Genomic DNA, 57,671 nt, shown 5'->3' on the forward strand with positions numbered 1-57,671 from the left:
GGATCACCTCGTTGGCGATGTCTGGCAAGTCGAGCACTTCACCAAGAGTGATGTCCTCAGCAAATCCAATCACACGGGCCAGCCCTTTAGGAATGAAGATGCCGAACTCCGCGACCAGACCACGCAGATTGTTGATGAGTTGCGTTCTTTGGCGCACCAAAAGGTCACGCGCCCGATGTAGCGACAACAGGGATTGCTGCTCGACTGTTTTGGTCGCAACAAACCGCATGGTGGGTCGGGTCACTGCCTCGCAAATTGCTTCGGCGTCAATGGCATCAGACTTACCGCGTTTGACATATGGCTTCACATACATCGGCGGAATCAGCCGAACCTCGTGACCAAGAGCTGTCAGTTCACGGGCCCAATGATGCGCACTGCTGCACGACTCCATGCCAATCAGGCACGGATCCAGTTTTGCAAAGAACGGCAGAAATTGCGTTCGTCGCAGCGGCTTGTTGAACACGACTTCTTCGCTCGCGGTGATCCCATGGACCTGGAAAACGTTCTTGGCCAGATCAACGCCGATTGTGGTAACTTGCATGGGGTGGCTCCTCTCATAAGCAGATTTTGACAACTGCACTATGGCGCATTGCGACGCCGGTTGACGCAGGAGCCATCCACCCCATCAGCTTTGGTAAGGGATGCGCAGCGGCGTGAGGCGGTTTGAGCGAAATGGTACAGCGCGGGCGGGGCGCGCGGCGGCGCAGGTTCATGACAAAACCGATGTTGGGAATTTTCATCCTCTGAGCCGATCAGGCCAGCATTGGGTTTTACCCAGCATCCAATTGCGGTAAATAGCGCCTGTCCGCCGAAGCTTAGGCTTTGGCGGCTTACAGGGTCGGGCGTTGCATGGAGCCGGAACATTGAGTTTTACAGCGCCTGATCCAGACCAATTGCCCTGCACATTGAACGATTATTACAGCCGTGCACGCGCAGGGATGAGCCCGCGCAACCGCGCATATTTCTTGGCCGGTGCCGGGGATGGGCAGACCGCTACAGCCAATGAAACCGCTTTTCAGCAGGCTGAGGTCACGCCACGGATGTTGCGCGATCTGCGGGGCGGGTCGACAGAGGTGTCGCTGCTGGGACAAAAGCTTGTTGCGCCCTTTCTGATTGCGCCCTTTGCCTATCACCAACTGCTGCATGACGCAGGCGAGAGCGCAACCGCCCGCGCGGCCGAGGCCCAGTCGATCAAGATGGTGCTGAGCGCGCAGAGCAGCGAACCGCTCGACAGGGTGCGCAGCAGCGGCCCCGGCAGTGACTGGTTTCAGCTGCACTGGCTGGGGAGCAGAGAGGCCACGCAAGCGCTTGCGCAGATGGCACTGGACGCGGGTTTCACCAGATTGATCCTGACCATTGATGCGCCCGTCCAAGGGGTGCGGGACCGCGAAATCGAGGCGCAGTTTCAGCTGCCGCCCGATGTCAGCGCGGTCAATCTCGCGCGGTTCACGCCGCCTGCCTTCACGCCGCGTGAAGACGCGCAGTCGATCATCTTTGACCACATCGCCGAGACCCTGCCCACATGGGCTGATATCGCTCGGCTGATCGAGACGGTAGAGGCTCCGCTGCTGCTGAAAGGCATCCTGCATCCAGAGGATGCAGCGCAGGCGCAGAGGATCGGCGCGGCGGGCGTCATCGTGTCAAACCATGGTGGCCGGGTGCTGGACCGGGCGCCCTCAACGCTAAGCGCCCTGCCCGCCATAGTTGCCAAGGTCGGACCGGATTACCCAGTGTTGATGGACGGAGGCATCCGGCGCGGGGTCGACATCCTGATCGCGCTGGCCCTCGGGGCAAAGGCCGTTTTGATCGGGCGGCCCATCGCCTGCGGATTGGCGGTGGCTGGCGATCTGGGCGTCAGCCATGTGTTGCGCTTGCTGCGTGACGAGTTGGAAATCGCTATGTTGCTAAGCGGCTGCGCGGCGGTGCAAGACATAGAACGCGATATAGTTCACCTGAAACTATAACGCAGCGGGATGATCAGCGTGAATTCGTCGCCTTTCAGATAGCTGGGCGGCGTGGGCATCTTTTCCAGCGTCTTGACCGTCTGCACGGCAGCCATGTCGAGGATTTCTGAACCCGAGGATTGCGCCACCTCAGCCGCGATCAGCGCGCCGTAGCGGTCCAGCGTAAAACGCACCTGTACCTCGCCTTCGATCCGGTCGCTGCGCGCCTTGGCCGGATAGGTTTTGCCACCGCTGATCAACAACACGATGCTTTTCTGCCAGTCGCGGATCTCTTCCGTCTGTTCGGCGGTCAGCCCTTCACTTTCAGCCTTGGCGGTTTCCGTTTCGGTGTCTGCCTCAACCCCGGCGACAGACTGCTCAGAAGCCTGCCGCGCTTCGGCGCCGATCTGGCTTTCCGCGTCGATTTGCTCGGGGTCCTGCTCGGCGGCGATCTCTTCGGCCACCTCCTCCGTCTCGGCTTCGGGCTCGGGGGCGGCCACGCCGAATTTCAAGCTCTCGTCCTCAACGTCATAGGGTATCTGACTTAAAATTGGCTGTTCGGCGGCCTTGGCGGCCTCCAAGACTTCAGGACTTTCGGTTACCGTCGGCGCATCCTGGGCCTCGATTTGCGCCACGCTGTCTTCTTGCAAGGCCGAGGGGGCCGCGATGATATCCGACAGATCGAACATCACCGCGCCGGTGATCCCCTCTGTCTTGGGCTCGGCGGGTTCTGCGGCGGGGGGCTGATCCAGCAGCAAGACGGGAAGCCCTGCATGCAGCGCACCGCTTAGGGCGATCGCGACGCCCCAGAAAACGGGCCTGACGCTGCGCGAGGCGTAGGTCAGGCTCACTGCGCCGCCTCCGGCTGTGGTGTGGCTGCCTCTTCTACATTTTCATCCAGTCCGACCAGCCCGACTTTCAGAAACCCGTCTGCGCGCAGGATGTTCATCACCCGCATGAATTCACCATAGGGCACCGATTTATCTGCGCGGATGAAGATCCGCGTGTCGCGTTTTTGCAAGGTAGCGATGCCGACGTCGATATAAAGCCTGTCGTGCGTCGTGGCCGTCTCGCCCACTGAAAGGGCGAGGTCTTCAGTGATGGTGATGAAAACCGGCTCGGCGGGGCGCTCCGGGGCTTCGGCGACCGCTACGGGCAGTTCCACCGGGATGTCGACCGTCGACAGCGGGGCCGCGATCATGAAGATGATCAGCAGAACCAACATGACATCGATAAAGGGGGTGACGTTGATCTCGCTGTTTTCGCTGAGATCGCCATCGTCGTCACCGCGCAGCCGCGCACCCACGCCGCCTACTCCGCCGCCGGGGCTGAAACGGACCCCAGATGGTAGGCGGGTCGTGCCCCTGCCATCTCATCATCGGCAAGGTCCAGATCGCGCGACAAGGTCCGCTCGACCAGCGCGCCCGCATCGGCCAGCATCACCTTATAGCCCCCCAAGCCCCGCGCGAGGATGTTGTAGAAAATCACCGCAGGGATCGCCGCGACAAGGCCGATGGCCGTGGCCAACAACGCCTCGGCAATGCCCGGCGCCACGATGGCCAGATTGGTGGTGTTGCTTTCCGAGATCGAGATGAAGCTGTTCATGATCCCCCAAACGGTGCCGAACAGCCCAACAAAGGGTGCAACCGAGCCAACATTGGCCAAGACCCCTGCCCCCAGCCCCATGCGCCGGGCGGCCCCGGCCTCAATCCGCGCGATTTCCGACCCCGCGCGTTCCTTGATCCCAGCTTTGATCCCGGACTTCATCCCGGCACTGGCGCCCGAGGCTGCGCGCTCACGCTCGGCTGCGCGCACCATCTGCCCCATGACGCCTTTGCGTTTGGCGAAACGCGCACGCGCCGCAACCAGCGAGCCTGCCTTGTCCAGATCGCGATACCGGCGGCGCAGCACGCCGCGTTCCCATCGCTGGATCATCACCCGTGCGACAAAGATCACCCAGACCAGAGCTGAGGCAAAGAGCAGCGACAGCATGACGCCTTTGACAACCCAATCGGCCGCCATGAACATGCCAAGGGGCGACATCTCGTCATGCTCGGCCTGCTCAAGGAGCGTGGTCACCGTCTCAAGATCGAAAGCGGCGGCGGGGGCTGCGGCGATACAAAGGGCAGCAGCGGGAAAAACCAGAGAAAGCTTCATCGTTTAAGTCTCGGCCCATGTGCGAATAAGGTTGTGATAGATGCCAGTCAGACGCACCGTTTCTGAATCATTTGCCCCGATGCTGTCGCTGAGCGCCTGAATGGATTGATCCAGATCGAACAGGATGCGGCGGTTCGCGTCAGAGCGGATCATGCTTTGCAGCCAGAAAAACGACGACACACGCACCCCTCGGGTCACGGGGGTGACCTCATGCAGGCTGGTGGCCGGATAGAGGATCATATCCCCCGCAGGCAGTTTCACGGTCTGGCGGCCATAGTGATCCTCGATCACCAATTCGCCGCCGTCGTAGTCTTCTGGCTCGCTGAGAAATAGCGTCATCGACAGATCGGTGCGCAGCCGTTCCTGTGTCAGCGGGTTGACCCGAATGGCATTGTCGATATGCGCCCCAAAGGTTTCGGCCTGCGCGTATTTGTTGAACATCGGCGGCAGGATTTTTGCGGGCAGCGCGGCAGACAGAAACAGCGGATCACTGGTCAGCTTTTGCAAGATGAACTTGCCCAATGTCTGCGCCGTGTCCGAGGTTGACGGCAATTGTTGATTGCGTTTGACCTCCCGTGATTGCGCGCCTGCGGTTTTGGCCCCGTCCTCCCAATCTGCTGCATCAAGATGCGCGCGGACCTGTTTGACGTCGTCTTTGCTCAGGATCGAAGGGATCGTGATCAGCATATCATACCTCTTGCTGTCAGCGGGCAACCCCAGAAGGGCTGCCCGCCTTGATGGCTGCGGTTTAGAACTTCATTTCCAGAGAGAAGGAAACTTCACGGCCCGGCGCGACATAGGTGAATGGCGTGCCCGAACGGTAGGCAGCGTCATAGACCGTTTCATCCGCGACATTGGTGACGGCCATCTTCAACATGGTGTTGTCGGCGACTTCGTATTCACCCAGCAAGTCAAAGGTAAATGCGTCGGGAATGGACCGGCCATTGGCGGCCACGCTGCCCAGATCAATCGCACCTTGATAGTTCACACGCCCGCCCAGCATCAAACGATCCGTCACCTGATAGGTGGCCAACAAGTTCAACTGCTCATGTGCGACATTTGCCACCGACAGACCGATGTTGTCGCTGTCGGCACTGCGCAAGACCTTGCTGTCCGTGAAGTTGGCGCCGCCGAAAAGGCTCAGCCGTTCGGTCACCTTGCCCGCAACGCCGAGTTCAAGACCCCGCATGCGGTACTTCAGCGTGTCGGAGGTGACGGTCGCACCGCGTGGCCCAATATCCTCACGCGCTTGGTCCTTAGTGGTTTGATAGAGCGCCGCGGTGAACAGAAGGTTCGGCGTGAAGCTGTATTTCGCACCGATTTCCAGCGAAGTATTCTCTTCGGGTGCAAGCCCTGACCCGTTATCATCCAGCCCGCCGTAAAAACCGCCGCCCGCTTCCAGTTCCTGCCCCGCAGGGTTGGTCGAAGTAGCCGCCGCTGCATAGATGTTCAGACGGTCGGTGAAGGCATAGGTCGCCCCCAAGTTCCAGTTCAGCATGACATCATCGCGCGACAGCTCATAGGCATCCTCGCCGGTGCCGCCACTACGAGAGATGTCATACATGTCCACCCGCAGCCCGCCGTTGACCTTCAGGCGGTTCGACAGGGTCACGGTATCCAGCGCATAGAGGGAGGTGGTCTTGACAGTCGTTTCCGTAAGGTCCGTTCCCAATACGGGTTCTTCGCCGCTCCAGCAGCCTTCCCCGATGGGATCGGGATTGACGGCGCTGACGGTGCAGCCGCGTTGGCCAGCCGGTGGCTCATAATCCTCGCTGGAGAGGTTCGAGTAGCTCAACTTCTCAATCTCTTCGCGCGAGGTGGCAAGACCAAGCACATAAGAATGCGACGCGCCGGCGAATTGGGCGGCCCCGCTCAGTTCCAGAACGTTGGCAAGCACATCGGTTTGCTGGTTCCAGCTTTTGAAGCTGAGCCCGACTTCCCAATCCTCGGGATTGGTGGAATCATTGTCGATCAGGCTGCTTGGTGCTGTCAAAACATAGTCGTTGGTCGACCTTGCCGCACGGAATGTGTTGGTCAGCGTCATGCCGTTGTCAAAGGCATAGGTTGCCTTGGCCGTGGCCACCGTCTCTTCGACAGTCTGGAAATCGCGGCCCGGCACCCCGTAAAAAGTATCCCGGTCGATGCCGTATTCCGTGACCGGACCGACCAGGCCCAGGTCTTCGTTATTGACGTAGGGCACCCCCCAATCGGGCGTCTGCTCGATCTTGGTGTGGCTCAGGTTGCCTTCCAAGGTCAGCGCATCGGTCGCCGCGAATTTCAGCGCCAGTGCAGCACCCCGGCGGTCATCGGTGATCTCATCGCGTCCGGCCACTTCGCCATCTTGCAGCATTCCGTTGAAACGCAGTTGCAGACGGTCGTTGATGACCTTGTTGGTGTCGATGGTCTGGCGCAGGGTGGTCGCGTCGGTGACAGTGGTCACCGTTTTGGTGAAATCAACATCCTGCGGGCTTTTGGAGATCACATCGATCGCGCCGCCCGTGGTCCCGCGCCCGCCGACTGTGCCCGCCGGGCCCTTGGTGACTTCGACCTGCTCGGTGCTGAACGTCTCGGCGACACCGGTGCCGGGGCTGCGGATGCCATCGGTATAGGTGTCGTTATTGGCTTTGAACCCGCGGATATAGATGTTGTCCCCAAAGGAGTTCCCGCCCTCGCCGAAGCCAAGCGAAATGCCCGGTGTCGACCGCGCCAACTCACGCACGCTGGTTGTGCCGGTGGTTTCCAAGACCTCTTGGGTGATCGCTGTCACCGTGCGCGGATTGTCTTTCAGCGGGCCGGGCATCCGACTGTTGGCAAGCGTATTGGCTTTGAATGGGGCGTCTTGATCAACGTAAGAGCTGCCACCTGCCGCCGCTTTTGCGGCCGCGCGGGCCTGCGCATCGGCCAGTTCCTGCGCTTGACGCTCTGCGGCCTCTTCGGCGGCGCAGACGGGGGTGCCCGCCAATGCAGCTGTGCAGACCGTGGGTTCCGCGGCACGCGGCTGGGCCGCGCGGCGTGGCGCTGGCTGGGTGGCGCGCGGCGCAGGCTTCACCGCCGGCTGAGGGGTCGGTTCTTCGGTCGTCTCGACCTCGACTGTCGGCAGGATGATCAGATCACTGTCCTGCGCGGCGCCGGGTGTGGCCATGCAGGCCATGGCCAAGGAGGCTCCGAAGCCCCCGAACACCAGCTGAGAATGCCGGTGAATTTTGTCTGTGCAGTTTTGGGTGTCGTTGGTACGGCGCATAAGTCCCTCGCGGAGAAGATTTTTTCTTGCTGACCGCGCTTCCAACGGCTGGCTATTTGAATGGGTCACCGCTTAATCTGAGTATTTTAGTAAGTAAAGATATTAATCCTATTAAAATAGTCAAGTATAGCGCCCTGTTGTGAAGCTACACCACTTGGGGAGCGGCGTTTGCGCCCGGGCGCGGGCAGTGAAAGATTTCATGACTGAGGCTGGATGGGCGGTGAAAGCGGCTGGGCTCTTGCGTGGTGGCAGCCTGCGTCTTCGCTATTCGGGCGGGGGCGCATCGAACCGGTGCCCCCAAGAACAAGCGGAAGTCTGGTTCACAGAGGGTGTTTTCGGCGTCGCGCAGCGCGTCTGCAGACCGCGATCAGTGAGACCGCCACGTGATTTCGTATCTTCGACATCGGAAAGCGCAAAACGTCTGAACCAGTGGGTACAGCACCCCGACATAAATAAAGCTCCAGACCCAATGGACCTGAAGCTTTGACTTTTTAAATTGCGAGCACTTAGGCGCCCTCGGGCTTCAAAACCCTCGCAAATAAGCGCCACAACCCCGTTTAGCTACAGCCGCTCGTGCCGCCGCAGGTGTTGCACTTCATGCAGGTGCCATTGCGAACCAGCGTGTAGTTGCCGCATTCGCCGCAGGCTTCGCCTTCGTAGCCCTGCATCTTGGCCTTGGCCCGCGCATCAAGGCTGACCCCGCCGGAACTGACAGCAGTGGAGGATTTCACCGCCAAGGCTATGTCACCGCTGCCGCTGATCTGTGGCGTGAGGCCCTGCAGGCCCGCATCTGCGTCCGCGCTCTGCCCGCCTTGCAGCACCACAAGATCTTGCGGCAGGCGGTTGCGCAGATACCCGGACGAGCTGATTTGCTTGAGCACCTCAAGCGATTTATTCGCCGCGTTCTCACTCAGCTCGCTCACATTGCCAAGGTTCTCTTCCTCACCTCGACCCAGATCGTCAAAGGTCGCGCCTTCAGGCTTCACATGCGCCAGATCGGTCCGGTCGAGGTAGGACACGGCGAGTTCGCGGAACACATAGTCAAGGATCGAAGTCGCCTGTTTGATGCTGTCGTTGCCCTGCACCATGCCCGCGGGCTCGAATTTGGTGAAGGTGAAAGCATCGACGAACTCCTCCAGCGGCACGCCGTATTGCAGGCCCACGGAAACCGCGATGGCGAAGTTGTTCATCATCGCCCGGAAACCCGCGCCTTCCTTGTGCATGTCGATGAAGATTTCACCCAGCTTGCCATCTTCGTATTCGCCGGTGCGCAGATAGACCTTATGCCCGCCGACATTCGCCTTCTGGGTATAGCCCTTGCGGCGCTGCGGCATCTTCTCGCGGTGCGATTTGATGATCTCTTTGACGATCACCTTTTCGACGATCTTCTCGGCCAACACGGCAGCTTTCTCATGCGCGTTGCCGCTTTCCAGCGTTTCGGCGGCGTCGTCGTCGTCTTCGACCAGCGCGGCCGCCAGCGGCTGGCTCAGCTTTGAACCGTCGCGGTAAAGCGCATTGGCTTTGATCCCCAAGGACCAGCTTAGCTCATAGGCCTTTTGGCAGTCCTCGATGGTGGCGTCATTCGGCATGTTGATCGTCTTGGAGATCGCCCCCGAGATGAAGCTCTGAGCCGCCGCCATCATATGGATGTGGCTGTTGACCGACAGATAGCGTTTGCCCTTCTTGCCGCAGGGGTTGGCACAATCGAAGATGCCGTAATGCTCGGCCTTGAGGTGCGGCGCGCCTTCCAGCGTCATGGTGCCGCAGACGTGGTCATTGGCCGCTTCGATATCCGCCTTGCTGAAACCGAGGGAGCGGAGCAGATCGAAGGTCGGGTCGTTCAGTTTCTCGGTCGGGATGCCCAGCACCTGCGTGCAGAACGCCTCGCCCAGCGTCCATTGGTTGAACACGAAACGGATATCAAATGCCTGCTTCAGCGCGGCATCCACCTTGGCCAACTCATTCGCGCCAAAGCCGTGGCCCGCCAGCGTGGTATGGTTGATCGCAGGCGCGTTGCCGATGGTGCCATGGCCCACGGCGTAGCTGACGATCTCTTCAATCTGGGCCGACCCGTAGCCGAGTTTTTCAAGCGCTGCGGGCACGGATTGGTTGATGATCTTAAAGTACCCGCCCCCGGCGAGTTTCTTGAACTTCACCAGCGCGAAGTCGGGCTCGATCCCCGTGGTGTCACAATCCATCACCAGCCCGATGGTGCCGGTGGGCGCGATGACAGAGGTCTGGGCGTTGCGGTAGCCATGCACCTCACCCAGTTTCAGCGCCTCGTCCCAGCAGGATTTGGCGATGTCGACCAACCCAGCCTGTGGGCAATTGCCATGATCCAGCGGGACTGGCGTGACCGAAAGCTGCTCATAGCCATCCGCCTTGCCATAGGCGGCGGTGCGGTGGTTGCGGATGACGCGCAGCATATGCTCAGCGTTCTTGGCATAGCCCGGAAAGGCCCCCAGTTCGCCCGCCATTTCCGCCGACGTTGCATAGGCCACGCCGGTCATGATCGCGGTCAACGCCCCGCCAAGGGCACGGCCCTCGTCACTGTCGTAGGAATAGCCCATGTTCATCAGCAGCCCGCCGATGTTCGCATAGCCAAGCCCCAGCGTGCGGAAGTCATAAGACCGCTGCGCGATTTCTTTGGAGGGGAACTGCGCCATCATCACACTGATCTCAAGCGTCACGGTCCACAGACGCGAGGCATGCATGTAATCCTCGACCTGAAAAACGCCGTCCTTGAGGAAGGTCAGCAGGTTCATCGACGCCAAGTTGCAGGCCGTGTCGTCAAGGAACATGTATTCCGAACAGGGGTTCGAGCCGCGGATCGCACCGTCTTCGGGGCAAGTGTGCCAGTCGTTCACCGTGTCGTGGTACTGGATCCCCGGATCGGCGCAGGCCCATGCGGCATGGCCGACCTGATCCCAAAGATCGCGGGCCCGGATGGTTTTCACCACACGGTTTTCGGTGCGGCTGATCAATTCCCAATCGGCGTCCTTTTCCACCGCCTTGAGGAAGGCGTTGGTGACCCGGATCGAGTTGTTGGAGTTCTGGCCCGAGACCGAGTTGTACGCTTCAGAGTCCCAATCAGTGTCATAGGTCGGGAATTCGATGCCGGTGTGGCCCTGTTTGGCATAATCCAGCACGCGCTTGACGTAGGTCTCGGGGATCGCGACCTTTTTGGCCTCGCGGATCGCGGCCTTCAGCTGGTCGTTCTTGGCCGGGTCGTAGGCATCCGCCTCGGCACCGTCCCATGCCTTGATCGCGTCGAACAACAGGTTCAGCTTCTGCTCATGCATTTTGGAGCCAGCGACGATGCTCGCCACCTTTTGTTCTTCGAGCACCTTCCAGTTGATGAAATCTTCGATATCGGGGTGGTCGGCGTCGACGATCACCATCTTCGCCGCGCGACGGGTGGTGCCGCCGGATTTGATGGCGCCAGCGGCGCGGTCCCCGATCTTGAGGAACCCCATCAAACCCGACGACTTACCGCCGCCCGACAGCTTCTCGCCCTCTCCGCGGAGCGATGAAAAGTTGGTGCCCGTGCCTGAACCGTATTTGAAAAGCCGCGCTTCTCGGACCCAGAGGTCCATGATACCGCCGTCGCCTACCAGATCGTCGGCAACCGACTGGATAAAGCAGGCATGGGGCTGCGGGTGCTCATAGGAAGACTTCGAACGGGTCAGTTTCCCGGTTTTAAAGTCGACGTAGTAATGCCCCTGCGCCGGGCCATCGATGCCGTAGGCCCAATGCAACCCGGTGTTAAACCATTGCGGGCTATTGGGGGCCGCGCGCTGGCTGGCCAACATGTGGCGCATTTCGTCGTAATAGGCGCGGGCGTCTTCTTCGGTCGAGAAATAACCGCCCTTCCAGCCCCAATAGGCCCAAGCGCCCGCCAGACGGTCAAAGACCTGCTTGGAAGAGGTCTCTCCTCCCATCTCGGCGCCCTCGGCGGGGACCGAGCGCCAGAGAAACTCCGGCACGCCCTTTTCTTTGACGCGGCGCGTGGCGCTTGGCACGCCCGCTTTGCGGAAATACTTCTGCGCGATCACGTCGCTTGCGACCTGGCTCCAGGATTTCGGGACTTCGACGTTGTCGAGCTTGAACACCACCGAACCGTCAGGGTTGCGGATCTCTGACACCGTGGTGACAAAGTCCAAATCCGCATAGGCGTCCTGCCCGGCTTTGGTGAAATTCCGTTCAATCTTCATCGTCGCTGCCCTTTTCTAAACTTTTAAAATCCTAAGCCGACCCGCTCTAAGCAGACCGTCTCCCCCTGTTTGTTGACAGGTTGGACAGAGCTTCGCCGTGCCACCTGCTGACGCGGGCGGCTGGATTCCCATTGAAACACTGGTGCTTGTATTCTGTCCCCACTGCCAAAGCGCCGGACGCGTTACACACAACATCTTGTGGCGCTCTACTTGACCCCCACAAAGTGACGTAGATAGACCTAATCGGTCAACGGTTTTTTTACGTTTTATTTCCGGCAAGACAGTTGACCGATGCGCCCCTATTTGCGCCATCCGCGCGCGAAGTGATTCAGCCTCAGGATATCCCCAAAGATACCCGCAAGCCCGGTGCAGCGTTGAATTCCAAATAATCCATTGCCCCGGCAGAGTTAGGGGCGGTGCTTGAGGGATTGGTCGAATTCATCCACAGGCCGAGACGCCCGAGAGAGCATCAGGCCCGCCGAAGCTGGCCACATATCGCCGCGGAAGGGGTCCAGCGCCCCTGCCCGTCAGCTCAATGCAAAACCGCGACAGAATCATCACGGTCTTCGCAGGCATTGGCGTAAATCTGCCAAAGCACAGGCGGCAGACACTATATCTTGTGCAGAATGGAAATATTCCAGCCGATACAGCCCCTAGATCGCTAAGGACTGAGATAATCTCAAGGCTGGAAGAAAGTGGTCGGAGCGAGAGGATTCGAACCTCCGACCCCCTGTACCCAAAACAGGTGCGCTACCAGGCTGCGCCACGCTCCGACTGGGGCTTCTTTAGCCATAAGCCCGCCGATTGAAAAGCCCCGATTGACCTTAAACTCAGAAAAACGACGAAGTCTTTAGCAAGGCCAGGCCGGGGTGTTCCCAGCAAAGGCCGGATGGCGGATTTCGCTGCCTTCGGTGATGCCCAGACGTTTCGCCAGACCGCCATTAATCTCCAAGACCGACAGCAGATCATCCCCGCCCAGAATCGGTGTCTCATCCAGCGGTTTGGCGGAGTGGTGAATTTTCTGCACCACGCCTCTCTCGTCGATGAACAGCAGGTCGAGCGGGATCAGCGTGTTGCGCATCCAAAAGCTCAGCGGTTGCGGCGTTTCATAGATAAAGAGCATCCCCGCACTCAGCGGCAGAGAGCGTCGGTGCATCAGTCCCTTGGCCCGCTCCGCCGTGTCATCCGCCACTTCGACGGAGAACCGCGCCTTGCCCCAGTCGCCCCGCAGGCTCACGCTATCGGCGCGACAGACCTCGGCCAGCGCCGCACCGGTCAGCAGCAGGCTGGCTAGCGCCGCCCCTGCAATATGCCCTGTCAGATGTTGTACCTTCAGCCGTCTATCACCGCGTCCCATGAACTTACCTCCGCCGCCAGATGGCCCCGATCGCCAACAATCACCCGCATGGCAAGCGCTTCGCCCGGTTGCAAATCACAAAGTCCGGATTGGCGCAGTACATCGATATGCAGAAACACATCTTCCGCGCAGCCAAAGACATTTGCAAACCCAAAACCCTTGGCCTTGTCGAACCATTTCACACGGGCGGGCTCGAACTCGGCGGCGGCAAGTTGATCGGGATCAAATCCTGCGAATTCGACCACGGCGGCGGGCGGCTCACTGGGGGGCGTGACGGCGAGCACCTCGACCGCCTGCGCGCCGCGATCGGTCTGCTGCACCCGCACCGTCACCCGCGCCCCATCAGCGACAGAGCTTTGGCCGAAATTGCGCAGGACATTGACGTGCAATAATATGTCGGCCCCGCCCGCATCGGCCACGACAAAGCCGAAGCCTTTGAGCGGATCGAACCATTTGACCACGCCCTCAAGGGGATCGTTTAGCCCCGGCGTTTCTGCCGATTGGGTATCAGACACATCTTTCATCGCTAATCCGTGCCGTCCTATCAAGGATTGAGCCGTGTGACGGCCCAAGGCGCTGCGGCATCCGCGCGGCGCCATTGAAAACGGTCATGCAAGCGGAATTCGCCATCTGCCCAGAATTCGATTTCCAGCGGGGTGATCCGGTAGCCGCCCCAGAACGGCGGACGTTTGGGGTTCACCCCCTGCTGTGCGGTCACCTTGGCGACTTCGGCCATCAACGCCCCGCGCCCCGACAGAGGCTGCGATTGGCGCGAGGCCCAAGCCCCCAAACGGCTCTTGAGCGAGCGCGATGCGTAGTAGTCATCGGCCTTTGGCCCGTCTTCGCGGCTGATCAACCCGCGCACCCGCACCTGACGGCGCAATGATTTCCAATGCATGACAAAAGCCGCCTTGCCCGCGCCATCCAGTTCTTGGGCCTTTTGGCTCTCGTAATTGGTGTAAAAGACAAAGGCGTCCGGTTCGATCTCTTTCAACAGCACCATGCGGGCGTTTGGCAGCCCTTGCGAATCTACCGTGCTCAGCGCGATGGCGTTGGGGTCATTCGGCTCACTCGCCTCTGCTTCGGAAAGCCAACGCTGCGCAATCGCAAAGGGATCATCCCCCGCAAATATACCAGTTCGCGTTTCCATTCGGCATCCCCTTTTAGAGTGTTCGAGCCCGTCACCGGTTCTTCGCCGGTGTCTGAGTTAATCGCTAAGGCAATAGTTAACAATGGGCAACTCAAAGGACAACCTTACCCGATTTCCGTCAGTTAGCCGCCGATCTTATGGCAAATCACGGGGGTGAAGCCGCCTGTGCAGTCTTGATGGCCGCGCTGCAATCGCCTAGACCAAGACAACCTAAACGGAACATAGACAAGGCGGCGGAATGGGAAACGAATTGATGCGGGGCAAGCGCGGGCTCATCATGGGTCTGGCGAATGACAAATCCATCGCATGGGGCGTGGCCAAAGCGCTGGCCGATGCAGGGGCGGAACTTGCCTTTTCCTACCAAGGTGATGCGCTCAAGAAACGTGTGGGGCCTTTGGCCGAGCAGCTTGGCAGCGACATCGTTCTGCCCTGCGACGTGGGCGATGAAGCCTCAATCGACGCGATGTTTGATGGGCTGAAAGAACGCTGGGACGGGCTTGATTTCATCGTTCACGCCATCGGCTTTTCCGACAAGGGGGAACTGCGGGGCCGCTATGTCGACACCAGCCGCGGCAACTTCGCCATGTCGATGGATATCTCGGTATACTCTTTCACCGCCGTGATGCAGCGCGCGGAAAAGATGATGTCGCCCGGTGCCAGCGCCCTGACGCTGACCTATTACGGCGCCGAAAAGGTGATGCCGCATTATAATGTGATGGGTGTGGCCAAGGCCGCACTTGAGGCGTCGGTCAAATACTTGGCCGAAGACCTTGGCAAGGACGGCATCCGCGTCAACGCGATCTCTGCCGGGCCGATTAAGACGCTGGCGGCCTCCGGCATCGGTGATTTCCGCTACATCATGAAATGGAACGAGTACAACTCCCCCCTGCGCCGCAATGTCACGACCGAGGATGTCGGCAAGGCCGCCCTCTTCCTGCTGTCGGATCTGGGCAGCGGCACCACGGGTGAGAACTTGCATGTCGACGCGGGCTATCACGTTGTCGGCATGAAGGCGGTTGACGCGCCCGACATGTCCAAGGAATAAGCCGCCCAAATTAATTTGCGCGGGTGCCCGCGCTAGCTGCTGCAAAGGACCATCATGACCAAATCCAAGGACGCGTCGCGCCTGCCCCATGAAAAGGGCTTTCACATCTCCTGGGATCAGATCCACCGCGACAGCCGTGCGCTGGCGTGGCGGCTCGATGGGCTTGGTCCCGACGATGGCGCGTGGCGTGCCGTGGTGGCGATCACCCGCGGCGGCATGGCCCCCGCGATGATCGTCGCGCGGGAATTGGACATCCGCACTGTCGATACGATCTCGGTCATGTCCTACCACTCGGGCGGCGGCGCCGCCGACCAGCGCCGCGAGGCCAAGGTGCTGAAATCCCCTGACGCCGAGATGATGGGCGATGGCACCGGCATTTTAATCGTCGATGATCTGGTCGACAGTGGCAAGACCATTGAACTGGTGCGCGAGCTTTATCCCAACGCCCATTTCGCCACCGTCTATGCCAAGCCCGAAGGCGAGCCGCAGGTCGATACATTCATCACCGGCGTGAGCCAGGACACATGGATCTTCTTTCCGTGGGACATGGCCCTGCAATATGTCGAGCCCTACCGCGGCAAGGACTGACCGGCCCCGCGCCACCTGCCCTGCCCCTATCTGACCGGATACACCCATGACGCTTCCGCGCACCGCCACCACTTTCTTCCCTCCGGTGATGGAGGCGCGGCGCTGGCTGGATGGCGTGACATTCACCGATGACCGTCCGCTGATCAACGTAAGCCAAGCCGCCCCCGTCGATCCGCCCCCAGAGGGGCTGCGCCGGGCGATGGCCGAGGTCACGCTGAACAACGATGAGGCGCATCTCTATGGCCCCGTGCTGGGCTTGCCGGAACTGCGCGCCGAACTGGCGCGGCAGACGGCAGAGAAATACGCGGGCGTGGTGACCGACGAACAGGTCTGTATCACCTCGGGGTGCAACCAAGCCTTTGCCGCCGCCATTGCCACGCTCTGCGGCGAAGGCGATGAGGTGATCATCCCGACGCCTTGGTACTTCAACCACAAAATGTGGCTCGACATGAGCGGGGTCACCGCCGTGCCGCTGCCTGTCGAAGCCGACATGCTGCCCGACCCCGACAAGGCCGCAGCCGCCATCACCCCGCGTACCCGCGCCATCGCGCTGGTCACGCCGAACAACCCCGGCGGCGTGGAGTATCCCGCCGCCCTCGTGCAGGAATTCTTTGACCTCGCCCGCCGTCACGGCATCGCGCTGATCCTCGACGAGACCTACCGCGATTTTCACAGCCGCCCCGGCGCGCCGCATGCGCTGTTCAGTGACCCCGATTGGCACGACACGCTGATCCACCTCTATTCCTTTTCCAAAGCCTACCGCCTGACCGGCCACCGCGTCGGCGCGCTGATCGCCAGCACGGCGCGGCTGGCGGAAGTTGAGAAGTTTCTCGATACCGTGGCCATTTGCCCGGCGCAGATCGGCCAGCACGGCGCGCTCTGGGGGATGCAAAACCTTGGCCCGTGGCTGGCAGATGAACGCGAAGAAATCCTTGCCCGCCGCGCCGCGATTGCTGCGCTGATGCCCAAGATTGAGCCGCTGGGGTGGAAATTGCTTGGGCTGGGTGGCTATTTCGCCTATCTGCGACATCCCTTTAACCTCTCCTCGGCGGAACTGGCCCCGCAATTGGTGCGCGACGCAGGCGTGCTCTGCCTGCCCGGCACGATGTTCCAGCCCGAGGGAGACGCGCGCGGCGAAAGCCAGTTGCGCATCGCCTTTGCAAACCTCGACACCGCCGGTCTCGAAGTGCTTTTCGACAGGCTTGCAGCCCTGCCACGCAACGCATAGACAGGTCCGAAATTAACGAGGGACCGTGTCATGGCCAAAAAAGGCTTCAGCTTTTCGAAAACCGCCGTCTGGGCCTTGATGGCCCTTTTGATCTTGGGTCTTGGCGGCTTTGGTGCGATCAACCTCAGCGGCAATCTGCGCAGCATCGGCAATGTCGGGGACAAGTCGATCTCGGTCGATCAATACGCCCGCCAATTGCAGCAGGAAATCCGCGCGATTGAAGCACAAACCGGCGAGAGCCTGTCCTTTGCCCGCGCCCAAGAGATGGGTCTGGACCGCGCTGTTCTGCAACGGATCGTCCGCAACCGCGCGCTGGATCATGAAGCCGACGAAATGGGCCTCTCCATCGGTGATGCAACCCTGCGCGACGAAATCGTGGCCATTTCGGCGTTCCAAGGCATCGACGGCAACTTCGACCGCGAAGGCTATCGCTTCGCCCTTCAGCAAAGCGGCATGAGCGAGGCCGAGTTCGAGCGTTCGATCCGCGAAGAAGCTGCGCGCGGCCTGTTGCAGCGTGCGGTTCTGGGCGGTGTCTCCATGCCCGACACCTATGCCCGCACGTTGGTCGACTACGTCGCCGAACAGCGTAGCTTTACTTGGGCCCGCCTCAGCGAGAGTGACCTCGACACCCCCGTGGCCGCGCCGACAGAAGAAGAGCTTCAGGCCTATTACGACGCCAACACCGATGACTTCATGCTGCCCGCCAGCAAAAGCATCACCTATGCATGGCTCCGCCCCGAAGACCTGCTGGACGAAGTTGAAGTGCCCGAAGAAGAGTTGCGCGCCGAATATGATGCCCGCAGCGATGAATACGACCAGCCCGAGCGTCGCTTGGTCGAGCGTCTGGTCTTTGCCAACGAAGAGGCCGCCACGCAGGCCGCAGCAGCGCTCGAAGTTGACGGCACCACCTTTGAGGCGCTGGTCGAAGAGCGCGGCTTGGCTCTGGCGGATGTGGATATGGGCGACGTGGCCAAATCCGATCTCGACGCCGCAGGTGACGCGGTGTTTGGAGCGCAAAGCGGCGACATCGTTGGCCCTCTGCCCACTTCGCTTGGGCCGGCGCTCTTCCGCGTGAACGCGGTTCTGCCTGCGCAGAACGTACCTTTCGAAGAGGCCCGTGAGGTGCTGGAAGAGACCCTCGCCATTTCCCGCGCGACTCGCGCCGTCGAAGCCCGCGCACAGGAAATCGACGACCGCCTCGCCGGAGGGGCCACGCTTGAAGATCTGGCCGAGGAAACCAAAATGAACCTCGGCACCATCGACTGGACCCAAGAAAGCAGCGAGGGCATCGCCGCCTATGGCGCCTTCCGTGAAGCCGCAGCAAGCCTGAGCGCGGATGCCTTCCCGCAGATCGACCAGTTGGAAGACGGCGGCGTTTTCGCCATGCGCCTTGATGAGACCAAGCCAGAGCGCCCCGAACCTTTCGAGCAGGCCCGCGATGCGGTTGAGACCGCGTGGCGCAATGCCCAGATCGTGGAGGCCCTGACTGCCAAGGCCGAGAGCCTGACCGGCACATTGGCCGAAGCGGAGGGTTTTGTGGCCGCCGGTCTCACGCCGCAGCTTGGCGAAGGCCTGACCCGCAGTTCCTATGTCGACGGCACGCCCGACGATTTCATGGATCAGGTCTTTGACCTCGAAGAGGGTGGCGTCGCGGTCCTGCCCGCAGGGGACAGTGTTGTGGTTCTGCGCCTTGACGCCGTGACCCCCGCGGGCGAAGACGATCAGACCCAAGCTTTGATGGACCGCCTGTCGCAGCAGCTAGATCAGGCGCTGGCCCAAGGTCTTTTCGATATCTACAGCAATGCAGTGATGCGCGATGCCGATCCTCAGATCGACCAGCGCGCGGTCAGTGCGGTGCATGTGAACTTTCCCTGATAGGCAAATTTGATGGCCCTAACCCCGGATTTCGACACTTTCGCCCGCGCCTATGAAGCGGGCGAAAACCAGATCGTCTACACCCGCCTTGCCGCCGACCTCGACACGCCGGTGTCCTTGATGCTGAAACTCACCGGCGCGGCAGAGAATGCCTTTGTGCTAGAATCCGTCACCGGCGGTGACGTGCGCGGACGCTATTCCATCATCGGTATGAAGCCCGACCTGATCTGGCGTTGCCGGGGTGAAACCGCAGCACTGAACCGTGCAGCGCGCTATGATGCGGATGCCTTTGAGGACATGCCCGGCGATCCGCTGGACCGTTTGCGCGATGTCATCGCAGAATCGCGCATCACCCTGCCCGATGACCTGCCCCAAGCCGCCGCCGGTCTTTTTGGCTACCTTGGCTATGACATGATCCGGCTGGTCGAATATCTGCCCCATGTGAATCCTGACCCTCTGGGCCTGCCTGATGCGGTGATGATGCGCCCCTCGGTTGTGGCCGTGCTGGATGGGGTGAAGGGCGAAGTCACCATCGTCTCCCCCGCTTGGGTGTCCGAGGGCCAGACGGCGCGCGCCGCCTATGCCCAAGCCGCCGAGCGGGTGATGGACGCGGTGCGCGATCTGGAACGCGCCATGCCGCAGACCTCCCGCGATTTGGGAGAGGCCGAAGACGCGCCGGAGTCGGTGAGCAATTTTACCCACGACGGATATAAAGCCGCCGTCGAAAAGGCGCGCGATTACATCAAGGCGGGCGATATCTTTCAGGTGGTGCCGAGCCAGCGTTGGGCCCAAGGGTTCACCCAGCCCCCTTTCGCACTTTACCGCAGCCTGCGGCGCACCAACCCCTCGCCCTTCATGTTCTATTTTAACTTCGGCGGCTTCCATGTGGTCGGCGCAAGCCCCGAAATCCTCGTGCGGGTCTTTGGCAACGAAGTCACCATTCGCCCCATCGCCGGCACCCGCAAACGCGGTGCCACGCCGGAGGAAGACCGCGCGCTAGAGGCCGATCTGCTAAGCGATCCAAAAGAACTGGCCGAACACCTGATGCTGCTTGATCTGGGCCGCAACGATGTGGGCCGGGTCGCCAAGATCGGCACCGTGCGCCCCACCGAAGAGTTCATCGTCGAACGCTACAGCCACGTCATGCATATCGTCTCCAACGTGGTCGGTGAGTTGAAACAGGGCTGCGATGCGCTTGATGCCTTCTTTGCCGGGATGCCCGCAGGCACCGTCTCGGGCGCGCCCAAGGTCCGCGCGATGGAGATTATCGACGAGTTGGAACCCGAAAAGCGCGGCGTCTACGGCGGCGGCGTGGGGTATTTCAGCGCGGGCGGCGACATGGACATGTGCATCGCCCTGCGCACGGCGGTGGTGAAGGACGAAACGCTCTACATCCAAGCCGGGGGCGGTGTCGTTTACGACAGCGATCCAGAGGCCGAGTTCATGGAAACCGTCCATAAATCCGGCGCGATCCGCCGGGCTGCAGCCGATGCCGCGCGCTTTGGCGGTAAAGGGAACAACTGACCATGCCGAACCGTGCCCCCTTTCAGATTGCGGGGCATTCCGTTGCCCCCGGCAGCAGCCTTGCGGTCGACCTGCCCGTCTCGATTCTGCCGGATCACACGCCGGTGCATCTGTCGCTTGAGATCTACCACGGAAAACGCCCGGGGCCGACGATGTTCGTCTCTGCCGCCGTGCATGGGGATGAGGTCATCGGCGTTGAGATCACCCGTCGCTTGCTGCGCGCGCCGCAACTCTCTGCCCTGCGTGGCACGCTGATCGTGGTGCCGGTGGTGAACTCTTTCGGTTTTCTCAACCGCTCACGCTACCTGCCCGACCGCCGCGACCTGAACCGCTGCTTCCCCGGCTCGCCTTCTGGCAGTCTTGGCGCGCGGCTGGCGCATATTTTTCTGCAAGAGGTGGTGCTGCGCTGCGACTTTGGTGTGGATCTGCATTCGGCGGCGATCCACCGCACGAACCTGCCGCAGGTGCGCGTCTCGCCCGCTGACAAGGTGACCCAAAAGATGGCGATGGATTTCGGCGCCCCGGTGGTGCTGACCTCGCCGCTGCGCGATGGGTCGTTGCGCGCGGTTGCGGCGCGCGAAGGCACGCCGATTCTGCTTTATGAAGCGGGCGAAGGGCTGCGCTTTGACGAAATGGCTGTGCGTGCGGGGCTTGCCGGGATCCTGCGGGTCATGCGCGGCCAAGACATGCTGCCCGCCAAGGGCATCGCCCGCGCCCGCAGCGCGCCCTATATCTGCACCGCGTCCCATTGGTTGCGCGCCCCAGCTGGCGGGCTGTTGCGGACTTTTCGGGCAGAGGGAGAGACCGTGGCCGAAGGCGAGCTGCTTGCCATTGTGTCGGACCCCTTTGGCAAAGAAGAGGCGGAACTGCTGGCCGATGCGCCGGGCATTCTTATTGGGCGCGCGATCCTGCCTATCGTTAACGAAGGCGACGCGGTCTTTCACCTTGCCAAACTTGGCCCCCGTGCGGCAGAGGCCACGGTTGACGATCTGGTCAATCAGTTGGAGGAAGATCCGCTGTTTGACGAAGACGAGATCATCTAAACCTGCGCGAAGTCATTCCTCGCGCAGCAAGACCGCAGAGATCGGGACCAAAGCCACATCACTGGCCCGGTCCTGCAAGCCCCAAAGCAGCAAGGCCGAGACGGTATCTGGCCGCAGACGGCCCAACATAATGACGGCGCCCTCTTGGCCGGCTTTGAACGCCGCTTGATCCAGAAACCGCCGGATCACTCGCGCAGTCTGATCCTTACTGTCGAAATCGCGAAACACCGGATCCGCTGGCACGCCTGCCTTGCGCGCCAGTTTCGGCATGGTGTTGAGCCCTTTGTCCTGCGTCACCAGCCCGTGGCCGGACTGCGCAAGGATATCCGTCACTTGATCGGCCAGCGCCCGGCTGCCTTGAAAGCCGCTCTGGGTCCCTTCCAGCACACCGACCACGGGCCCGATCCGGTCGAGCGTGGCGGCAAAGGCGGTCTCGGCGTCGCTTGGCTGTGCGCCCTGCGGCAGATCGACCAGCGCCAAGACCTCAAACCCGGCCTCGCGATAGGTTTCCACCCGTTCCGCCGCGTCCGAGAGGCCGCTGTCGACCGCAAAGCTCAGCGGATAGGGAAAACTGCGCAGCGCGGCCAGCCCGGCGCTGCCCGCGGTGACCGAAGTGCCATCGTCGATCAAGACCACGCTCATCAGCGGCTTGCCCTCGGGCAGCTCACCAGCGAGGCTATTGACCATTACGGGGCGCGGGTCTTCAACTACGATCTCGTCAGCCTCGCCGGGCTCTGCCACGGCTGTCGCGCCGGGGCGGTTGATCACAACGCCCGTGTTGCGGTCAGTCAGCGTAGCTGCCGGTGTGCCGATGGCCGGGCGGCGATCGCCCTCAGGATCGGCGGGTTCTGGATCGACTTCCGCAACTTCCATCTCTTCCAGCGGCTCAGGGCTGTCCGCTTCGGTGGTCTGCGGCTCTAGCGCCGGGGAAGACAGGTCAGATTCAGGCGCTTCATCCTCAACACGAGGCGTCTCTTCGAGCGCGTCGGCCTCAACCTCCGGTTCTTCAACCACGACCTCCTCCGCCGGCAGGGTGATCACCTCTTCTTCCTCCACCTCTGGCGCTTCCATGCCCTGCGGGGCGTCAAAAGCGCCTTCGATATCGGCCACATCCGGCGCAGGCGGCTGTGCAGGTTCGGTGCTGATCGAAAGCTCATCTACAGGCTGCGGCACGCCGGGCGCCATGGCTTGTGGGTTCGGCAGCACCGGCTCTTCCGCGCCGGGAGACCTCGGGGTCTGGCCCTCTGGCGCTGCGGGGGTGCTAAGCCCTTCGGCATCGCCCGTCTCCGGCAAGCTGGCTGAGGTCTGGGTGTCAGGGTCGAGCGCGGCAAGGCTGTCTTGCTCAGGCACATCGGCACGCGGCGCGGGGGCGTTCAACACGGGCGCGGAATCGCGGCTGCGCCCCTGCTCACCTGCATCGGTCACATTGATCCGCGCCGGGGCGGGACCAGAGCCGGGCGCATCACCCACCTGCGGCGGCAAGGGCAAGGGCATCATCAACGACACCGCACCGGCCACACCGATGCACGTCACACCCCCCCAAATCAGCCCGCTCAGAACTCCGCGTGCCATCTGCGCTACTCCTGCTGTCTGCGCCACGGCCAGAAAGCCCGGCGATCCCTCAATTGGCTTGCCCCAAACTCTTGACGATAGGGTTCAAGCCTGAACATGTATGCCAAAACCTATACCGCGCTCCGGCGCGGTTTCTCCAGTCCTAATACAAAGAAATGCCTGCCTGTGCTGCTGCTCATCGATAACTACGACAGCTTTACCTATAACTTGGTCCACTATCTGGGCAGCCTCGGGGCGGATGTGCAGGTGCACCGCAACGACGCGCTCAGCGTGGACGAAGCGATGGCCATGAACCCCGCCGGTATCTTGCTGTCCCCCGGCCCCTGTGACCCTGACCAAGCGGGGATATGCCTAGAGCTGACCCATGCCGCTGCCGAAGCGCGGGTGCCGCTCTTCGGCGTCTGCCTTGGCCATCAGACCCTTGGCCAAGCCTTTGGCGGCAAGGTCGTGCGTGCGGATGACATCGTGCACGGCAAGCTGGGCCAGATGCAACATGAGGGGCGCGGTGTCTTTGCCGGACTGCCCTCGCCCTTCGGGGCCACGCGCTATCACTCGCTGGTGGTGGAACGCGCAAGCCTGCCGGAGTGCCTTGAGATCACCGCCTCGCTCGAAGACGGCACGATCATGGGTCTGCAACACCGCGACCTGCCGATGCACGGCGTGCAATTCCATCCAGAATCGATCCGGTCCGAGCATGGCCACGCCCTGCTGCAAAACTTCCTGAATGAGATGAAGGTCCCGGCATGAGTAGCGCGCTGAAACCCTTGCTTGACGCCGCTGCCAACGGGCCGCTCACCTCGGATCAAGCTGTGGAGGCCTTTGAAATCCTCTTCGAAGGCGAAGCCACGCCAAGCCAGATCGGTGGCTTTCTCATGGCCCTGCGCACGCGCGGCGAAACGGTCACCGAATATGCCGCCGCCGCAAAGGTCATGCGCAGCAAATGCAACGCCGTGCGCGCGCCCGAAGGGGCAATCGACATTGTCGGCACGGGCGGCGATGGCAAGGGGACGCTAAACATCTCAACCGCCGCTGCCTTTGTGGCCGCGGGTGCAGGCGCGGTCGTGGCAAAACATGGCAACCGCAACCTCAGCTCGAAATCCGGCGCTTCCGACGCGCTGTCGCAGCTTGGCATCAACGTCATGGTCGGCCCTGCGGTGGTCGAGCGTGAATTGGCCGAGGCGGGCATCGGTTTCATGATGGCCCCCATGCATCACCCCGCCGTCGCCCATGTCATGCCCACAAGGTCCGAGCTTGGCACCCGCACGATCTTTAACATCCTCGGCCCGCTCACCAATCCCGCCGGGGTAAAGCGCCAGTTGACCGGCGCCTATACCCGTGACCTGATCGAACCAATGGCGCTGACGCTGAAACAGCTCGGCTCTGAAAAAGCGTGGCTCGTGCACGGGTCCGACGGCACGGATGAACTGACGATCACCGGCGTTAGCTGGGTCGCCGCACTGGAAGACGGCGTGGTTAACTTGCGCGAATTGCACCCCGAAGACGCGGGCCTGCCGGTCCATCCGTTCGAGGCCATCGCCGGGGGTGAGCCTGCCGAGAACACCAAACATTTCAATGCCCTGCTCGATGGTGTTCCATCGGGTTACCGCGACGCTGTGTTGCTCAACGCGGCCTCCGCCTTGGTCGTAGCGGATGTGGCCCCCGATTTGAAAACCGGCGTCGAAATGGCTCGTGAAAGCATCGACAGCGGCACAGCGCGTGACCGGATCGAAAAAGTGGCGCGCATCAGCCAGTCTAAATGACACCACCAAGCCTCAGCGCGCTTGGCGAATGGGCCGAACTGCCCTTTTTCGCTGCGGACTGGCCGCGTATCGCCGAACAGCTAGCTGCCGAGCCGCGTGAGATTTTGCCGCCGGCTCCCAAGATATTCGCGGCACTTGAACACCTTCAACCCGCAGCGGTGGAGGTGGTGATCCTCGGCCAAGACCCCTATCCCACGCCCGGCCATGCGCAGGGCTATGCCTTCTCAGCCGAGCCTTACGTGCGTCCGATACCGCGTTCTCTTTCCAATATCTTCAAAGAGTTACACGACGATCTTGGTCCACCCCCTGAAGACCCCGATCTGCGGTTCTGGGCCGATCAAGGCGTCTTGTTGTTGAACGACGTCCTAACCGTTCCAGCGGGCTCTGCGAACGAACATGTGAAACTCGGCTGGCAAACGCTGACCGCTCAGGTCCTGGCCCGCCTCTCAGATCGCCCCCGCGCCTATCTGCTCTGGGGCGCCCATGCGCAGAAGGCCGCGGCGCAGGTTGACCCGGTGCAAAACCTCAAGATCGAGACACCGCACCCATCGCCGCTTTCCGCTCGCCGCGGCTTCTTTGGCTCGCGCCCCTTCAGCCGGGTGAATGACTGGTTGCAGGGCCAAGGCAAGCCCGGCATACATTGGACAAAGCCGTGAGGATGCCATGACCGCCACTATTCTGGAAAAAATCAAAGCCTATAAGCTGGAAGAAATCGCCGCTGCCAAGGCCGAAAAGTCGCAGGCTGACATGGAGGCCGCCGCCCGTGCAGCACCGCCCGTGCGCCCCTTTGCGCAGCGCCTGCACGAAGCTTCCCGCGAGGGCTATGGCCTGATTGCCGAGATCAAGAAAGCCAGCCCGTCGAAAGGGTTGATCCGAGAAGATTTCGAACCCGCCGCCCTTGCCCGTGCCTATGCCGCAGGCGGCGCGACCTGCCTATCGGTTTTGACCGACACGCCGAGTTTCCAAGGTGCAAAAGAGTTTTTGGTCGATGCCCGCGCGGCCTGCGATCTTCCGGTGCTGCGCAAGGATTTCCTTTACGACCCCTATCAAGTCGCCGAAGCGCGAAGCCTTGGTGCGGATTGCATTCTGATCATCATGGCCTCTGTTTCTGATGCGCAGGCCGCCGAGTTGGAGCAAGCCGCGCAGGACTGGGGCATGGATGCGCTGATCGAAGTGCATGACGCCGCAGAACTGGCCCGTGCCGAAAAGCTTACGAGCCGGATGATTGGGATTAATAACCGCAATCTCAATACCTTCGAGACCTCTCTTGGCGTGACACGTCAACTTTCGGAAGCGGTGCCGCCCGATCGGATGCTGGTCTGCGAATCTGGCCTCTACACCCCCGCCGACCTCGCTGATATGGCGATTTACGGCGCGCGCTGTTTCTTGATTGGCGAAAGCCTTATGCGGCAGGAAGATGTCGAACAGGCCACCCGCGATCTGTTGGCGAGTCCACTCGTCCCCGGAGGTATGTGATGGCGCTGACCCACTTTGATGCTGAAGGCGACGCGCATATGGTTGATGTCTCTGACAAGGCCGTGACCTCCCGCGTGGCCAAGGCCGAGAGCTACATCAAGATGGCTTCAGAAACGTTTGACATCATTACCGAAGGACGCGCGAAGAAGGGTGACGTTCTGGGCGTCGCACGGCTTGCGGGGATCATGGCGGCCAAGCGTACGGCGGATCTAATCCCGCTTTGCCACCCATTGCCGATTACAAAAGTCAGTGTTGATCTAACGCCCGACGCCACCCTACCGGGCATTCGGATCTCGGCCACCGTCAAGACAACCGGTCAAACGGGCGTTGAGATGGAAGCCCTCACCGCCGCCTCCGTTACCGCGCTCACAGTCTATGACATGGCGAAAGCGGTAGATAAGGCGATGGAAATTGGTGGCACGCGGGTCACATTGAAAGACGGTGGCAAATCAGGCCGTTATGAGGCGACATGATCAGCGTTGAAGCGGCAATGGAGGCTGTTTTAGACCTCGTCACCCCGCTAGAAACTGAAGAAATCGCTCTGCGGGCTGCCAATGGCCGCGTCTTGTCACAACCCGTGGTGGCGCAGCGCAGCCAACCGCCCTTTGCCGCCTCCTCTATGGACGGCTACGCACTGCGCCGGGCTGAGGTTGAGCCGGACGCGATGTTTAAGGTGGTTGGCGAGGCCGCGGCGGGCCATGGTTACACAGGGACGCTCCGCGCCGGGCAAGCCATCCGCATATTCACTGGCGCACCCATCCCCGATGGGGCCGATTTCGTGTTGATCCAAGAGGATGTCACCCGGCGCGGCAACCTTATCACCCTTGGCCACCGCATTGATGACAAAGACAATATCCGCCCTGCGGGGGGTGATTTCACCCAAGGCGAAGAGCTCACTGCTCCGCGCATTCTGCGCCCTGCAGACGTGGCGTTGCTCGCCGCGATGAACGTGGCGAGAGTGCCCGTCACCCGCAAACCCGCCATCGCGATCCTCGCCACAGGCGATGAATTGGTGCAACCGGGCGAGAGCCCCGGCCTTGACCAAATCATCGCCTCCAACAGCTACGGCCTTGCCGCGATGTTCGAGGGTGCAGGCGCCGAGGTGCGTATGCTGCCCATCGCGCGCGACACGGCGGCCTCGCTCAAACAAGCCTTCGCCTTGGCCCGCGGCGCGGACCTTATTGTCACGATCGGCGGCGCTTCGGTGGGCGATCACGACCTAATTGCGCCGGTCGCGGCAGAGCTCGGCATGCAGCAGGCTTTTTACAAGGTCGCCATGCGCCCGGGCAAGCCCCTGATGGCAGGCAAGATCGGAGCTTCAGCAATGATCGGTCTGCCGGGAAACCCAGTCTCAGCAATGGTTTGCGGGGCGGTCTTCGTGTTGCCGATGCTGCGGCGGATGTTGGGGTTGCAAGACGTACAAGCCCCCCTGCGCAATGCGCCCCTCGGGCGCGGCATTGGCCCAAATGGACCGCGAGCGCACTATATGCGAGCTCAGCTTCGGGATGGGGCGCTTTATCCGGATGATCGTCAGGATTCATCCCTTCTGTCCGTCTTGGCGCAGGCGGATGCTTTGATGGTTCGTCCGCCCGCGGATCCAGCAAGGAATGCCGGGGATATACAGCAGTACATTTTGATTTAACGCCCGCAGCGGTTGACACAAAACAAGAACATCACTAGAACAAAAGCAATAAAAGCTTCAGGGGCCGTGCGATGCTGACCAAAAAACAACTCGATTTGCTTTCTTTCATTCACCAGCGCGTGCAGCGCGACGGCGTCCCGCCGAGTTTTGATGAGATGAAGTTGGCACTCGATCTGCGGTCAAAATCTGGCATTCACCGTTTGATCACGGCACTAGAAGAACGCGGATTTATTCGGCGCCTTGCCCATCGTGCCCGCGCGATCGAAGTGGTCAAACTCCCGGAAAGCCTCGGCGGTGCGCCCGGTTTTGCCCCGCGCGTGATTAACGGAGATCGCCCCGACACCCCGCCGCCGCCCGCAGCACAATCGGTCACGGCGCAACACGCCTTTGATGTGCCGGTCATGGGCCGGATCGCTGCCGGTGTTCCGATTGAGGCGATCTCACAAGTCTCGCACAGCGTCACGGTTCCGGGTGGGATGATCGCCGGTCAAGGCGAGCATTATGCGCTTGAAGTACGGGGCGACTCGATGATTGAGGCGGGCATCAATGATGGCGACATCGTGGTGATCCGGGAGACAGCTGTGGCCGACAACGGTGATATCGTGGTCGCGCTGGTCGAGGATCAAGAGGCGACGCTGAAACGTTTCCGTAGGCAGGGGTCTTCGGTCGCGTTGGAAGCGGCAAACGCGGCCTATGAAACCCGCGTACTGCCTTCGGATAAGGTTAAGGTTCAGGGTCGACTGGTGGGGTTGATCCGCACCTACTGACGCTTTGGCCTGCTGTTCCACAAACGCAGGCCGGCACGGTCCCTAGCGGTGGTGATTTGCCAACCCTGGGACGATTTGGTTAGCGCCAGTGCGCCGGTTTCACGTAGGCGAACGGGATCATAGATTGGGCAGCCCCAAGCCTGGGCTGCCTTTATCTCGACAGATGCCACCACGATATCTTCCGGCTGACAGCCGGTAAATGCGGCGACCGCCCGTTTTCCTGAAAGGTGGATAATTCTATCCTCTTGCGCGGCCCACCTTTGAGCGGCCATGGCCTGATCAACGCCGTCGCCGTCATTTTCCAACCAATTGCGGGCAACAAATCCAGCGCCCCTCTCTTTGCTGAGCGCCCTGCCCGCCGGGGTCATTACACCCACCAACGTCCCAGTATCAGCGACAAGCACATCGGGGCGCGTGGCCCCCTGCCAAAGGGCGAAGGACAGCAGCATCGCGGGCCCGCCCAACCAGCGCATGCGGCCTTGCCACAGGATGAGCCATAGAAATCCAAGCGACAGAAGCGGCAGCACCCATCCCCCCGGCCCCGGCACGAAACTGCGCGCGCCGGGCAGATGCGCCACCAGATCCGCGACCGATAGTATCCACCTCAGGCCGAGCCCCATCGCCCAAAGCGGCAGCCCCTCGCCCCCTATGGGCGCGAGGATGGCGGCCAGCACGGCGGCGGGAATGACCAAGACGCCCATCAACGGGACCGAAAGCAGGTTTGCCACCAGCCCGTAATGTGCGACCGTGTTAAAATGCGCGGCGGAGATTGGCGCGGTGGCGAAACCCGCAACGGCTGAGGAGATCACGATAGCAGCGACCGGGCGCAGGCGCTTGGGGATGACCTCACCCTCGAAGTCGCGCATCCAGCCAAAGACTGCGACAAGCGCAGTGGTCGCGGCGAATGACATCTGGAACCCCGGCCCCATCAGCGCCTCGGGGCGCAGGGTCAGCACGATAATCCCCGCCACGGCGACGGCCCGCAACGAAATCGCCCGCCGCCCGATCATCAGCGCGCACAGGGCGACGGCGCACATAATATAGGCCCGCTCGGTCGCGACATTCCCGCCCGAAAGCGCGAGATAGCCGGTTGCGGCGATAAGAGCAGCCGCCGCCGCGATGCTGCGGCTGGGCCAGCCTGTGGCCGATACCGGATGCAGAGCAAGGATCAACCGCGCCGCGCCAAAGACGACCGCGCTAAGCAGCCCCATGTGCAGTCCTGAGATCGCCAATAGATGCGCCAGATTGCTGCTGCGCAGGTTTTGCAGCGCGGCTTGCGAAATGGCGCTGCGGTCGCCGGTGGTGATGGCGGCGGCAAAACCGCCAATGTCTCCGGGCAGATGCGCGCGGACCCGTGCCGATGCGGCCATGCGCAGCCGAAACAGGGCCAGATCGGGGTCCCTTTCGGCTGGTTCTGCGATCCCCAATAGCGGCACCCGGGCATAACCGACCGCACCCAGCCCCGCGAACCAAGCGTGGCGCTGAAAATCAAATCCGCCGGGTTCAACCGGGCCCGCGGGCGGCGACAGATGGGCCGTGGTCATCACCAGCATGCCCGGCTTGGGCGCAACCCCGCCGGGGAGTTTCGAGTGGAGCGAGACCCGGACTCGGCTCGGCGTCCGCGCGGGCGGCACCCGCTCCAACCGGACCTGATCAAGCGTGATACGCGGCGCATCCGATTGGCTGCGGTCAAGCGCCACGACGCGTCCTTCGACAGCGCCGTAGTAGCGCCAGCCGAGCACGGGGGCGCTCATCGAATGCGCCCGAAACGCCGCGAGGAGCAAACCCAGCAGAACCAAGGCCACACCGACCGCGAAGGGTGCAGTGACCTCAGGCAATGCCCGCGCCACAACCGCCAACGCGGCGGCGGCGAGTGCGGTGGCCCATAGCAAAGCTGCCGAAGGCTCCGCCGCCAGCGAAAAATACCATCCGATCCCCAAAGCGAGGCACACCGGCACCCAGCCGAACAGATGCCCCCGCTGGCGCAGCATCACGGTGCTGAACTGGTTCCAAAGGCCCATGCTTGCCCCCGCGGATCGCACTGGGTAGACAGACGTCAAATCCTAGGACCGGTAGGGTTACCAAACGGTAAACGCCGCTCCGAGCACAATATCTCTGACCGAAAGGCCCACCGCCATGAACGCCCCTGTTGTGACCCGTTTCGCCCCGTCTCCTACCGGGTTCTTGCACATCGGCGGGGCGCGTACCGCCCTATTTAACTGGCTCTATGCCCGTGGCCGTGGGGGTAAATTCCTGCTGCGCATCGAAGACACCGACCGCGCGCGGTCCACTCCAGAGGCGACGAAAGCGATTCTCGCCGGCATGTCCTGGCTGGGCCTAGATCACGATGGCGAAATCGTCAGCCAGTTCGAAAACGCCCCCCGCCATGCCGAAGTGGCGAACGAGCTGCTTGCGGCGGGCAAAGCCTATAAATGTTTCGCTTCCCAAGACGAAATCACCGCCTTCCGCGAGGCGGCCAAGGCCGAGGGGCGCAGCACGCTCTACCGCTCGCCCTGGCGCGACGCCGATCCGGCAAGCCACCCCGACGCGCCCTACGTGGTCCGCATCAAGGCGCCGCTGGAAGGCACCACCGTGATCCGCGATCAGGTGCAGGGGGATGTGACCATCCGCAACGATCAGCTTGACGATATGATCCTGCTCCGCTCGGACGGTACACCGGTTTATATGCTCGCCGTGGTGGTGGACGATCACGATATGGGCGTGACCCATGTGGTGCGCGGCGACGATCACCTCAACAATGCCGCCCGTCAGATGATGATCTATGAGGCGATGGGTTGGGACGTGCCGGTCTGGGCGCATATCCCGCTGATCCACGGCGCGGACGGCAAGAAGCTGTCGAAACGTCACGGGGCCTTGGGGGCGCAGGAATATCAGGTAATGGGCTACCCGGCAGCGGGGATGCGCAACTACCTTGCCCGGCTGGGGTGGAGCCATGGGGATGACGAATTTTTTACCGATACACAGGCCCAAGAGTGGTTCGACCTTGACGGCATCCGCAAAAGCCCCGCGCAATTCGACCTGAAAAAGCTCGAAAATCTTTGCGGCCAGCATATCGCGCAGGCCGATGATGCCGCGCTGCGGCGCGAAATCGAAGCCTATCTGGAGGCCGCAGGTCAGCCTGCCCTTACGGCACCCCAAGCCGAGGGTTTGGAGCGGGCGATGTATTGCCTCAAAGATCGCGCGAAGACATTCCCGGAACTGCTTGAAAAAGCGACCTTTGTCTTAGCCGAGCGCCCGATCACCCCGGATGAGAAGGCCGCAAAGAACCTCGATACGGTATCCCGTGGCATACTGTCGGAATTGACGCCGCAATTGCAAAATGCTAGCTGGAACAAAGAAACGCTGGAGGAGGTACTGAACGGCTTTGCTGCCGCGCATGACACCAAATTTGGCAAGCTGGCGGGGCCGCTTCGGGCGGCTTTGGCTGGCAGGGCAGTCACCCCATCGGTTTTTGACATGATGTTGGTGCTGGGGCGCGATGAGACCCTTGCCCGACTGACGGACGCCGCGGCCTAAGTTTTGGTTCACCACTTCTTTGGGCGGCAGGTATAACTGAACGGGACAGCCCCATTTGGGGCTAGGCCCAGACGGCGGGGAGCATCTCCGCAGCCTACATTCGGGAAGGGATTTCATGACCAATAACAATAAAACCGCAACGCTGACGATCGACGATCAGAGCTTTGAGCTGCCGATTCACAGCCCCACCGACGGCCCCGATGTTGTCGACATCCGCAAGCTTTACGCTCAAGCGGGTGTCTTTACCTACGACCCGGGTTTTACCTCGACCGCTGCTTGCGACAGCACGATCACCTTTATTGACGGTGACGAGGGCGTGTTGCTGCACCGTGGCTACCCGATCGAGCAATTGGCGAGCAAATCGCATTACCTCGAAGTTTGCTACCTGTTGCTTTACGGTGAACTGCCCTCCCCCAAGGCGCTTGAAGATTTCGAATGCTTGGTGACCAACCACACCATGCTGCACGAGCAGATGATGAACTTCTTCCGTGGGTTCCGTCGCGACGCGCATCCGATGGCAATCATGGTGGGCGTGGTCGGCGCGATGTCGGCCTTCTATCACGACAGCACCGACATCAACGACGAGCACCAGCGCGAAGTCGCGACGATCCGTCTGATTGCCAAGATGCCGACCATCGCGGCGATGGCCTATAAATACACCATCGGCCAACCCTTCGTCTATCCGCGCAACGATCTGGACTATGCCTCGAACTTCCTGCGCATGTGCTTTGCCGTTCCGGCCGAAGACCATGAGGTAAACCCGATCCTGAGCCGCGCGATGGACCGGATCTTTACCCTCCACGCGGACCACGAGCAGAACGCCTCGACTTCCACGGTGCGCTTGGCGTCTTCTTCGGGCGCCAACCCCTTCGCTTGTATCGCTGCTGGCATCGCCTGCCTCTGGGGTCCGGCGCATGGTGGTGCAAACCAAGCCTGCCTCGAGATGCTCAAGGAAATCGGCACGCCCGATCGCATTCCTGAGTTCATCGCCCGCGCCAAAGACAAGAACGACCCGTTCCGCCTGATGGGTTTTGGCCACCGCGTTTACAAAAACCACGACCCGCGCGCGACCGTGATGAAGGAAAGCGCCGACGAAGTTCTGGAACTGATGGGGGTCGAGAACAACCCGATCCTTCAGGTCGCCAAGGAACTCGAAAAAGCTGCGTTGGAAGATCCGTATTTCGCGGAGAAGAAGCTTTTCCCGAACGTCGACTTCTACTCGGGCATCATTCTCGAAGCTATGGGCTTCCCCACATCGATGTTCACCCCGATCTTCGCGCTCGCGCGGACCGTGGGCTGGATCTCGCAGTGGAAAGAGCAGATCAGCGATCCGCAGCTTAAAATCGGTCGTCCGCGTCAGCTTTACCTTGGTGAAGACAAGCGCGACTACGTCGACATCGAGAACCGCTGAACCAACCGACAGTAACATCGCAAGCGCCCCGCATTTCCGGGGCGTTTCGCATTTTGCCCCAGCCCTGCAAACGGCACCCGCATGGGACGTTGTTGACCCTAGGGCAACAATGGAGATGCAAAGCGGTGTGCGAATACCCCGGCTCCGAATCGCGAAAATTAACGCCACTTCTCGCGACGTATGTAATGGGTCCGAAAAACAGTGAATGTTTCCAAGCGTTTTGCCAGTTGCGAAACACCGAGCCGCAAATTACGGCCAAATTACGGCACTGTTTCGCCCCGCGTGACAATGGCCCAGTCCCGCTTGACGGGAATCCCCCCGGGGCGATACCCTCACATCAAGAGGCCTTTTCGGGGTGGGAAAGGCATTATCGCGGCACTGCATTGAGGGATTTCCCCTCTCGCGGTCCGGCTGGAGTCCGCCCCAAAGGTAGATGATATTTGGCAGCTAGCAGCCCGCCCGCGACGAAGGAAAGCACGATGACCGGATCAGAACGGACCAAAGGGCTTCGCTGGGACTGCGCCACCGGTCTGACGCCCGCCAAGACCAGTGAAATCCCCGGCCCTCAGGGTGCACTGGTGCCCGACACGCTGCATGATTGCGATCAGATTGCGGTGGTCTATGACAAGGGCCAGACCCCGCCGCGGATCACCATCGCGCAGGTGTCGAATTCCGTGCATACGGTTTTGGCGGATGGGGTCGCGGTGGCGGTGGTGGCGCGGGCCAATGGCCCGGCACCTTCGGCAAGCGATGTGCTTTTGGTCGAGCGGAGCTGCTAGCCTTACTGCCCCTGAAACTTGGGGCTGCGCTTTTGTGTAAAGGCCGTGACCCCTTCGGCGAAATCCTGTGACTTTCCGCAGCGGCCCTGCGCCTCGGCTTCCAGCGACAGTTGATCCTCCAACCCATTGTCCCAAGACGCGCGGATCGCTTTCTTGGCCTCTGCATAGGCCGCTGTGGGACCTGCGGCCAATTGCGCGGCCTTAGCGCGCCAATGGGCGTCGAATTCGGCATCCGGTACGGCTTGCCAGATCATGCCCCAATCATCGGCCTGCCGCGCCGTGATCTTATCGGCGAAAAGGGCCGCGCCCATCGCCTTGGCCATGCCCATCTGGCGCGGCAGCGCATAGGTGCCGCCCGCGTCAGGGATCAAGCCAATGCGGGTGAAAGCCTGCATGAAATAAGCGCTCTCACTGGCAAAGACGACATCGGCGGCCAACGCGATATTCGCCCCCGCCCCCGCTGCCGGGCCGTTCACGGCGGCGATGGTCGGCACGGGGCAGTTGATGATGGCGCGCAGCAGCGGGGCATATTCTTCGCGCAGTGTTTTCTCCAGATCGGCGACGCCGCCTGCCCGGTCGGCCAAGTCCTGCCCCGAGCAAAAGGCCCGGCCCGCCCCCGTCAGGACCACGACCCGCGCCGCGCGCCCGCCTTCGGTCACCGCATGTGTCAGCTCCGCCCGCATTTGGGTGGTCAGCGCATTCATCTTGTCGGCGCGGTTCAGCGTGATCAGCGCGACATCATCGGTCAGCGCATAGGTGATCGTTTCATAGTCCATCTTGCTATCCTTGATTGCTTGGCCGCAGCATATCAAAGCAAGTTGCCACTGCCAGTGCAACGGGGCGTCAGCGATCGAGAATATCGCGCAGGCGGGCTTCTTCCTCGGGCGAGAGTGGGGCCTCGGTCGGGGTTTTGCTGCGCGCACGGCCACGCAGATAGACCACCCCGAGCCCTCCGGCCAACAAAAGCATCAGCGGCCCCGCACCCCACAGCAGCCAATTGGCCCCCGTGGCCTGCGGGTTAAGCAGGACATATTCACCGTAGCGGTCGACGATGAAATCCACCGCTTCCTCATCGCTGTCGCCTGCCACTAACCGTTCGCGCAGCAAGATGCGCAGATCGCGCGCAAGGCTTGCGTTGCTCTCATCGATGCTTTCGTTACGGCAAACGAGGCAGCGCAGACCTTGGCTTAGCTCCCGCGCGCGGGCCTCCAATGCGGGATCGTCCAACACCTCGTCAGGCTGCACCGCCCATAGGGGGCTGGCGAGCAGAGTCAGGATCAGCAGCAGTCGCTTCATTCCGCAGGCACTCCCGCAGGTTGCTTGCGTGCGCCCGCCGCGACACGGAAACGCCGGTCGCTCAGGCTCAGTACCCCGCCAAGCGCCATCAGCGCACAACCGATCCAAATCCAATTGGTCATCGGTTTGATATAGGTCCGCACAGCCCAACCGCCGCCGTCCTGCGCATCGCCGATCACCACATAGATGTCCCGGGCGAGGTTATAATCGATCGCCGCCTCGGTCGTCGGCATCTGCGCCACGGGGTAGAACCGCTTTTCAGGCCGCAGGGTCGAGATCACATCGCCCTCCTGCGCCAGCGTGATCTCAGCCATAGTGCTGAGGTAGTTCGGCCCCCTGACTTCACTCACGTTGCGGAGGGTCAGCGTGTAGCTGCCCACGTCAAAAGGCTCATCAATCCGGGCCACGCGGATGTCATCCACGGCCCAAGCCATCAGCCCCGCGATCCCGGCCATGGTGATGCCCAGCCCGCCATGCGCCGTGGCCTTGCCCCAATCAGCGCGCGGCAGACGCCGTAGACGGCGCAACTTACCCGGGCCGCGGCCCAAACGCTGCATCACATCCACCGCGGTGCCCATCAGCAGCCATGCCCCAAGGAACATGCCCACAGGCCCCAACAGCCCGCGTCCGGACTGCATGGCAAAGGCCAAGCCCCCAAGCGCCAGCGCCAAGAGGAAGACATAGCGCAGCGGGTATAGTGCGCGCATGATCTTGGCACGTTTCCACGGCATCGCGCTGCCGATCGGCAGGATCAGTCCAAGCGCTACCATGAAAGGAGTAAATGCAGCGTTAAAGAATGGCGGTCCGACACTGAGTTTGCGGTCAAGGAACATCTCGGCCACCAGCGGCCACATGGTGCCCACGAAAACGACGAAACAGGCCACAGCCAGCAGCAGATTGTTCACCACCAAGGCGGTCTCACGGCTCAAAAGGCCAAAGACGCCCTTAGCCTCAAGCGCCGATGCGCGCAACGAGTAGAGCACCAGCGCCCCGCCGGTGAAAGACCCCAGAATGGCCAGAATAAAGACCCCGCGCTCAGGGTCGTTGGCAAAGGCATGGACGGAGGTCAGCAGACCAGAACGCACGATAAAGGTGCCGATCAGCGAGAAACCGAAAGCAAGGATCGCCAGCAGGATGGTCCAGCTTTTCAAGCTCTCGCGTTTTTCCACCACAATCGCCGAATGCAGCAGCGCCGCCGCCAAGAGCCAGGGCATGAAGCTCGCATTTTCGACCGGATCCCAGAACCAGAAACCGCCCCAGCCAAGCTCATAATAGGCCCACCAAGACCCAAGCGCGATGCCGATGGTCAGAAACACCCAAGCCGCCAGTGTCCAAGGCCGCACCCACCGGCCCCACGCCGCATCCACGCGCCCTTCGATCAGCGCCGCCACGGCAAAGCTGAAGGCCATGCTGAGGCCAACATAGCCGAGATAGAGAAATGGCGGATGGAAGGCCAGACCGGGGTCTTGCAGCAGCGGGTTCAGGTCTTGGCCATCAAAGGGCGGCGTGCCCATGCGCAAGAAAGGGTTCGAGGTGAAAAGGATAAACGCCAGAAAAGCCACGCCAATCGCGGCTTGGACCGAGAGCACCCGCGCGCGCAACCGCGGCGGCAGATTGCCGCCAAACCACGCGGCCATGGCCCCGAAAAGCGCCACGATCAGCACCCACAGCAGCATCGAGCCTTCGTGGTTGCCCCATGTCCCGCTGATCTTATACAGCATCGGTTTGGCGGAATGGCTGTTGGCCACCACCAGTTGCAGGCTAAAATCCGAGGTAATGAAGGCCCACATCAGCGCGCCAAAGGACAGCGCAATTAGGATGAACTGCGCCGCCGCCGCCGGTTCAGCCACCGCCATCCAGCCCGCGCGGCCCCGCCAAGCGCCCCACATCGGCACCACCATCTGTACAAGGGCCACGCCAAAGGCGAGCACAAGCGCGAAATGTCCAAGCTCTGTAATCATGGGGCGGACTATAGGGGGTCTAAGCCCCCTAAGCCATGGCAAATCAAACCTAGGAAACGGTCAATCGGTCGCAGTCAGGCGCGGCTGCGGCGCCATGCGTCTAGGGCCGCGTTGTCCGACGGTGAGACCACAGCGAGCGCCAAGCGGCTGTCAGCACCCGTGTCGGCCACATGGGGGCTATCTGCGCGCAACGCGCGCAGGGTCTCGATATTCTCCACCACCTGCGGCACCCGCGCGATGGTGCCCACGATGGCGCGCTGAAACTCCTGCGATTTCATCTGCTGCCGCGCCCCGAAGTAGAAGGACACGATCACGCCCAACAGCCACCAAAGCGGCTCTGGCACCAGCGCGATGCCCTGCATCCGTTCGGCAAACCACAAAGGGTTAACCATTGCCGTAACGAACAGCCCCAAGGTGCCGAGCGCAAGCATCGGGCGGGGCAAACGGTTGATCCCATCCATGAAGCGGTCAAAGCCGCCCTGCCGCGCTTGAGCGAACTCCGCCCCATATTGCGCTATCGCTTGGCCCTGCACCGCATGGGCACGCTGCGCCCCGGCCTCGGCATTCTCGCGAAACACTTCGACCGTGTCGCGGATGACATTGCGCTCGCCGCCGAAAACCGTCGTAAAGATACGTTCGATCAGTCCCATTGTGCCACCCTCCGTGCGAAATCTGCGTCGCTCATGTGATATTGCGGTGCGATGAACTCTTCGGCGCGCCGGATCCAGCCGCCCTTGCCGCCTGCCCGGCTGCGCGCGTATTTGCGGCTGGCGGGGCGGCGGTCCGCAAGGCGGAAGTAGTAGTTGCGCCGCGCGATACCGTAGGCGTCGACCAGATGATCAGGGGCGGCCTGCCATGCGGCTTGGGCGGCGCGGATCGTCTGCGGCCCGATGGCACCATCAACCGCGATCTCTTGCCCCATCTCGCGCAGCAAGCTTTGCAGGATCTTCACCGCATTGCTGCCCGCATTAACATACATGTCAAAAACGCTCGGCTGCAACGGCGCGGGCAATTCCGCGATGCGCGGGGCGTTGAAGTAATGTCTGACAAAGATATCCACCGCCTGCGCGCGGCTAAGGCGGCGCACATCGGCCACATTGACCGCCCCATCACCGGTCAGGTCCAGCCCCAATCGGCGCATGGTATGGATCGTCACCCCGAATTTGGTCGCCCCGCCGGGGTCATCGGGGTCATTCACAAAGCCGCCCTCCCGGGCGACGATGGCGCTGGCGATCTCTCGAACGGTCTGCATCGCGGGCTCTCCTGTCTTGCGTGCAAACAGGCTCGGCCGGATGGGTTAACGGGGCCTCAGCCCCGCGTGCGTTGCACGCAGATCAGCCTTCGGGCTCGCGGTAGACGCCCTGCTCTTTCAGCGCGTCCGTCACTTCCTTGGGCATGTAAGTCTCGTCATGTTTGGCAAGGATTTCAGAGGCTTCGAAAGTCCCATCGATATAACGCCCGGTGCCGACCATGCCTTGGTTCTCTTCAAACAGATCAGGCAGCACCCCGGTAAAGACCACCGGCACCGAGGCCCCGCCATCGGTCACGGCAAAGCGAATCTGTTCGCCCTGCCCGCGCTTCAGTGACCCTTCCTCGACCAGCCCGCCAATGCGGAACACCTCTGCCGGGCCGGGCGGTTCGGCGATGACTTGGCTCGGCGCGCGAAAATAGTTGATCCCGTCGCGCAGGGCATAGCCGATCAAGGCGGTGGACAGCACCAAGGCCACCGCTGCCACCGCGATGATCTGGATCCGGCGCTGTTTCTTGAGGCTCTTCATGGGAACAGCGGGGCCATCATCAGCCCCTCGGTTTCCGGCAGGCCGAGCATCAGGTTCGCGTTCTGCAACGCCTGGCCGCTGGAGCCTTTGGTCAGATTATCGAGCGCCGCGACCACTGTCGCCCGCCCGGTCTGACGGTCAGCGACCACGCCGATATGGCAGAAGTTCGAGCCGCGCACATGCCGGGTGCTGGGCGCTTCGCCGAAGGGCAGCACCTCGATAAAGGGCTCGTCTGCATAGGCTTTCTGCATCGTCTCATGGATGACCTGCGCGTCGCCTTTGACATAGCAGGTCGCCAGAATGCCGCGGTTTGCGGGCACCAGATGCGGGGTGAACTGCACCTGCACGGGCCGCCCGGCAATGGCCGAGAATTCCTGATCAAACTCCCCCAAATGGCGGTGCGTGCTGCCAAGCGCATAGGCGTGATAGCCCTCGCTCAATTCCGCATGCAGCAGGTTTTCCTTGAGCGAGCGCCCCGCACCGGAGACGGCGCATTTCAGGTCGAGGATGATGTCATCCAGATCAATCACCCCCGCCGCAATCAGGGGGCGCAGGGCAAACTGCCCCGTGGCCGCGTTGCAGCCCGTTCCCGCCACCAGACGCGCGGCGGCGATTTCCGCGCGGTAGAATTCGGTGAGCCCATACACCGCCTCTTTCTGCACATCGACAGCCGCGTGTTTGTTGCCGTACCATTTGGCATAATCCTCAGGGTCGCGCAGGCGGAAATCGGCGGAAAGGTCGACGATCTTCAGATCTTTGGGCAGGGCCGCGATCACCTCTTGGCTGGTCTTATGCGGCAGCGCGCAGAAACACAGATCAATCTGGGAAAAGTCGATTTCTTCGATCGTGACCAGCGCCGGAAGATCAAGATGGCGCAGATGCGGAAACACCTCGGCCATAGATTGCCCCGCCTTGGAGTTCGCCCCCAAAGCGGTGATTTTCATCGAAGAATGGCCAGCGATCAGCCGGATGAGTTCTGCCCCGGTATAGCCGGAGGCGCCAAGAATGGCGATGTTCTGGGTCATGGTCTGTCCCCTTGTTCGGAACGAAGTATAATTGGAGTTCAGGCGGCGGTGAATGTGATCTGTCGTCGCAGGAACTGCGTCGCACGGTCGCTCACCCGGGCGGGATCGCCGGTGGTGAGAAACGCCGCCTCGCCACTGCCCATCATATTGGGGTGCCGCTCAAGATAATCCGCCAATGAATCCGCCACCAACTCGGCTTGGCTAAACACTTTGACCTGCCCGCCCAAGGCCGCCTGAAACGCTTCCTGCATCAGTGGGTAATGGGTGCAGCCCAAGATCGCGGCGTCGGGGTTGGGCATCTTGCGTTTCAACGCATCGACGTGGCTGCGCACCAGCGCTTCGGCGAGGATCATATCGCCCTCTTCGATGGCATCGACCACCCCGCCGCAGGCTTGAGCTTCGACATCCACCCCGATGGCGCGGAAGGACAGTTCACGCTGAAAGGCACGGCTTGCCACCGTCGCGGGTGTGGCGAAAAGCGCCACATGGTTCACCGCTACTTCGCGCGGCGGGGAATTGTCGCCCCACTGGCGTTCGGTCATCGCCTCGATCAGTGGCACAAAGACGCCCAGCACCCGTTTGTCGCGCGGGATCCAGCCCTCTTGCATCCGGCGCAGCGCAGCGGCCGAGGCAGTGTTACAAGCAAGAATCACCAGATCGCAGCCCGCATCAAACAGCCGCTGCACGGCGGCACAGGTCAGCGCATAGATATCATCGGCATTGCGCACGCCGTAGGGCGCATGGGCGCTGTCAGCGAGATAGACAAAATCCACCTCCGGCAGCCGTTCTTGCACCTTGTTCCAGACGGTCAGCCCGCCCAGCCCCGAATCGAAAATACCAACTGCCATGGTCTGTCGTCACCTGTCGGCTCTATGCCGTTCCTCAAACTCATAGCCAAGACCCTGATACTGGCCCGGCTTTGGTGACAACTCATAAGTGGCTTTGCGCAGGAAATCCATCATCGCTTTTGCATCCCCCGCCACCGGGTCTAGGGCAGCGCGCGGAAACGGGTCGCCGATGGCCACACGCACGGAGCTATCGACACGAGCGCGGAACTCTTTGATCAGCAGCCCCATACGCAGATTGGCATGCAGGTGGCTGGCGATTTGGAACAACCGGCTGGTGTGGCCGTCGAAATAGATCGGCACCACCGTGGCGTCAGACTTGGCGATCATGCGCGCGGTGAAACTGCGCCATCCGGGGTCCATCGGTTGCGAAAAGGGCCGCGCGGCGGTGCTGACCGTGCCCCCCGGGAAGATGCCAATCGCACCGCCTTGGTCTAGATAGGTCAACGCGGTCCGGCGCGTGGCGAGGTTCAGCGCCAGCGCGGCGCGGTCTTCGGCAAAGCTGATCGGCAAAAGATGATGCGCCAGATCCGGCGCTTGGCTGAACACCGCATTGGCCATGATCCGAAAGTCACCGCGCGTCTCGCTGAGGATATGGCCCAGCATCAGCCCGTCCAGAATGCCGTAGGGATGATTGGCGATCAGGATGACAGGGCCGCGCTTTGGAATATCGGCCAAAGACCCACGCATCACATCCAATGTCAAACCACAGCGCCGCACCATGGCATCAAAGAACCCCAGCCCCGCGGCCAGATCGTCTTCGTAGCCCTCGGCCCGTTTTAACAAGGACACCCGCCCGGTGGTGTTTTCCATCAATCGAATGAGCGCCCTCCCGCCCCGAGTTCGGGCGGAATGGGCATAGCTTATGTCACGGGCGTAGGTCACATCTGGGCCTCAGGATCGCACTGATGCTCTCCCTAGCCCAGAAATGTAACAGCCGTATTACTCCGCTGCCTTGGCCGTGGAGGTGCCGCCCGCGCGGATCACCGCCAGCAGTTCCTCACGGCGCTTCTCGGCCTTGGCTTCATTGGCCTGTTTCACCGGCCCGAAGCCACGGATTTGCAGCGGCAGCTCGGCCAGCGCCACGATGGCGTCGCGGGTCTGATCGGTCAGCTTGGGCAGCACTTCGGCCATGTCGGCCTCATACTGTTTGATCAACGCGCGCTCCATCTTGCGCTCGGCGGTATAGCCAAAGGGATCGAAAGGCGTGCCGCGCAGCCCCTTGAACTTCGCCATGACCCGCAGCGGCCCTTCGAGCCATTGGCCGAATTCCCGCTTCTGTGGCCGACCGTTGGGCCCCATCTTGGACAAGAGCGGCGGCGCCATGTGGAAGGTCATGTTGAAATCGCCGTCGAACTGCGCACGCGCTTTGTCACGGCTGGTGATCAACAGGCGGGCGACCTCGTATTCGTCCTTGTAGCTCAGGAGCTTATGATAGCCCATCGCCACCGCCGCCTTGACGGCACGGTCCTCAATACCGTCGAGCATCTTCGTGTAACGCTTGGCCAGCCCCTTGCCCTGATAGTCGGTCAGGTGGTTTTCGCGGAAAGTGATTTTCTCAGTCAGCGACTTGGGCAATTCCACCACGTTATCAGGCTGGCTTACCGCTTTGGCATCTTCGGGATAGAGCACGGCCCAGCGGCCAATCTCAAACGCGCGCTTGTTGCGCTCTACCGCCGCGCCGTTCATCTCAATCGCCTGCATCAGGCTTTCGAACGAGAGGGGCAGAAGCCCGCGCTGCCATGCGGCGCCGAAGATCATCATGTTGGAAAAGATCGAGTCGCCCAGTGCCGCCTTGGCCAGATCCGAGGCGTCAAACATCGCGACATCGTCCTGCAACCGCGCTTCAAGCGCGAGGCTCAGCCGGTCATAGGGCATCTGAAACTCGGTATCGCGGGTGAAATCACCGGTGATGATCTGGTGCGAGTTCACCACCGCCCCGGTGCGCCCGGCGCGGGTCAGCCCCAGCGTCTTGTGCCCCGCCGAGACCACCAGATCGCCGCCAATGAGCGCATGCGCCTCGCCGGTGGCTACGCGGATCGCGCTGATGTCTTCGGGACGCTCGGCCAAACGGCAGTGGATATGCACCGCACCGCCCTTCTGGGCGAGGCCCGCCATCTCCATCATGCCAGCCCCCTTGCCATCAAGCTGTGCCGCCTGCGCCAGCAGCGCGCCGATGGTCACGACCCCGGTGCCGCCCACACCGGTGATGACGACGTTATGGGTGCCGTCGATCTTGGGCAGGTCTGGCTGCGGCAGGTCGGGGATGGTCAGTTCGGTGGTCGGATCCTTGCGGATCTTGGCGCCTTCCAGCGTCACGAAGGAGGGGCAGAACCCGTTAAGACAAGAGAAGTCTTTGTTGCACTGCGACTGGTCAATGGCGCGTTTGCGGCCCAGCTCGGTCTCGTTCGGCACCACGGCCACGCAGTTCGACTGCACACCGCAATCGCCGCAGCCCTCGCAAACGTCCTCGTTGATGAAAACGCGCTTGTCGGGATCCGGGAACAGCCCGCGCTTGCGGCGGCGGCGCTTCTCGGCGGCGCAGGTCTGGATATAGACGATGGCCGACACGCCCTTGTGCTTGCGGTAGGCCTTTTGCACATTCGGCATCTCGGCGCGCTCGTGTATTTCGACGCCCTTAAAGCGGCTAAGGTCCACGTCTTCCTTCTGGTCATAGACCACGGCGAGGTTCTTCACGCCCATCGCCTTCAACTCTTCGACGATGCGGTAGGCGTCAAGGTCGCCTTCGTTGTGCTGACCGCCGGTCATCGCAACCGCGTCGTTATAGAGGATCTTGTAGGTGATGTTTGTCCCCGCCGCGATGGCGGCCCGAATGGCCAACACCCCGGAGTGGTTGTAGGTGCCGTCGCCAAGGTTCTGGAACACATGCTCTGTATTGGAGAACGGCGCCTCGCCGATCCAGTTCGCACCCTCGCCGCCCATGTGGGTAAAGCCGGTGGTTTCGCGGTCCATCCACTGCACCATATAGTGACAGCCGATCCCCGCATAGGCGCGCGAGCCTTCGGGCACCTTGGTCGAGGAGTTATGCGGGCAGCCCGCGCAATAATATGGCAGTCGCGCGGCGATATCTTCGGCATTGTCCGACCGGCGTGCCTCGTTCAGCGCCTCAAGCCCCGCGCGGATCCCATCGGTCTCGCGGCCCTCTTCCAACAGAATGCCGCCGATCTTTTCAGCGATCAGAATAGGGTCGAGCGCGCCACGGGTCGGGAACAACTCTTCGCCGTGCTCCATGCCCGCGCCACCTTTGTGCCACCCATAGACGCGGCGGTGGGTATCGTTGAACAGCGCTTCCTTGATCTGCACTTCGATCAGCTTGCGCTTTTCTTCGACCACGACCACCAGATCAAGCCCGTCGGCCCATTCGTGGAACCCCTGCATGTCGAGCGGGAAGGTCTGACCGATCTTATAAGTGGTGATGCCTAGCCGCTCGGCTTCGTTCTCATCAATGTTCAGCAAGCTCAGCGCGTGAACCAGATCGAGCCAGTTCTTGCCCGCAGCGGCAAAGCCGATCTTGGCCCCGCGCTTGCCCCAGACGCGCTTGTCCATCTTGTTGGCATGAGAGAACGCCTCGGCGGCGAAGCGTTTGTAGTCGATCATCCGCGCTTCTTGCAGATGCGGCGTATCGCCCAAACGGATGCTCAGACCGCCATCAGGCATGTCGAACTCAGGGATCACCAGCTTCATTCGGTTCGGGTCGCCGTTGACGACGCTCGTCGCCTCAACCGTGTCTTTCATCGTCTTCAGGCCCACCCAAAGGCCCGAGAACCGGCTGAGCGCCCAGCCATAGATGCCGTAATCAAGGATTTCCTGCACACCGGCGGGCGAGACCACCGGCATATAGGCATCCACCATCGCCCATTCCGACTGGTGCAACACGGTGGAGGATTCGCCGGTATGGTCGTCCCCCATCGCCATCAGCACACCACCATGAGGCGAAGTGCCCGCCATATTCGCATGGCGCATCACATCGCCGGTGCGGTCCACCCCCGGGCCTTTGCCGTACCATAGGCCATAGACGCCATCATATTTCCCCTCGCCGCGCAGTTCCGCCTGCTGGCTGCCCCATAGCATCGTCGCCGCGAGGTCTTCGTTCAGCCCCGGCTCAAAGCGCACGTTATGCTCGGCGAGTTTCTTCTCTGAACGCTGCATTTGCAGGTCTACCCCGCCCAGCGGACTGCCCCGGTAGCCGGTCACATAGCCTGCGGTGTTCAGCCCCGCCGCGCGGTCGCGGGCGGATTGCATCATCATCAGCCGAACCAGCGCCTGCGTGCCGTTCAGCAGCACCGGGCTTTTCTCAAGGTCGAAACGATCGTTCAGTGAAATCTTTTGCGTTGTCATGGCGGGCCCTCCCTAGCACGTCAGTCTTGCATGATTGCCTCCTATATAGGTCACAGCTGCTGACCTGTATAGCAGTTATTCCGCAACGGCAGCCCTGCAGGGGACGGTTTGTGCTGTTTTCTCCCGGCTATTAAGGTAGGAGAAAGGCTGGGCAAGGAAAGTACGGGCCATGGATTGGGACAAACTCAGAATTTTTCACGCCGTGGCCGATGCCGGGTCGCTGACCCATGCAGGCGACAAGCTTAACCTGTCGCAATCTGCCGTCAGTCGGCAGATTCGCGGGCTTGAGGAACAGCTTAATACCAACCTCTTCCACCGCCACGCGCGCGGACTGATCCTGACCGAACAGGGTGAGCTTTTGTTCGACGCGACCTCAGCCATGGCCAAGCGACTTGACGCCGCCGCCGCGCGCATTCGCGACAGTGAGGAAGAAGTCTTTGGCGAATTGCGCGTGACCACCACCACCGGTTTCGGCACCCTCTGGCTCGCCCCGCGCTTGCCGAAACTTTATGAGCAATACCCAGACCTTAAGGTCGACTTAATGCTCGAAGAACGCGTGCTTGACTTGCCGATGCGCGAGGCCGACGTGGCGATCCGCATGAAAGAACCAAGTCAGGCCGATCTGGTGCGCAAACGGCTGATGACCGTGCGGATGGGCCTCTACGCAAGCCCTGAATACCTGGAAAAACACGGCACGCCGGAGCGGATGGAAGATATGGCAGATCACCGGTTGATCTGTCAGAACACCGACAGCGATCAAGTCGGCGCCGGGCTGCAACTGGTCAAAGAACTGATGATGTATGACCTGCGCTCGCTCTTGACGGTGAACAATTACTTCGGCGTGTTGCAAGGCGTGGTGCATCACCTTGGCCTCGGCGTGCTGCCCAACTACCTGATCCAAGACTTTCCGCATATCGTGCAGGTGATGCCCGATATCGAATCCGCCGAAGTGCCGGTCTACCTCGCCTATCCCGAAGAGCTTCGCCAATCCAAGCGCGTCGCCGCCTTCAAGGATTTTGTGCAGGAAGAGATCATAACCTACCGCAAACAATGGCGCGAACGGGTCGAAGGCGACAACTGAACCGCAGCCCCACCGCAAGCCATGCAATAAGCGCATATCGGCCATGATGACTTGCGATGTTAAATAGCCTTGATTTGAACAGCCCTGCCTCCTATTTCACCATTATGAAGATTGACGGCCTGAGGGCGCGTCGCTTCATACCTCCCTGTTGGACTTGGCCGAGCTTTTAGCTCGGCCTTTTTTTTTGGTCCATCGCCTTCTTTCAGCCCACAGGCGGCCAAAGCCACTTCCCCCCCGGCATTTCCCCTTGTATGAGGGCGCAAACGCGCCAGCCGGGGAATTTCCATGCAAGATCCAGCCATCACGCCCGACCTTATCGCCAGCCACGGGTTCACCCCCGAGGAATACGCCGAGGTCGTCAACATCCTCGGGCGCGAGCCAAACTACACCGAGATGGGCATTTTCTCTGCCATGTGGAACGAGCATTGCTCCTACAAGTCCTCCAAGAAATGGCTGCGCACCCTGCCCACCGATGGCCCGCAAGTGATCTGCGGCCCCGGCGAAAACGCAGGCGTGGTCGATATCGGCGATGGCCAAGCGCTGGTCTTCAAGATGGAGAGCCACAACCACCCCTCCTACATCGAACCCTACCAAGGTGCGGCCACCGGCGTGGGCGGCATTCTGCGCGATGTCTTCACCATGGGCGCACGCCCGATTGCTGCGATGAACGCGCTCAGCTTTGGCCGCCCTGATCACCCCAAGACCCGCCAACTTGTACATGGCGTCGTCGAAGGCGTCGGTGGCTATGGCAACTGTTTCGGCGTGCCGACCGTCGGCGGCGAAGTGCGGTTCGACACAGCCTATGATGGCAACTGCCTCGTCAACGCCTTCGCGGCGGGCCTCGCGGATGCCGACAAAATCTTCTATTCCGCCGCATCCGGCGTCGGCATGCCGGTGGTCTACCTCGGGGCCAAAACTGGCCGCGACGGTGTCGGCGGGGCGACCATGGCCTCCGCCGAATTCGACGACACCATCGAAGAGAAACGCCCCACCGTCCAAGTCGGCGACCCTTTCACCGAAAAGCGCCTGATGGAAGCCACGCTTGAGCTGATGGCAACCGGCGCCGTGATCTCAATCCAAGACATGGGCGCTGCGGGCCTGACCTGCTCCGCCGTGGAAATGGGCGACAAAGGCGGCCTCGGCGTGCGCCTCGACCTTGAAAAGGTCCCGACGCGGGAACCGCATATGACGGCCTATGAAATGATGCTCAGCGAAAGCCAAGAGCGTATGCTCATGGTCCTGCGCCCCGAGCTTGAAGCCGAAGCCAAAGCGGTTTTCGACAAATGGGACCTCGACTTCGCCATCGTGGGCGAAACCCTCCCCGAGGACCGCTTCCTCATCTGCCTCAATGGCGAGGTCAAAGCCGACCTGCCGCTGTCGAAACTCGCCTCCACCGCGCCGGAATATGACCGTCCTTGGGTCGAAACCCCTGCCGCCGCCGCTTTGTCCGACGCGCCCAGCATCGACCCGATCGAAGGCCTCCGCGCCCTAATCGGCTCCGTGAACCACGCCTCCAAAGCGTGGGTCTATGAGCAATACGACACGATGGTCATGGGCGACACCGTCCGCCTGCCCGGCCTCGGCGCTGGCATCGTGCGGGTCCATGGCACCGACAAGGCGCTGGCCTTCACTTCCGACGTGACCCCGCGCTACGTCAAAGCCAACCCCACCGAGGGCGGCAAACAGGCCGTGGCCGAAGCCTATCGCAACCTCTGCGCTGTGGGCGCCAAACCATTGGCAACAACAGACAACCTCAACTTCGGCAATCCCGAAAAGCCCGAAATCATGGGCCAGTTCGTCGGCGCGATCAAAGGCATCGGCGAAGCCGTGGGCGCGCTCGACATGCCGATCGTGTCGGGCAACGTATCGCTTTATAACGAGACTGACGGCAAAGGCATCCTGCCCACGCCCACCATCGGCGCGGTCGGCCTGATCGACAATGTCGAGCAGATCATCTGCAACCAGCTGTGCGAGGGGCATGTGGCCCTCTTGATCGGCAGCGCGGGCAGCCACCTCGGCCAATCCGCCCTGCTCGCCGAAGCCTTCGGCCGGGCCGAGGGCGATGCGCCCCATGTCGACCTCGTGGCCGAACGCCGCCACGGGGAATTCATCCGCGCCCAGTCAGGCCAAATCTCCGCCTGTACCGACCTTGGCGATGGCGGCCTCGCCCTCGCCGCCTTCGAGCTGGCCGAAACCGCTGGCATCGGCATCGAGATCGAGAGCGATGACACCGCAACCCTCTTTGGCGAAGATCAGGCCCGCTACCTTGTGGCCTGTACCGCCGAGGCCGCTGAGGCCCTGATCGCCGCAGGCAAAGAGGCCGGCGTGCCCGTGGCCCAAGTCGGCGCATTCGGCGGCGAGAAGATCAGCTTCGGCGCGGCCTCTGCACTGCTGGCAGATCTGCGCGCCACTTACCGCAGCACCTTTGCGCAAGCCTTCGCCTGAACCTCTGGTTTCGGAGCCGCCCTTGCTTGAGACCAAACGGTCGCGCGCAGGGCGGCGGGGCAAGCTAAATCGCCGAGGGGCCCCTTCAGGGGATGCGGCTATTTCGCTTGGCGCGACGACAGGCGGGTGACAGGCCGGGATCAATCAAGGGTGGTTCCGAAACCTTCTGGTTTTGGAGAGACCCGCAGCCGGCTCCCTCGGCCTCGCGCCTAGCCATCCGCGTTCAACCCCGCCAACATGCGCGCCTTTTCGCCCAGATCATCGGGGCGCGAGATCGCCTCGGCCAGGGCCTCCAGCGACGCAATCGAATGCCCTGCGCGAAAACTATCGACATGGGGCAACATCGCGCGAATGCCCGCCGCTTTGGGCGCAAACCCGTCCCACCTCAAAAGCGGATTTAGCCAGATCACCCGCCGCGCGGTCAATTGCAGCCGCTGCATCTGCCGCGCCAGTTCCGCCGGATCGTCCCGGTCCAACCCGTCGGTGATCAGCAAGACCACCGCGCCCTGTCCCATGACCCGCCGCGACCAATCGCGGTTGAACGCTGCCAGCGCGGCCCCAATGCGCGTCCCCCCCTCCCAGTCCTGCGCCTGCGCGCCCGCCGCTGCCAGCGCCGCATCCACATCGCGGGTCGCAAGATGCCGGGTGATATTGGTCAGCCGCGTGCCAAAGGTGAACCCGTGCACCTGTGCCCAGCCCGCGCCCTTGCTGTTGGCCACCGCGTGCAGGAAATGCAGGATCACCCGACTGTATTGGCTCATTGAGCCTGAGATATCACAGAGCACCACAAGGTTGGGATAGCGCGCGCGCGGAGTCATCCGGTAGAGCCGTTCCATCTCTCCCCCGCGCCGCAGCGCCGCTTTCATCGTGCGTGCCACATCAATCCGCCCCTGTGCCGCTGCCACATTCCGGCGGCTCGGCATCGGCGGCACCGGGAGTTCCAGCTTGGCCAACATCTGCTTCGCCTGAGCCATCTCGGAAAGGCTCATCTGTTCGAAATCCAGCGTCCGGAGCCGCTCGCGCGCCGACATCGTGAGGCTCGCATCGACTTCAATGAGGGTCTCTTCCGGCTCGGGCTGCTCTTCTCGTTCCGGCGCTTCGGCCCCGTCCAGCAGGGCTTCTGCCGCGCGTTTCTCTGCCGGGGTTGCGGGGCGGTCCTCTTGCACACTGCGGATGGCGGGCAGCATCGCGGCCATCATATGTTCCAGATAGCGCGGATCGCGCCAATAAAGCCGGAATATCTGCGCAAAAACCCGCGCCTGTTCAGGGCGGTTCACGAAACAAGCGTGCAGCGTCCAATAGAAATCACGGCGGCTGGTGAACCCCACGGCGACGACAGCCTCCACCGCCTCCACCACGCGCCCCGGCCCGATGGACAGCCCCGCCCGCCGCAGGGCGCGGGCGAAATGAGTGATATTCCCCGCCAGCTTCGGGTCGTCCGGCAGGTCGAGGGGGGTCTGCTCAGCCATCCTGCTTAGGCGGGCACCAGCGACGCGCGGGCCTGTTCGAGAATGCGCGCGGCCTCGGACCCTTGCAGCTTGGCGATGTCGTCTTGGTATTTCAGCACCGCCCCCAACGTATCGGCGATGACCTCGGGGCTTAGGGTCGTTACATCCAAGGCCAGCAAACATTTCGCCCAATCGATGGTCTCTGCCACACCGGGTTTTTTGAACAGATCCTCCGTCCGCAATTGCTGAACAAAAGCCACAACCTCGCGGCTGAGCGCCTCTGCCGCCTCGGGCGCGCGGGCCGAAAGGATCGCCATCTCACGCGCCACATCCGGGTAATCGACCCAATGGTAAAGGCACCGCCGCTTCAGCGCGTCATGCACCTCCCGCGTGCGGTTTGAGGTGAGGATCACAATCGGCGGCTCCGGCGCACGGATCGTGCCAAGCTCGGGGATCGTCACCTGAAAATCGCTCAGGGCTTCCAGCAGAAAGGCCTCGAACGGGGCGTCGGTACGGTCCAACTCGTCGATCAGCAGCACCGGTGCGCCATTCTCATCCGGGCGCAGCGCCTGCAGAAGGGGGCGTTCGATCAGGTAGTCGTCGCTGAACAACTCTTGGGTCAGCGCGCGCCGATCCGCGCCACCGCCCGCCTCCGCCGTGCGGATCGCCACCATCTGGGCGGGGAAATTCCACTCATAAACCGCGCTCGACGCATCAAGCCCTTCGTAGCATTGCAACCGGATCAACCGCCGCCCCAACCCGGCGGCCAGCGCCTTGGCTATCTCGGTCTTGCCGACACCCGCCTCGCCTTCCAGAAACAAAGGCCGCCCCAGCGTAAGGCTGAGGAAAACCACAACCCCAAGCGCGCGGTCGCAAACATAGCCCTCAGCGCTCAGCATCTCTTGGACCGCGTCGATCGTATCAATGTTTTTCATGGCCCCAGTGGTGCATTCCCGCCCCGCCCCGTCAAGGGGTCTGAGAGAGCGCGGGCAGATTGACGTGATTTCCCCGCGCTGGCATAGTCTCAAGCAATAATCGACGGTCACCGAGAACAACGGGGCCACAGGGGCGGATATGGGACAGAGCATTTTCATCGCGATCCGGCGCGGCGGGGTCTGACATGCGCATCACCGCTGTCACCTGCGTCAAGAACGAAGGCCCGTTTCTGCTGGAATGGATTGCCTTCAATCGGGTGATCGGGGTCACGGATTTCCTATTCTATTCAAATGATTGCACCGATGGGACTGACCGCCTGCTCGACTCCCTTGGCGCGCAGGGCATTGTCACCCATCTGCCGAACCCGGCGACCAATCGAAACTACCAGATGCAGGCGCTGAAGGATGCCCGGCGCCAACCCGTCGTCACGCAGGCCGATTGGGTCTGGGTCGCGGATGTGGACGAGTTTCTAAACATCCATGTAGGCGACCACCGCTTGCCCGCGCTGATCGCAGCCTGCGGCGATCCGCAGGCAATCTCGCTGCATTTCCAGTTCTTCGCCAATGGCGGGATCGAGGAGTTCGTCGATGAACCGATCATCGCGCAATTTACCCGCAGCCATAACCCCGACATCTGGTGCGCCGATACGGCGATTGAGGTTAAATCATTGGTCCGGCAAGATTTCCCGCTAGGCTACTACGGCGCACACCGGCCTTTTCATGATGACGAAAAACACCAACCGCATTGGACCGATGGCGCAGGCCGACAGGTGCCCGCGCCCTTCCGCAGCGCTGCCAACAAGCGCCGCATCCGCGCCTTTCCCGCCCGCGGCGCGCGGCGTTTTGCGACCCTGAACCATTACGCGCTGCGCTCGCTCGACAGCTTTCTGGTCAAGAATGATCGGGGTGACGTGAACCGCGAACACCGCGCTTTTGATGACACCTATTGGCGCGACCGCAATGATGCAGCTTGGGAGGATCGCACGATCCAGCGTTACCTGCCCGCCCTGCGCGCCGAGATGGACCGCCTCAAAGCGCTGCCCGGCATCGCTGAACTTCATGCCAATGCCGTGGGCGCGCACCGCGCCCGCCGCGATGCCCTGCTGGCCGATCCGGCCTACCGCGCGATGCAGGCACAACTGCGCGAGGCCAGCCCCTACTCCGCCGCCGAAGCGCAGGTCCGCGCCGAGATTGGACTGAAATGACCGGCCCACGGATCATCAACCTTGGCCTGCCCAAGACCGGCACCACCACGCTCACCGATGCGCTGCGCCACGCGGGGCTCAAGGTCGCTGATTGGCGCATCCGCAAAGGGCAAAGCGCCCTGCCTGACATTACCGGAGAGCATGTGGGTCGGATCATCTATGCCGATTATTTTGCCAGCGGCGACCCGCTGGCGCGGCTGCAAGAATTCGACGTGATCAACGAGATGAGCGCCGTGCGCCATGACCGCAGCCTTTGGCCGCAGACCGACTGGGGGCTGCTGAGCGCCATTCAGCAGCACCACCCCGACATCAAGTTCCTGCTGTCGCACCGCGATCCGGCAAAGACGGCGAACAGCATGATGCGCTGGAACAATCTGGGCCGCCGCCGCCTGCCACAGGCCGATGTGCCGGGCCTGCCCCGCGGCTTTGGCCGCAGCGAGGCCGAGCTCGCCAAATGGGTCGAGGGGCATTTCACCTTTTGCCGCCGGGTCTTTGCTGGCTGCGCCAATTTTCTGGAATTCGACATCGAAGACCCCGGCGCCCGCGACAAGATCGCCGCCTACCTCGGCATCGACCTGCCATGGTGGGGCCAAAGCAACACCGGCAGAGAAGAGGCCGAGTGATGCGCCTCACCCTGTTCATCGGCCCGACTGAAAAAGCCGCCGCGCGACTGCGCAATATCTTGCAGCAGCAAAAGGGCGCGCTGTTGAAACAAGGGGTTTTGGCCCCCGATTGGAACCACGTCCGCCTCTATGCCGCCTGCGCCGCGCCTGATGCGGTTGGACTGCTGCGCTATCGACGCGGGCTCGACAGTGCTCTGATCGGCGCCACGCTGCGCGATGAATTCCACGCGCTGATCCCTCGTGACTTGGCCGAGACCCGCGCCGATCATGTGGTGCTCAGCGCGGCGCAACTCGGTAATCTGCTGTCGCGGCCTGAAGAGCTTACCCGTCTGCGTGATCTGCTCAGCCCCTATTTCGACGATATTCGCATTATCGCCCATCTTGAGGAACAGGCTCGCCTTCTCACCGCGCATTATTCCTTTGCCGTGACCGAAGGCCGGCGCCATCCGCTGACGCAGGAACTAGCCTTGGCGGAGCGTGGCAACTGGTGGCAAGGCGCGCTCGAACCTGCTGAGGATGCCCCCGACTTTGGCCTATTCTCGGATGTGCAAAACCCGCCCTTCTGGTTGGATTATCAAACACTTCACAGTCATTGGGCAGATGCCTTTGGGGCCGAGAAGGTCGAATTCCGCCCGCTCGACCTGCCGCATCTCCTATCCAAAGACGGGGCGCGGGAAGTTTCCGATAGCCTTGACCTGATCACGCCCCTCGGTTCGGTCGATCCAGGCCGCGCGCTTGCCCCTCTGCCCGCGCCTTGGCTGGCCCGAATGCGCGCGTTTAACGATGTGCTGATCCGCTATCTGCAAGTGCATGACCTCTCTTGCCCGCGCAGCACATGGACCCAGATGTTGCAGGCGCTGCAGATCGACGGGGCAGCGATCGCGCCCGGCAGTCTCGCCCCAATCTCCGACCATTTCGCCCGCGACAACGCAGCCCTCATCACCCGATATCCCGCGCTGGCTGCGGCGCTCACCCCCGACAGGCCAGAACCCCTTTGGACCGAAGCAGACCCCGAACGCGGCTTTCGCGCCACACAGTACCTCGCCGCTTTTGCCCACCGCATCCGAACAACCGCGACCCCTCTGGCGCAGAAACGCGCTGAGGCTGAGATGGCGCGCCAGTCGGCCGCGAAATTCGAGGCGATGCTATCGGACCCCGCCGCCTCAGAAGACGCCCGCGCGGCCAATGCCCAGCTTTTGAACCGGGTAAAGGTCAACCACGAGATGATCCTCAGCAGCCCCTTTCGCCCGCATAACGACACGGCGCCCGAGGGCGAAGACCAGCCCGCGCCCGCCTATACCACCGTCCCGCCGCGCCAATTACCGCCCGGCAACAGCGGCAATGTCATCGTCGGCTGCATGAAGAACGAGGCCCCCTATATCCTCGAATGGGTCGCCTATCACCGCGCAGTGGGCTTTGATAACTTCCTGATCTACACCAATGATTGCACCGATGGCACCGATGCCGTGCTCGGACGGTTGCAAGACATGGGCATCCTGCACCACCGCAACAACAGCGATTGGAAGGGCAATTCGCCCCAGCAGCATGCATTGAACCAAGCGCTGAAAGAGCCGCTGATCCGGGACGCCGAATGGATCGCCCATATCGATGTTGACGAATTCGTCAATATCCGCACCGGCAACGGCACGCTCAACGATTTTTTCGCCGCCGCGCCCGAGGCTACCAATATCGCGATGACTTGGCGGCTCTTTGGCCATAACGGGGTGACGGCCATGTCCGATGCGCCGGTGATCGGCCAGTTCGACCACTGCGCTCCCAGTTTTTGTCCGAAACCCCATACCGCATGGGGGTTCAAGACGATGTTCCGCAACATCGGCGCCTATGAAAAACTCTCCTGCCACCGGCCCAACAAGTTGGACGACGCGCAGGCGGAACGGGTCAAATGGGTCAACGGCTCGGGCCGCGACATGACGCGCGACGCGCTGCGCAACGGTTGGCGCTCTACCAAAAGCAACATCGGATACGACCTGCTGCAACTGAACCATTACGCTCTGCGCTCAGCCGACTCCTTTCTTGTCAAACGCCAGCGCGGGCGCGCGCTGCATGTCGACCGTTCCATCGGCATCAACTACTGGATCCGCATGGATTGGAACGATCACCGCGATCTCTCAATCCAACGCAACTTACCGCGTCTCCGCGCCGAGATGGACCGCCTGCTGGCAGACGAACAACTGCGCACACATCACCAAGCGGGCCTTGCTTGGCATCGCGCCAAGGCAGAAGAACTGCACCAGATACCAGAGTTCCGCGATCTCTACCGCCAAGCGCTTAACACCAAGTTAAGCGCGACTGAGCGGGTCGCCTATGCCCTCGCCCTCGACATGGAAAGCTGACCCGTGACCGACACCCCGCCTGACCCAAATTATATCCTTTCCCGCGGCATGAAGTTCCCCGATGAGCCCACGATCCTGCGCGGGCGGGTCCGCAAACTGCTGCGCCAAAATGCTTATGAGGCGAAAGAGAGCGAAGCCGCCCTGCGCGTATGCCGCGAGGGCGACCGAGTGATCGAACTGGGCGGCGGGGTCGGCTATATGTCGACACTGGTGGCCAGCAAACGCAAAGTCGCCTCAGTTCATTCCTTTGAAGCGAACCCCAACCTCATCCCCTACATCCGCCGGGTCCACGCGGCCAATGGGTTGAGCAATGCCCATGTCACCAATGCCATCCTAGGCCCCGCGCCCGGCAAGGTCGATTTCCACGTACGCGACCAGATCCTGTCCTCCTCCATGACCCGTTTCGAAGGCGAAGCCCCGCCCGAGACCCATCAAATCGACGTGCTGAGCGCGGCTGAGGTTTTCGCCGACATCGCCCCCAGCGTTCTGATCTGCGACATTGAAGGCGCTGAGGTCGACCTGATCCCGTCGCTGCCGCTCGACACTCTGCGCGCCGCCATCATCGAGTTGCACCCACAATGGATCGGCCCCGAGGGGGTCAACAAGGTGTTCAGCGCCTTCATGCAGGCGGGCATGGCCTATTACCACCGGGGCTCGCATAACAAAGTCGTGGCCTTCCGCCGTGAATGGTAAGGTCTCCCACCTCGCGATCCTTTGTGTGCGCAACGAAGGCGCATTCTTGCTGGAGTGGCTTGCCCATCACCGCGCCATCGGCTTCGATCATGTGCTGGTTTTTTCCAACGATTGCGACGACGGCACCGATGACATGCTTGACCGGCTGCAAGCGCTCGGCGGTGTCACCCACATCCGCAACGACGGCCCCTATGAGAAAGGCGGCATTCAGTTCACCGCGCTGAAGGCCGCTGCCGAACTAGAGATCGTGCAGCAGGCCGATTGGATCCTGCCCCTTGATGTCGATGAATTTGTAAACATCCATGTCGGCGATCACAGCCTCTCCGCGCTGCACGCCGCCCTGCCCGAGGCCACGGCGATCACTCTTACATGGCGGGTTTTCGGCAGCGGAGATCAGGTCCGCTACGAAGACCGCCCGGTGACCGAAGGCTTTACCCGCTGCGCCCCTGCGGTGATGCACTGGCCATGGCGGGCTGCCATGTTCAAAACCCTCTACCGCAACGATGGCACCTATGCGCAACCGGGCGTGCACCGCCCCCGTGGCCCCAACCCCGCACGGCTGGACCAATCCCGCTGGTTTGACGGCCATGGCCGCGCCCTGCCCGATCTCTTCAAGACGCGGCGCATTTTTTCAACCTACGGTCGGCAGAACTATGGGCTGGCCCAGATCAATCACTACCCCTTGGGCGCGATGGAATCCTATGTGCTCAAAGCCGACCGCGGGCGCGCGGTGCACCGCGCAGACATGCTGGGGCTGGACTATTGGGTAGAGCGGAATTTCAACACCGAGACCGACACAACCATCAGCGCCAGCGCCCCGGCGCGGGCCCGCGAACTCGCCGCCCTCAAGGCCGACACGACCCTCGCTGCCCTGCACGAAACGGCCGTCGCTTGGCGCCGTACCCGGTTCGACGCGCTAATGGCCCAAGAGCCATTTCGCGCCCTGTTCGGACGCCTGCTGATGGCCCCGCCAAGCCGTCCGGTCACCGCCAAAGCGGCGCGTATTATGCTGGACTATGCAAGGCGCGCCCAAGCCGCCGAGCCCTCCCAATAGCGCACTGCCACCACACCGCCCCCGGAAAACCGTCACATTCTCTTCAATTTCTCACGGATTTTCCGCATTTTCGCCCTATTATCCGGCTATACCCTGCTGAAACGGCGGTTCTGCCCCGCCCTGATAAGCCCGAGGATGCCCGATGCCGCGCGAGACGCCCACGATCGATAGCTCACTGGCCGATATGCCCAAACGCGACTGGCTGCGCGCAATAGAGGCCGTGGCCGAAGAGGATGGATATTTCCAATCCTTGGGCAAAC

At 61.9% G+C, this 57,671-nt stretch carries 49 protein-coding genes and 1 tRNA gene (1 of these 50 running past the window's edge); 25 read left to right on the plus strand and 25 right to left on the minus strand.

Annotated elements, in window-relative coordinates; genetic code table 11:
* The coding region (locus tag A3722_RS08975) for an IS110 family transposase (protein WP_150120463.1) at positions 1-541 on the minus strand (541 nt) is incomplete at its 3' end.
* A gap of 322 nt (positions 542-863) precedes the next feature.
* Between A3722_RS08975 and A3722_RS08980 the strand changes: the two genes are divergently transcribed.
* Positions 864-1,964: an alpha-hydroxy acid oxidase gene (locus A3722_RS08980; RefSeq protein ID WP_067626950.1), complete on the plus strand. Its 1,101-nt coding sequence runs from the start codon at positions 864-866 to the stop codon at positions 1,962-1,964.
* On the opposite strand, the gene A3722_RS08985 is transcribed toward A3722_RS08980, so the two are convergent.
* From A3722_RS08985 to pdxH, 10 genes are all read right to left on the minus strand, one after another.
* Positions 1,949-2,794, minus strand: coding sequence for an energy transducer TonB (locus A3722_RS08985; protein WP_067626948.1), 846 nt, complete (start codon positions 2,792-2,794; stop codon positions 1,949-1,951). The two genes, A3722_RS08980 and A3722_RS08985, sit on opposite strands and share 16 nt — an antisense overlap.
* Positions 2,791-3,249: a TonB system transport protein ExbD gene (gene exbD, locus A3722_RS08990; RefSeq protein ID WP_067626946.1), complete on the minus strand. Its 459-nt coding sequence runs from the start codon at positions 3,247-3,249 to the stop codon at positions 2,791-2,793. The genes A3722_RS08985 and exbD overlap by 4 nt, the downstream gene beginning before the upstream one ends.
* Positions 3,250-3,254: 5 nt before the next feature.
* Positions 3,255-4,100, minus strand: coding sequence for a tonB-system energizer ExbB (exbB, locus tag A3722_RS08995; RefSeq protein WP_067916074.1), 846 nt, complete (start codon positions 4,098-4,100; stop codon positions 3,255-3,257).
* A 3-nt stretch (positions 4,101-4,103) separates the two neighbouring features.
* Positions 4,104-4,787: a Fe2+-dependent dioxygenase gene (locus A3722_RS09000; RefSeq protein ID WP_067629423.1), complete on the minus strand. Its 684-nt coding sequence runs from the start codon at positions 4,785-4,787 to the stop codon at positions 4,104-4,106.
* 61 nt (positions 4,788-4,848) lie between these two features.
* A complete protein-coding gene (locus A3722_RS09005) occupies positions 4,849-7,242 on the minus strand; it encodes a TonB-dependent receptor (protein WP_236627376.1) in 2,394 nt (797 codons plus the stop codon).
* 656 nt (positions 7,243-7,898) lie between these two features.
* The gene (locus A3722_RS09010) at positions 7,899-11,555 is read right to left on the minus strand and encodes a vitamin B12-dependent ribonucleotide reductase (protein ID WP_067629422.1); all 3,657 of its coding nucleotides are present in this window, start codon (positions 11,553-11,555) and stop codon (positions 7,899-7,901) included.
* 696 nt (positions 11,556-12,251) lie between these two features.
* A tRNA-Pro gene (locus tag A3722_RS09015) sits at positions 12,252-12,328 on the minus strand.
* 77 nt (positions 12,329-12,405) lie between these two features.
* Positions 12,406-12,912, minus strand: a complete 507-nt coding sequence (locus tag A3722_RS09020; RefSeq protein WP_082849424.1) for a DUF192 domain-containing protein — start codon at positions 12,910-12,912, stop codon at positions 12,406-12,408.
* Positions 12,888-13,436 (minus strand): cold shock domain-containing protein, encoded by a 549-nt coding sequence (locus A3722_RS09025; protein WP_201721993.1) that lies wholly within the window; start codon positions 13,434-13,436, stop codon positions 12,888-12,890. The genes A3722_RS09020 and A3722_RS09025 overlap by 25 nt, the downstream gene beginning before the upstream one ends.
* Positions 13,437-13,456: 20 nt before the next feature.
* Positions 13,457-14,062 (minus strand): pyridoxamine 5'-phosphate oxidase, encoded by a 606-nt coding sequence (gene pdxH, locus A3722_RS09030; protein ID WP_067629421.1) that lies wholly within the window; start codon positions 14,060-14,062, stop codon positions 13,457-13,459.
* 238 nt (positions 14,063-14,300) lie between these two features.
* Between pdxH and fabI the strand changes: the two genes are divergently transcribed.
* From fabI to A3722_RS09060, 6 genes are read left to right on the plus strand one after another with little or no spacing between them, the layout of a single operon-like run.
* Positions 14,301-15,107, plus strand: coding sequence for an enoyl-ACP reductase FabI (gene fabI, locus A3722_RS09035; RefSeq protein WP_067629420.1), 807 nt, complete (start codon positions 14,301-14,303; stop codon positions 15,105-15,107).
* A 54-nt stretch (positions 15,108-15,161) separates the two neighbouring features.
* Positions 15,162-15,695, plus strand: a complete 534-nt coding sequence (gpt, locus tag A3722_RS09040) for a xanthine phosphoribosyltransferase (RefSeq protein ID WP_067629419.1) — start codon at positions 15,162-15,164, stop codon at positions 15,693-15,695.
* A 46-nt stretch (positions 15,696-15,741) separates the two neighbouring features.
* Positions 15,742-16,923: an aminotransferase gene (locus A3722_RS09045; protein WP_082849425.1), complete on the plus strand. Its 1,182-nt coding sequence runs from the start codon at positions 15,742-15,744 to the stop codon at positions 16,921-16,923.
* Between the two features lie 30 nt (positions 16,924-16,953).
* Positions 16,954-18,798: a peptidyl-prolyl cis-trans isomerase gene (locus A3722_RS09050; RefSeq protein WP_067629416.1), complete on the plus strand. Its 1,845-nt coding sequence runs from the start codon at positions 16,954-16,956 to the stop codon at positions 18,796-18,798.
* A 12-nt stretch (positions 18,799-18,810) separates the two neighbouring features.
* Positions 18,811-20,322, plus strand: a complete 1,512-nt coding sequence (gene trpE, locus A3722_RS09055) for an anthranilate synthase component I (protein ID WP_067629414.1) — start codon at positions 18,811-18,813, stop codon at positions 20,320-20,322.
* A 2-nt stretch (positions 20,323-20,324) separates the two neighbouring features.
* Positions 20,325-21,365, plus strand: a complete 1,041-nt coding sequence (locus A3722_RS09060; RefSeq protein ID WP_067629412.1) for a succinylglutamate desuccinylase/aspartoacylase family protein — start codon at positions 20,325-20,327, stop codon at positions 21,363-21,365.
* Between the two features lie 12 nt (positions 21,366-21,377).
* Here the strand turns inward: A3722_RS09060 and A3722_RS09065 are convergent, their stop codons facing one another.
* Complete coding sequence (locus A3722_RS09065; RefSeq protein WP_067629411.1) at positions 21,378-22,937, minus strand: divergent polysaccharide deacteylase family protein; 1,560 nt, start codon at positions 22,935-22,937, stop codon at positions 21,378-21,380.
* Positions 22,938-23,102: 165 nt separating this feature from the next.
* Between A3722_RS09065 and A3722_RS09070 the strand changes: the two genes are divergently transcribed.
* The 7 genes from A3722_RS09070 (at position 23,103) to lexA (ending at position 28,582) form a co-directional block, all read left to right on the plus strand.
* The gene (locus tag A3722_RS09070; RefSeq protein ID WP_067629424.1) at positions 23,103-23,684 is read left to right on the plus strand and encodes an anthranilate synthase component II; all 582 of its coding nucleotides are present in this window, start codon (positions 23,103-23,105) and stop codon (positions 23,682-23,684) included.
* Positions 23,681-24,697 (plus strand): anthranilate phosphoribosyltransferase, encoded by a 1,017-nt coding sequence (trpD, locus tag A3722_RS09075; protein WP_067629410.1) that lies wholly within the window; start codon positions 23,681-23,683, stop codon positions 24,695-24,697. The genes A3722_RS09070 and trpD overlap by 4 nt, the downstream gene beginning before the upstream one ends.
* A complete protein-coding gene (locus A3722_RS09080) occupies positions 24,694-25,353 on the plus strand; it encodes a uracil-DNA glycosylase (protein WP_067629408.1) in 660 nt (219 codons plus the stop codon). The genes trpD and A3722_RS09080 overlap by 4 nt, the downstream gene beginning before the upstream one ends.
* Before the next feature lie 7 nt (positions 25,354-25,360).
* Positions 25,361-26,173 carry an indole-3-glycerol phosphate synthase TrpC gene (gene trpC, locus A3722_RS09085; RefSeq protein WP_067629406.1) on the plus strand — a complete coding sequence of 271 codons (813 nt, stop codon included), beginning with the start codon at positions 25,361-25,363 and terminating at the stop codon, positions 26,171-26,173.
* Positions 26,173-26,646, plus strand: coding sequence for a cyclic pyranopterin monophosphate synthase MoaC (gene moaC / locus A3722_RS09090; protein WP_067629404.1), 474 nt, complete (start codon positions 26,173-26,175; stop codon positions 26,644-26,646). Before trpC ends, moaC begins: the two co-directional genes overlap by 1 nt.
* Complete coding sequence (locus tag A3722_RS09095) at positions 26,643-27,815, plus strand: molybdopterin molybdotransferase MoeA (RefSeq protein ID WP_067629402.1); 1,173 nt, start codon at positions 26,643-26,645, stop codon at positions 27,813-27,815. The genes moaC and A3722_RS09095 overlap by 4 nt, the downstream gene beginning before the upstream one ends.
* 71 nt (positions 27,816-27,886) lie before the next feature.
* Positions 27,887-28,582 carry a transcriptional repressor LexA gene (gene lexA / locus A3722_RS09100; protein WP_067916076.1) on the plus strand — a complete coding sequence of 232 codons (696 nt, stop codon included), beginning with the start codon at positions 27,887-27,889 and terminating at the stop codon, positions 28,580-28,582.
* On the opposite strand, the gene A3722_RS09105 is transcribed toward lexA, so the two are convergent.
* Positions 28,576-30,603: a ComEC/Rec2 family competence protein gene (locus tag A3722_RS09105; RefSeq protein ID WP_067626306.1), complete on the minus strand. Its 2,028-nt coding sequence runs from the start codon at positions 30,601-30,603 to the stop codon at positions 28,576-28,578. The genes lexA and A3722_RS09105 overlap by 7 nt on opposite strands.
* A gap of 115 nt (positions 30,604-30,718) precedes the next feature.
* On the opposite strand from A3722_RS09105, the gene gltX reads away from it, so the two are divergent.
* From gltX to A3722_RS09120, 3 genes are all read left to right on the plus strand, one after another.
* Complete coding sequence (gene gltX / locus A3722_RS09110; RefSeq protein ID WP_067626305.1) at positions 30,719-32,119, plus strand: glutamate--tRNA ligase; 1,401 nt, start codon at positions 30,719-30,721, stop codon at positions 32,117-32,119.
* Positions 32,120-32,234: 115 nt separating this feature from the next.
* Positions 32,235-33,530 carry a citrate synthase gene (locus A3722_RS09115; RefSeq protein ID WP_067626303.1) on the plus strand — a complete coding sequence of 432 codons (1,296 nt, stop codon included), beginning with the start codon at positions 32,235-32,237 and terminating at the stop codon, positions 33,528-33,530.
* Positions 33,531-34,009: 479 nt separating this feature from the next.
* Positions 34,010-34,309: a hypothetical protein gene (locus tag A3722_RS09120; RefSeq protein WP_067626301.1), complete on the plus strand. Its 300-nt coding sequence runs from the start codon at positions 34,010-34,012 to the stop codon at positions 34,307-34,309.
* 2 nt (positions 34,310-34,311) lie between these two features.
* Here the strand turns inward: A3722_RS09120 and A3722_RS09125 are convergent, their stop codons facing one another.
* The 10 genes from A3722_RS09125 to A3722_RS09170 form a co-directional block, all read right to left on the minus strand.
* Positions 34,312-35,085: an enoyl-CoA hydratase-related protein gene (locus tag A3722_RS09125; RefSeq protein WP_067916078.1), complete on the minus strand. Its 774-nt coding sequence runs from the start codon at positions 35,083-35,085 to the stop codon at positions 34,312-34,314.
* A 67-nt stretch (positions 35,086-35,152) separates the two neighbouring features.
* Positions 35,153-35,605, minus strand: a complete 453-nt coding sequence (locus tag A3722_RS09130; RefSeq protein WP_067626983.1) for a cytochrome c-type biogenesis protein — start codon at positions 35,603-35,605, stop codon at positions 35,153-35,155.
* On the minus strand, positions 35,602-37,566 hold the full coding sequence (locus A3722_RS09135) for a heme lyase CcmF/NrfE family subunit (protein ID WP_067626981.1): 1,965 nt from the start codon (positions 37,564-37,566) through the stop codon (positions 35,602-35,604). The genes A3722_RS09130 and A3722_RS09135 overlap by 4 nt, the downstream gene beginning before the upstream one ends.
* A 74-nt stretch (positions 37,567-37,640) precedes the next feature.
* On the minus strand, positions 37,641-38,216 hold the full coding sequence (locus A3722_RS09140) for a holin family protein (protein ID WP_067626980.1): 576 nt from the start codon (positions 38,214-38,216) through the stop codon (positions 37,641-37,643).
* On the minus strand, positions 38,207-38,818 hold the full coding sequence (locus A3722_RS09145) for a holin-associated N-acetylmuramidase (protein ID WP_067626978.1): 612 nt from the start codon (positions 38,816-38,818) through the stop codon (positions 38,207-38,209). The genes A3722_RS09140 and A3722_RS09145 overlap by 10 nt, the downstream gene beginning before the upstream one ends.
* 82 nt (positions 38,819-38,900) lie before the next feature.
* Complete coding sequence (ccmE, locus tag A3722_RS09150; RefSeq protein ID WP_067626977.1) at positions 38,901-39,344, minus strand: cytochrome c maturation protein CcmE; 444 nt, start codon at positions 39,342-39,344, stop codon at positions 38,901-38,903.
* Complete coding sequence (argC, locus tag A3722_RS09155; protein ID WP_067916080.1) at positions 39,341-40,369, minus strand: N-acetyl-gamma-glutamyl-phosphate reductase; 1,029 nt, start codon at positions 40,367-40,369, stop codon at positions 39,341-39,343. The genes ccmE and argC overlap by 4 nt, the downstream gene beginning before the upstream one ends.
* A 38-nt stretch (positions 40,370-40,407) precedes the next feature.
* On the minus strand, positions 40,408-41,217 hold the full coding sequence (locus A3722_RS09160; protein WP_067626719.1) for a glutamate racemase: 810 nt from the start codon (positions 41,215-41,217) through the stop codon (positions 40,408-40,410).
* 9 nt (positions 41,218-41,226) lie between these two features.
* A complete protein-coding gene (locus tag A3722_RS09165) occupies positions 41,227-42,099 on the minus strand; it encodes a lysophospholipid acyltransferase family protein (protein WP_067626717.1) in 873 nt (290 codons plus the stop codon).
* Positions 42,100-42,156: 57 nt separating this feature from the next.
* On the minus strand, positions 42,157-45,573 hold the full coding sequence (locus A3722_RS09170) for an indolepyruvate ferredoxin oxidoreductase family protein (protein WP_067626716.1): 3,417 nt from the start codon (positions 45,571-45,573) through the stop codon (positions 42,157-42,159).
* Between the two features lie 169 nt (positions 45,574-45,742).
* On the opposite strand from A3722_RS09170, the gene A3722_RS09175 reads away from it, so the two are divergent.
* Both A3722_RS09175 and purL read left to right on the plus strand, forming a co-directional pair.
* Positions 45,743-46,654, plus strand: a complete 912-nt coding sequence (locus tag A3722_RS09175) for a LysR family transcriptional regulator (RefSeq protein WP_067626714.1) — start codon at positions 45,743-45,745, stop codon at positions 46,652-46,654.
* A gap of 285 nt (positions 46,655-46,939) precedes the next feature.
* Complete coding sequence (gene purL / locus A3722_RS09180) at positions 46,940-49,099, plus strand: phosphoribosylformylglycinamidine synthase subunit PurL (protein WP_067916082.1); 2,160 nt, start codon at positions 46,940-46,942, stop codon at positions 49,097-49,099.
* 209 nt (positions 49,100-49,308) lie between these two features.
* Here purL and A3722_RS09185 read toward each other — a convergent pair whose 3' ends face one another.
* Positions 49,309-50,568 (minus strand): vWA domain-containing protein, encoded by a 1,260-nt coding sequence (locus tag A3722_RS09185; protein WP_067629098.1) that lies wholly within the window; start codon positions 50,566-50,568, stop codon positions 49,309-49,311.
* A gap of 5 nt (positions 50,569-50,573) precedes the next feature.
* Positions 50,574-51,482, minus strand: a complete 909-nt coding sequence (locus A3722_RS09190) for an AAA family ATPase (protein WP_067629100.1) — start codon at positions 51,480-51,482, stop codon at positions 50,574-50,576.
* Positions 51,483-51,667: 185 nt separating this feature from the next.
* On the opposite strand from A3722_RS09190, the gene A3722_RS09195 reads away from it, so the two are divergent.
* The 6 genes from A3722_RS09195 to A3722_RS09220 all read left to right on the plus strand — a co-directional run.
* Positions 51,668-52,687, plus strand: a complete 1,020-nt coding sequence (locus tag A3722_RS09195; protein WP_067629102.1) for a glycosyltransferase family 2 protein — start codon at positions 51,668-51,670, stop codon at positions 52,685-52,687.
* The gene (locus A3722_RS09200; protein ID WP_067629104.1) at positions 52,684-53,310 is read left to right on the plus strand and encodes a sulfotransferase; all 627 of its coding nucleotides are present in this window, start codon (positions 52,684-52,686) and stop codon (positions 53,308-53,310) included. Before A3722_RS09195 ends, A3722_RS09200 begins: the two co-directional genes overlap by 4 nt.
* A complete protein-coding gene (locus tag A3722_RS09205) occupies positions 53,310-55,664 on the plus strand; it encodes a glycosyltransferase family 2 protein (protein ID WP_067629106.1) in 2,355 nt (784 codons plus the stop codon). The genes A3722_RS09200 and A3722_RS09205 overlap by 1 nt, the downstream gene beginning before the upstream one ends.
* A 3-nt stretch (positions 55,665-55,667) precedes the next feature.
* Complete coding sequence (locus tag A3722_RS09210) at positions 55,668-56,357, plus strand: FkbM family methyltransferase (protein WP_082849427.1); 690 nt, start codon at positions 55,668-55,670, stop codon at positions 56,355-56,357.
* Positions 56,347-57,411 (plus strand): glycosyltransferase family 2 protein, encoded by a 1,065-nt coding sequence (locus tag A3722_RS09215; protein WP_067629108.1) that lies wholly within the window; start codon positions 56,347-56,349, stop codon positions 57,409-57,411. The genes A3722_RS09210 and A3722_RS09215 overlap by 11 nt, the downstream gene beginning before the upstream one ends.
* A 142-nt stretch (positions 57,412-57,553) precedes the next feature.
* Positions 57,554-57,671, plus strand: partial view of a phosphoadenosine phosphosulfate reductase gene (locus A3722_RS09220; RefSeq protein WP_067629110.1) — the beginning only. Its footprint extends 842 nt past the window's final position; 118 of the gene's 960 nt are visible here — the first part of the coding sequence; the start codon lies at positions 57,554-57,556; the stop codon falls past the right edge of the window.

This window comes from Sulfitobacter sp. HI0027, from assembly GCF_001634775.1.
In the GTDB taxonomy this organism is placed as follows: Bacteria; Pseudomonadota; Alphaproteobacteria; order Rhodobacterales; family Rhodobacteraceae; genus Sulfitobacter.

What these genes read in the sequence shown, in the direction of transcription:
- A3722_RS09105 (WP_067626306.1), bottom strand. Translation starts at nt 30,603, where the DNA reads ATGGGCCTTTGGAACCAGTTCAGCACCGTGATGCTGCGCCAGCGGGGG.
- exbB (WP_067916074.1), bottom strand. Translation starts at nt 4,100, where the DNA reads ATGAAGCTTTCTCTGGTTTTTCCCGCTGCTGCCCTTTGTATCGCCGCA.
- A3722_RS09065 (WP_067629411.1), bottom strand. Translation starts at nt 22,937, where the DNA reads ATGGCACGCGGAGTTCTGAGCGGGCTGATTTGGGGGGGTGTGACGTGC.
- gpt (WP_067629419.1), top strand. Translation starts at nt 15,162, where the DNA reads ATGACCAAATCCAAGGACGCGTCGCGCCTGCCCCATGAAAAGGGCTTT.
- A3722_RS09050 (WP_067629416.1), top strand. Translation starts at nt 16,954, where the DNA reads ATGGCCAAAAAAGGCTTCAGCTTTTCGAAAACCGCCGTCTGGGCCTTG.
- A3722_RS09000 (WP_067629423.1), bottom strand. Translation starts at nt 4,787, where the DNA reads ATGCTGATCACGATCCCTTCGATCCTGAGCAAAGACGACGTCAAACAG.
- gltX (WP_067626305.1), top strand. Translation starts at nt 30,719, where the DNA reads ATGAACGCCCCTGTTGTGACCCGTTTCGCCCCGTCTCCTACCGGGTTC.
- A3722_RS09025 (WP_201721993.1), bottom strand. Translation starts at nt 13,436, where the DNA reads ATGAAAGATGTGTCTGATACCCAATCGGCAGAAACGCCGGGGCTAAAC.
- A3722_RS09145 (WP_067626978.1), bottom strand. Translation starts at nt 38,818, where the DNA reads ATGCAGACCGTTCGAGAGATCGCCAGCGCCATCGTCGCCCGGGAGGGC.
- A3722_RS09005 (WP_236627376.1), bottom strand. Translation starts at nt 7,242, where the DNA reads ATGGCCACACCCGGCGCCGCGCAGGACAGTGATCTGATCATCCTGCCG.
- A3722_RS09125 (WP_067916078.1), bottom strand. Translation starts at nt 35,085, where the DNA reads ATGGACTATGAAACGATCACCTATGCGCTGACCGATGATGTCGCGCTG.
- pdxH (WP_067629421.1), bottom strand. Translation starts at nt 14,062, where the DNA reads ATGGAAACGCGAACTGGTATATTTGCGGGGGATGATCCCTTTGCGATT.
- purL (WP_067916082.1), top strand. Translation starts at nt 46,940, where the DNA reads ATGCAAGATCCAGCCATCACGCCCGACCTTATCGCCAGCCACGGGTTC.
- A3722_RS09175 (WP_067626714.1), top strand. Translation starts at nt 45,743, where the DNA reads ATGGATTGGGACAAACTCAGAATTTTTCACGCCGTGGCCGATGCCGGG.
- A3722_RS09195 (WP_067629102.1), top strand. Translation starts at nt 51,668, where the DNA reads ATGCGCATCACCGCTGTCACCTGCGTCAAGAACGAAGGCCCGTTTCTG.
- fabI (WP_067629420.1), top strand. Translation starts at nt 14,301, where the DNA reads ATGGGAAACGAATTGATGCGGGGCAAGCGCGGGCTCATCATGGGTCTG.
- trpE (WP_067629414.1), top strand. Translation starts at nt 18,811, where the DNA reads ATGGCCCTAACCCCGGATTTCGACACTTTCGCCCGCGCCTATGAAGCG.
- A3722_RS09140 (WP_067626980.1), bottom strand. Translation starts at nt 38,216, where the DNA reads ATGGGACTGATCGAACGTATCTTTACGACGGTTTTCGGCGGCGAGCGC.
- A3722_RS09045 (WP_082849425.1), top strand. Translation starts at nt 15,742, where the DNA reads ATGACGCTTCCGCGCACCGCCACCACTTTCTTCCCTCCGGTGATGGAG.
- A3722_RS09120 (WP_067626301.1), top strand. Translation starts at nt 34,010, where the DNA reads ATGACCGGATCAGAACGGACCAAAGGGCTTCGCTGGGACTGCGCCACC.
- trpC (WP_067629406.1), top strand. Translation starts at nt 25,361, where the DNA reads ATGACCGCCACTATTCTGGAAAAAATCAAAGCCTATAAGCTGGAAGAA.
- A3722_RS09200 (WP_067629104.1), top strand. Translation starts at nt 52,684, where the DNA reads ATGACCGGCCCACGGATCATCAACCTTGGCCTGCCCAAGACCGGCACC.
- A3722_RS09080 (WP_067629408.1), top strand. Translation starts at nt 24,694, where the DNA reads ATGACACCACCAAGCCTCAGCGCGCTTGGCGAATGGGCCGAACTGCCC.
- ccmE (WP_067626977.1), bottom strand. Translation starts at nt 39,344, where the DNA reads ATGAAGAGCCTCAAGAAACAGCGCCGGATCCAGATCATCGCGGTGGCA.
- A3722_RS09185 (WP_067629098.1), bottom strand. Translation starts at nt 50,568, where the DNA reads ATGGCTGAGCAGACCCCCCTCGACCTGCCGGACGACCCGAAGCTGGCG.
- A3722_RS09020 (WP_082849424.1), bottom strand. Translation starts at nt 12,912, where the DNA reads ATGGGACGCGGTGATAGACGGCTGAAGGTACAACATCTGACAGGGCAT.
- lexA (WP_067916076.1), top strand. Translation starts at nt 27,887, where the DNA reads ATGCTGACCAAAAAACAACTCGATTTGCTTTCTTTCATTCACCAGCGC.
- A3722_RS09205 (WP_067629106.1), top strand. Translation starts at nt 53,310, where the DNA reads ATGCGCCTCACCCTGTTCATCGGCCCGACTGAAAAAGCCGCCGCGCGA.
- A3722_RS09170 (WP_067626716.1), bottom strand. Translation starts at nt 45,573, where the DNA reads ATGACAACGCAAAAGATTTCACTGAACGATCGTTTCGACCTTGAGAAA.
- A3722_RS09060 (WP_067629412.1), top strand. Translation starts at nt 20,325, where the DNA reads ATGCCGAACCGTGCCCCCTTTCAGATTGCGGGGCATTCCGTTGCCCCC.
- A3722_RS09095 (WP_067629402.1), top strand. Translation starts at nt 26,643, where the DNA reads ATGATCAGCGTTGAAGCGGCAATGGAGGCTGTTTTAGACCTCGTCACC.
- A3722_RS09190 (WP_067629100.1), bottom strand. Translation starts at nt 51,482, where the DNA reads ATGAAAAACATTGATACGATCGACGCGGTCCAAGAGATGCTGAGCGCT.
- A3722_RS09160 (WP_067626719.1), bottom strand. Translation starts at nt 41,217, where the DNA reads ATGGCAGTTGGTATTTTCGATTCGGGGCTGGGCGGGCTGACCGTCTGG.
- A3722_RS09130 (WP_067626983.1), bottom strand. Translation starts at nt 35,605, where the DNA reads ATGAAGCGACTGCTGCTGATCCTGACTCTGCTCGCCAGCCCCCTATGG.
- trpD (WP_067629410.1), top strand. Translation starts at nt 23,681, where the DNA reads ATGAGTAGCGCGCTGAAACCCTTGCTTGACGCCGCTGCCAACGGGCCG.
- moaC (WP_067629404.1), top strand. Translation starts at nt 26,173, where the DNA reads ATGGCGCTGACCCACTTTGATGCTGAAGGCGACGCGCATATGGTTGAT.
- A3722_RS09115 (WP_067626303.1), top strand. Translation starts at nt 32,235, where the DNA reads ATGACCAATAACAATAAAACCGCAACGCTGACGATCGACGATCAGAGC.
- A3722_RS09135 (WP_067626981.1), bottom strand. Translation starts at nt 37,566, where the DNA reads ATGATTACAGAGCTTGGACATTTCGCGCTTGTGCTCGCCTTTGGCGTG.
- A3722_RS09010 (WP_067629422.1), bottom strand. Translation starts at nt 11,555, where the DNA reads ATGAAGATTGAACGGAATTTCACCAAAGCCGGGCAGGACGCCTATGCG.
- argC (WP_067916080.1), bottom strand. Translation starts at nt 40,369, where the DNA reads ATGACCCAGAACATCGCCATTCTTGGCGCCTCCGGCTATACCGGGGCA.